Origin of the sequence: Serratia microhaemolytica (assembly GCF_004011885.1) — a bacterium.
Lineage (GTDB): Bacteria > Pseudomonadota > Gammaproteobacteria > Enterobacterales > Enterobacteriaceae > Serratia_G > Serratia_G microhaemolytica.
The window spans coordinates 1-57671 of sequence record NZ_SBEF01000015.1 but is presented as its reverse complement, the minus strand read 5'-3'; the positions used below and the strand labels follow the sequence as shown (position 1 = coordinate 57671).

Annotated in this window: 55 protein-coding genes (1 of these 55 running past the window's edge); 31 read left to right on the top strand and 24 right to left on the bottom strand. The window is 49.2% G+C overall.

Annotated features, from left to right (window positions below):
• Nucleotides 1–629 carry the 5' portion of an ADP-heptose--LPS heptosyltransferase RfaF gene (rfaF, locus tag EOJ37_RS06900; RefSeq protein ID WP_127959197.1) on the bottom strand. The gene continues 433 nt to the left of window position 1, outside the view, so only the first 629 of its 1062 coding nucleotides appear in the window; its start codon is at nt 627–629; its stop codon lies beyond the left edge, outside the window.
• Between the two features lie 22 nt (nt 630–651).
• Complete coding sequence (rfaD, locus tag EOJ37_RS06895; RefSeq protein WP_127959196.1) at nt 652–1584, bottom strand: ADP-glyceromanno-heptose 6-epimerase; 933 nt, start codon at nt 1582–1584, stop codon at nt 652–654.
• 221 nt (nt 1585–1805) lie between these two features.
• Here rfaD and kbl point away from each other — a divergent pair, with 221 nt between their 5' ends.
• Both kbl and tdh read left to right on the top strand, forming a co-directional pair.
• Nucleotides 1806–3002 (top strand): glycine C-acetyltransferase, encoded by a 1197-nt coding sequence (kbl, locus tag EOJ37_RS06890; RefSeq protein WP_127959195.1) that lies wholly within the window; start codon nt 1806–1808, stop codon nt 3000–3002.
• A gap of 14 nt (nt 3003–3016) precedes the next feature.
• Complete coding sequence (gene tdh / locus EOJ37_RS06885; RefSeq protein ID WP_127959194.1) at nt 3017–4042, top strand: L-threonine 3-dehydrogenase; 1026 nt, start codon at nt 3017–3019, stop codon at nt 4040–4042.
• Between the two features lie 86 nt (nt 4043–4128).
• Here tdh and EOJ37_RS06880 read toward each other — a convergent pair whose 3' ends face one another.
• Genes EOJ37_RS06880 through gpmM form a run of 3 tightly spaced genes read right to left on the bottom strand, consistent with a single transcriptional unit; the run spans nt 4129 to nt 7883 of the window.
• Complete coding sequence (locus EOJ37_RS06880; protein WP_420820623.1) at nt 4129–5007, bottom strand: divergent polysaccharide deacetylase family protein; 879 nt, start codon at nt 5005–5007, stop codon at nt 4129–4131.
• Nucleotides 5008–5009: 2 nt separating this feature from the next.
• Entirely contained in the window at nt 5010–6329 is a 1320-nt protein-coding gene (envC, locus tag EOJ37_RS06875; protein ID WP_127959193.1) for a murein hydrolase activator EnvC, read from the bottom strand.
• Nucleotides 6330–6338: 9 nt separating this feature from the next.
• Nucleotides 6339–7883: a 2,3-bisphosphoglycerate-independent phosphoglycerate mutase gene (gene gpmM / locus EOJ37_RS06870; RefSeq protein WP_127959192.1), complete on the bottom strand. Its 1545-nt coding sequence runs from the start codon at nt 7881–7883 to the stop codon at nt 6339–6341.
• 588 nt (nt 7884–8471) lie between these two features.
• On the opposite strand from gpmM, the gene EOJ37_RS06865 reads away from it, so the two are divergent.
• The 6 genes from EOJ37_RS06865 (at nt 8472) to EOJ37_RS06840 (ending at nt 13180) form a co-directional block, all read left to right on the top strand.
• The gene (locus tag EOJ37_RS06865) at nt 8472–8909 is read left to right on the top strand and encodes a rhodanese-like domain-containing protein (protein ID WP_127959191.1); all 438 of its coding nucleotides are present in this window, start codon (nt 8472–8474) and stop codon (nt 8907–8909) included.
• Nucleotides 8910–8919: 10 nt separating this feature from the next.
• A complete protein-coding gene (grxC, locus tag EOJ37_RS06860; protein ID WP_127959190.1) occupies nt 8920–9168 on the top strand; it encodes a glutaredoxin 3 in 249 nt (82 codons plus the stop codon).
• A gap of 234 nt (nt 9169–9402) precedes the next feature.
• Complete coding sequence (gene secB / locus EOJ37_RS06855) at nt 9403–9873, top strand: protein-export chaperone SecB (RefSeq protein ID WP_127959189.1); 471 nt, start codon at nt 9403–9405, stop codon at nt 9871–9873.
• On the top strand, nt 9873–10883 hold the full coding sequence (gene gpsA, locus EOJ37_RS06850) for an NAD(P)H-dependent glycerol-3-phosphate dehydrogenase (protein WP_127959188.1): 1011 nt from the start codon (nt 9873–9875) through the stop codon (nt 10881–10883). The genes secB and gpsA overlap by 1 nt, the downstream gene beginning before the upstream one ends.
• Nucleotides 10884–10975: 92 nt before the next feature.
• Nucleotides 10976–11797: a serine O-acetyltransferase gene (cysE, locus tag EOJ37_RS06845; protein ID WP_127959187.1), complete on the top strand. Its 822-nt coding sequence runs from the start codon at nt 10976–10978 to the stop codon at nt 11795–11797.
• A 735-nt stretch (nt 11798–12532) separates the two neighbouring features.
• Entirely contained in the window at nt 12533–13180 is a 648-nt protein-coding gene (locus EOJ37_RS06840; protein ID WP_127959186.1) for a helix-turn-helix transcriptional regulator, read from the top strand.
• A gap of 160 nt (nt 13181–13340) precedes the next feature.
• Here EOJ37_RS06840 and EOJ37_RS06835 read toward each other — a convergent pair whose 3' ends face one another.
• Nucleotides 13341–13763: a DUF805 domain-containing protein gene (locus tag EOJ37_RS06835; RefSeq protein ID WP_127959185.1), complete on the bottom strand. Its 423-nt coding sequence runs from the start codon at nt 13761–13763 to the stop codon at nt 13341–13343.
• Nucleotides 13764–13939: 176 nt separating this feature from the next.
• On the opposite strand from EOJ37_RS06835, the gene EOJ37_RS06830 reads away from it, so the two are divergent.
• Nucleotides 13940–14545, top strand: coding sequence for a DUF1454 family protein (locus EOJ37_RS06830; RefSeq protein WP_127959184.1), 606 nt, complete (start codon nt 13940–13942; stop codon nt 14543–14545).
• A gap of 9 nt (nt 14546–14554) precedes the next feature.
• Here the strand turns inward: EOJ37_RS06830 and EOJ37_RS06825 are convergent, their stop codons facing one another.
• The 3 genes from EOJ37_RS06825 to gltS all read right to left on the bottom strand — a co-directional run bounded on the left by EOJ37_RS06825 (nt 14555) and on the right by gltS (nt 18065).
• Entirely contained in the window at nt 14555–15868 is a 1314-nt protein-coding gene (locus tag EOJ37_RS06825; RefSeq protein ID WP_127959183.1) for an NAD(P)/FAD-dependent oxidoreductase, read from the bottom strand.
• Between the two features lie 152 nt (nt 15869–16020).
• Nucleotides 16021–16830, bottom strand: coding sequence for a TatD family hydrolase (locus EOJ37_RS06820; protein ID WP_127959182.1), 810 nt, complete (start codon nt 16828–16830; stop codon nt 16021–16023).
• Nucleotides 16831–16850: 20 nt separating this feature from the next.
• Nucleotides 16851–18065 (bottom strand): sodium/glutamate symporter, encoded by a 1215-nt coding sequence (gltS, locus tag EOJ37_RS06815; RefSeq protein ID WP_127959181.1) that lies wholly within the window; start codon nt 18063–18065, stop codon nt 16851–16853.
• Nucleotides 18066–18387: 322 nt separating this feature from the next.
• Between gltS and EOJ37_RS06810 the strand changes: the two genes are divergently transcribed.
• Nucleotides 18388–19779, top strand: coding sequence for a uracil-xanthine permease family protein (locus EOJ37_RS06810; protein WP_127959180.1), 1392 nt, complete (start codon nt 18388–18390; stop codon nt 19777–19779).
• A gap of 101 nt (nt 19780–19880) precedes the next feature.
• Here EOJ37_RS06810 and tsaD read toward each other — a convergent pair whose 3' ends face one another.
• Nucleotides 19881–20897 carry a tRNA (adenosine(37)-N6)-threonylcarbamoyltransferase complex transferase subunit TsaD gene (tsaD, locus tag EOJ37_RS06805; RefSeq protein WP_127959179.1) on the bottom strand — a complete coding sequence of 339 codons (1017 nt, stop codon included), beginning with the start codon at nt 20895–20897 and terminating at the stop codon, nt 19881–19883.
• Between the two features lie 219 nt (nt 20898–21116).
• Between tsaD and rpsU the strand changes: the two genes are divergently transcribed.
• The 10 genes from rpsU to EOJ37_RS06755 all read left to right on the top strand — a co-directional run bounded on the left by rpsU (nt 21117) and on the right by EOJ37_RS06755 (nt 32802).
• A complete protein-coding gene (rpsU, locus tag EOJ37_RS06800; RefSeq protein ID WP_001144069.1) occupies nt 21117–21332 on the top strand; it encodes a 30S ribosomal protein S21 in 216 nt (71 codons plus the stop codon).
• Between the two features lie 135 nt (nt 21333–21467).
• Complete coding sequence (dnaG, locus tag EOJ37_RS06795) at nt 21468–23216, top strand: DNA primase (RefSeq protein WP_127959178.1); 1749 nt, start codon at nt 21468–21470, stop codon at nt 23214–23216.
• A gap of 231 nt (nt 23217–23447) precedes the next feature.
• Nucleotides 23448–25280, top strand: a complete 1833-nt coding sequence (gene rpoD, locus EOJ37_RS06790) for an RNA polymerase sigma factor RpoD (RefSeq protein WP_127959177.1) — start codon at nt 23448–23450, stop codon at nt 25278–25280.
• Between the two features lie 299 nt (nt 25281–25579).
• Nucleotides 25580–26479, top strand: coding sequence for a Dyp-type peroxidase (locus EOJ37_RS06785; protein WP_127959176.1), 900 nt, complete (start codon nt 25580–25582; stop codon nt 26477–26479).
• A 232-nt stretch (nt 26480–26711) separates the two neighbouring features.
• Complete coding sequence (gene cysP, locus EOJ37_RS06780; protein WP_127959175.1) at nt 26712–27734, top strand: thiosulfate ABC transporter substrate-binding protein CysP; 1023 nt, start codon at nt 26712–26714, stop codon at nt 27732–27734.
• Entirely contained in the window at nt 27734–28570 is an 837-nt protein-coding gene (gene cysT, locus EOJ37_RS06775; protein ID WP_127959174.1) for a sulfate/thiosulfate ABC transporter permease CysT, read from the top strand. The genes cysP and cysT overlap by 1 nt, the downstream gene beginning before the upstream one ends.
• On the top strand, nt 28567–29436 hold the full coding sequence (cysW, locus tag EOJ37_RS06770) for a sulfate/thiosulfate ABC transporter permease CysW (protein WP_127959173.1): 870 nt from the start codon (nt 28567–28569) through the stop codon (nt 29434–29436). Before cysT ends, cysW begins: the two co-directional genes overlap by 4 nt.
• Nucleotides 29433–30521, top strand: coding sequence for a sulfate/thiosulfate ABC transporter ATP-binding protein CysA (gene cysA / locus EOJ37_RS06765; protein WP_127959171.1), 1089 nt, complete (start codon nt 29433–29435; stop codon nt 30519–30521). Before cysW ends, cysA begins: the two co-directional genes overlap by 4 nt.
• A 62-nt stretch (nt 30522–30583) precedes the next feature.
• Nucleotides 30584–31465 carry a cysteine synthase CysM gene (gene cysM, locus EOJ37_RS06760; protein WP_127959222.1) on the top strand — a complete coding sequence of 294 codons (882 nt, stop codon included), beginning with the start codon at nt 30584–30586 and terminating at the stop codon, nt 31463–31465.
• A gap of 194 nt (nt 31466–31659) precedes the next feature.
• Nucleotides 31660–32802: an MFS transporter gene (locus EOJ37_RS06755; protein WP_127959169.1), complete on the top strand. Its 1143-nt coding sequence runs from the start codon at nt 31660–31662 to the stop codon at nt 32800–32802.
• 368 nt (nt 32803–33170) lie between these two features.
• Here EOJ37_RS06755 and pgpA read toward each other — a convergent pair whose 3' ends face one another.
• The 11 genes from pgpA to queA all read right to left on the bottom strand — a co-directional run bounded on the left by pgpA (nt 33171) and on the right by queA (nt 43035).
• Complete coding sequence (pgpA, locus tag EOJ37_RS06750) at nt 33171–33692, bottom strand: phosphatidylglycerophosphatase A (RefSeq protein WP_127959167.1); 522 nt, start codon at nt 33690–33692, stop codon at nt 33171–33173.
• Entirely contained in the window at nt 33689–34678 is a 990-nt protein-coding gene (gene thiL / locus EOJ37_RS06745; protein ID WP_127959165.1) for a thiamine-phosphate kinase, read from the bottom strand. The genes pgpA and thiL overlap by 4 nt, the downstream gene beginning before the upstream one ends.
• 35 nt (nt 34679–34713) lie before the next feature.
• Nucleotides 34714–35130 carry a transcription antitermination factor NusB gene (nusB, locus tag EOJ37_RS06740; RefSeq protein WP_127959163.1) on the bottom strand — a complete coding sequence of 139 codons (417 nt, stop codon included), beginning with the start codon at nt 35128–35130 and terminating at the stop codon, nt 34714–34716.
• Between the two features lie 21 nt (nt 35131–35151).
• On the bottom strand, nt 35152–35622 hold the full coding sequence (gene ribH / locus EOJ37_RS06735) for a 6,7-dimethyl-8-ribityllumazine synthase (protein ID WP_127959161.1): 471 nt from the start codon (nt 35620–35622) through the stop codon (nt 35152–35154).
• 163 nt (nt 35623–35785) lie between these two features.
• On the bottom strand, nt 35786–36919 hold the full coding sequence (gene ribD, locus EOJ37_RS06730; protein ID WP_127959159.1) for a bifunctional diaminohydroxyphosphoribosylaminopyrimidine deaminase/5-amino-6-(5-phosphoribosylamino)uracil reductase RibD: 1134 nt from the start codon (nt 36917–36919) through the stop codon (nt 35786–35788).
• A 23-nt stretch (nt 36920–36942) separates the two neighbouring features.
• Nucleotides 36943–37392, bottom strand: coding sequence for a transcriptional regulator NrdR (nrdR, locus tag EOJ37_RS06725; RefSeq protein ID WP_127959157.1), 450 nt, complete (start codon nt 37390–37392; stop codon nt 36943–36945).
• 164 nt (nt 37393–37556) lie between these two features.
• Nucleotides 37557–38525, bottom strand: a complete 969-nt coding sequence (gene secF / locus EOJ37_RS06720; RefSeq protein WP_127959155.1) for a protein translocase subunit SecF — start codon at nt 38523–38525, stop codon at nt 37557–37559.
• 10 nt (nt 38526–38535) lie between these two features.
• Complete coding sequence (gene secD, locus EOJ37_RS06715) at nt 38536–40383, bottom strand: protein translocase subunit SecD (protein WP_127959153.1); 1848 nt, start codon at nt 40381–40383, stop codon at nt 38536–38538.
• A gap of 23 nt (nt 40384–40406) precedes the next feature.
• The gene (yajC, locus tag EOJ37_RS06710) at nt 40407–40739 is read right to left on the bottom strand and encodes a preprotein translocase subunit YajC (RefSeq protein WP_127959151.1); all 333 of its coding nucleotides are present in this window, start codon (nt 40737–40739) and stop codon (nt 40407–40409) included.
• A gap of 33 nt (nt 40740–40772) precedes the next feature.
• Nucleotides 40773–41897, bottom strand: coding sequence for a tRNA guanosine(34) transglycosylase Tgt (gene tgt / locus EOJ37_RS06705; RefSeq protein WP_127959148.1), 1125 nt, complete (start codon nt 41895–41897; stop codon nt 40773–40775).
• A 67-nt stretch (nt 41898–41964) separates the two neighbouring features.
• Nucleotides 41965–43035 carry a tRNA preQ1(34) S-adenosylmethionine ribosyltransferase-isomerase QueA gene (queA, locus tag EOJ37_RS06700; protein ID WP_127959146.1) on the bottom strand — a complete coding sequence of 357 codons (1071 nt, stop codon included), beginning with the start codon at nt 43033–43035 and terminating at the stop codon, nt 41965–41967.
• Nucleotides 43036–43156: 121 nt separating this feature from the next.
• Here queA and EOJ37_RS06695 point away from each other — a divergent pair, with 121 nt between their 5' ends.
• Both EOJ37_RS06695 and EOJ37_RS06690 read left to right on the top strand, forming a co-directional pair.
• Nucleotides 43157–43759, top strand: coding sequence for an acyl carrier protein phosphodiesterase (locus EOJ37_RS06695; protein ID WP_127959144.1), 603 nt, complete (start codon nt 43157–43159; stop codon nt 43757–43759).
• A 141-nt stretch (nt 43760–43900) separates the two neighbouring features.
• The gene (locus EOJ37_RS06690) at nt 43901–44503 is read left to right on the top strand and encodes a peroxiredoxin C (RefSeq protein ID WP_127959142.1); all 603 of its coding nucleotides are present in this window, start codon (nt 43901–43903) and stop codon (nt 44501–44503) included.
• Nucleotides 44504–44649: 146 nt separating this feature from the next.
• Here EOJ37_RS06690 and fur read toward each other — a convergent pair whose 3' ends face one another.
• Nucleotides 44650–45084, bottom strand: a complete 435-nt coding sequence (fur, locus tag EOJ37_RS06685; RefSeq protein WP_127959221.1) for a ferric iron uptake transcriptional regulator — start codon at nt 45082–45084, stop codon at nt 44650–44652.
• Nucleotides 45085–45498: 414 nt separating this feature from the next.
• Here fur and EOJ37_RS06680 point away from each other — a divergent pair, with 414 nt between their 5' ends.
• The 4 genes from EOJ37_RS06680 to EOJ37_RS06665 are packed head-to-tail and all read left to right on the top strand — an operon-like array spanning nt 45499 to nt 49479.
• Nucleotides 45499–46455, top strand: a complete 957-nt coding sequence (locus EOJ37_RS06680) for a 2-keto-3-deoxygluconate permease 1 (protein ID WP_127959140.1) — start codon at nt 45499–45501, stop codon at nt 46453–46455.
• A complete protein-coding gene (gene dtnK / locus EOJ37_RS06675; RefSeq protein WP_127959138.1) occupies nt 46452–47723 on the top strand; it encodes a D-threonate kinase in 1272 nt (423 codons plus the stop codon). Before EOJ37_RS06680 ends, dtnK begins: the two co-directional genes overlap by 4 nt.
• On the top strand, nt 47683–48696 hold the full coding sequence (locus tag EOJ37_RS06670; RefSeq protein WP_420820624.1) for a D-threonate 4-phosphate dehydrogenase: 1014 nt from the start codon (nt 47683–47685) through the stop codon (nt 48694–48696). The genes dtnK and EOJ37_RS06670 overlap by 41 nt, the downstream gene beginning before the upstream one ends.
• A 24-nt stretch (nt 48697–48720) precedes the next feature.
• Nucleotides 48721–49479 carry a DeoR/GlpR family DNA-binding transcription regulator gene (locus EOJ37_RS06665; RefSeq protein WP_127959134.1) on the top strand — a complete coding sequence of 253 codons (759 nt, stop codon included), beginning with the start codon at nt 48721–48723 and terminating at the stop codon, nt 49477–49479.
• 112 nt (nt 49480–49591) lie between these two features.
• Here the strand turns inward: EOJ37_RS06665 and EOJ37_RS06660 are convergent, their stop codons facing one another.
• Nucleotides 49592–49936, bottom strand: a complete 345-nt coding sequence (locus tag EOJ37_RS06660; RefSeq protein WP_127959220.1) for a YacC family pilotin-like protein — start codon at nt 49934–49936, stop codon at nt 49592–49594.
• A 360-nt stretch (nt 49937–50296) separates the two neighbouring features.
• Here EOJ37_RS06660 and cueO point away from each other — a divergent pair, with 360 nt between their 5' ends.
• Nucleotides 50297–51847: a multicopper oxidase CueO gene (cueO, locus tag EOJ37_RS06655; protein ID WP_127959219.1), complete on the top strand. Its 1551-nt coding sequence runs from the start codon at nt 50297–50299 to the stop codon at nt 51845–51847.
• 95 nt (nt 51848–51942) lie between these two features.
• Nucleotides 51943–52479, top strand: coding sequence for a hypoxanthine phosphoribosyltransferase (gene hpt / locus EOJ37_RS06650; RefSeq protein ID WP_127959132.1), 537 nt, complete (start codon nt 51943–51945; stop codon nt 52477–52479).
• A 21-nt stretch (nt 52480–52500) separates the two neighbouring features.
• Here the strand turns inward: hpt and can are convergent, their stop codons facing one another.
• Entirely contained in the window at nt 52501–53160 is a 660-nt protein-coding gene (gene can, locus EOJ37_RS06645) for a carbonate dehydratase (RefSeq protein ID WP_127959130.1), read from the bottom strand.
• 417 nt (nt 53161–53577) lie between these two features.
• On the opposite strand from can, the gene pldB reads away from it, so the two are divergent.
• From pldB to EOJ37_RS06630, 3 genes are all read left to right on the top strand, one after another.
• Complete coding sequence (pldB, locus tag EOJ37_RS06640) at nt 53578–54576, top strand: lysophospholipase L2 (RefSeq protein WP_127959128.1); 999 nt, start codon at nt 53578–53580, stop codon at nt 54574–54576.
• A gap of 18 nt (nt 54577–54594) precedes the next feature.
• On the top strand, nt 54595–55395 hold the full coding sequence (gene yigL / locus EOJ37_RS06635; protein ID WP_127959126.1) for a sugar/pyridoxal phosphate phosphatase YigL: 801 nt from the start codon (nt 54595–54597) through the stop codon (nt 55393–55395).
• A 360-nt stretch (nt 55396–55755) separates the two neighbouring features.
• Nucleotides 55756–57671: autotransporter outer membrane beta-barrel domain-containing protein (locus EOJ37_RS06630; protein WP_476707479.1), on the top strand; the 1916-nt coding region annotated here is incomplete at its 3' end.

The window sequence follows — 57671 nt, the reverse complement described above, 5'->3', positions numbered from 1 at the left end:
ATCAGCATCGCTGCCAACGTGGCATAGTGGTAGTGTGGCCAGCGTTTGGCAGGGCCAAATTCAGCACCAGGGCAGAAAGCTATTATTGGTCGGTTGGCAACCACGTTGAAGGCAGCGACAGAGGCGACCAGCTCTGATTCAGTGACCTTTAGCGCTGGCCAGGGGAGTGGCGATGGCAGGTCTTCGGCGCACTTCACCTGTTGTTGATCGTAAGCCAACGCAACATAGCGTTGTACCATCAGCGGAAAGGCGTTTTTGTCCAACACGCGTAGATCATTAAGCAGGCCATAGCGCATTTCACCACGCCAGCCGATACGCCGTGGTACGTTGGCAAACAGCGGCACTAACGCAGACTTAAACGAGTTAGGGAGCACATAGGCACGCTGGTAGCCGTGATCACGCAACGCCAGCCCGAGGCGACGGCGTTCCGTCAGTGCTAATGCACCATGCCCAAGCGGCATGGCCAACGCTTGATTGACTTCCGGCATCCGTGCGAGCAACGGGCGACACCAAGCTGGTGCCATGACGTCGATTTCCGCGCTAGGTAATTCACTTTTCAGCGTGCGGTAGAGGCTTTGCGACATCATCATATCGCCCACCCACGAGGGGCCGATTACCAGTATTTTCATACTGTTTTATTATTCCTTCCAGTTAGTTACCACGATTTAACCAAACCATATACTCCTGCACCCCTTCGGCGACAGTTTTAAACTGGGCGCTATAACCAGCGGCACGCAGTTGAGTGGTATCGGCTTGAGTGTAGGCTTGATAACGTCCTTTCAGTGCTTCTGGAAATGGGATGTACTCGACGCTACCTTGTTGGTGATAGGCGACTACGGCATCGGCAATGCTTTGGAAAGTCTCTGCCCGACCAGTGCCGCAGTTGAAGATCCCTGAGATACCTTGTTGCCAGAACCAGAGGTTCACAGCGGCGACATCGCCGACATAGATAAAGTCACGCTGGAAATTCTCACTGCCAGCAAACAGTTTCGGGTTTTCACCGCGTTTAATCTGGCTGTTCAAATGGAATGCGACACTGGCCATGCTGCCCTTGTGACTTTCACGTGGGCCGTAGACGTTGAAATAACGAAAACCGCAAACCTGAGATTGAGCGGTAGGTAAAATTGCACGCACATATTGATCAAACAGGAATTTCGAGTAGCCATAGACATTCAGTGGCTGTTCATATTCGCGCTGTTCAATGAAGTTGTCGCTGCGACCGCCATAAATGGCGGCAGAGGAGGCATAGAGGAACGGGATTTGACGATCCAGGCAGTAGTGCAGCAGCTCTTTTGAATACTGATAGTTATTATCCATCATATACTTGCCATCCCACTCAGTGGTGGCAGAACAGGCGCCTTGATGGAAGATCGCTTCAATGTCACCGAAATCATCACCGGCAATGATATTGGCGATAAAATCCTCTTTATCGATGTAATCGGCAATATCAAGATCAACCAGATTGGCAAACTTGGTGCCATCCTTCAGGTTGTCAACCACCAGGATATCGCGGTACCCCTGCTTATTGAGTGCGTTAATGATGTTGCTGCCAATCATGCCAGCACCGCCAGTGACGATAATCATTGGCCTTACCCCTATATTCTACTGGCTGATACACCGTGTATCAGCCTACCTGTCTCTATCATAACACTTCACACCAACAGGAACAGAGCCGCTAGGCGGGCAATAAAACTGCGCGCCGGTAACATCTACTGATACTTTTCTGCTCCATTGTCGGTGTTGGCGATATTATACTAAGAAATCAGTTAAATATGCCGCAGTGCCCCTGTCCTGGAGATAAGCGAATGTCCATATCTTTTTATCAGCAGTTGCAACAGCAACTTGCCACTACCCGCGATGAAGGGCTATTCAAAGAAGAGCGCATCATCACTTGCCCACAACAAGCCCAGATTGCGGTGGCGGATGGGCGTCAGGTGGTTAATTTTTGTGCCAACAACTATCTGGGATTAGCAAACCATCCGGCGGTGATTGCTGCCGCCAAAGCGGGGATGGACAGTCACGGTTTTGGTATGGCTTCAGTGCGTTTTATCTGCGGCACTCAGGATAGCCATAAGCAGTTAGAGCAGCAGTTGGCTCAGTTTTTAGGTATGGAAGATGCAATCCTTTACTCCTCTTGCTTTGATGCCAATGGCGGTCTGTTCGAGACTTTGTTGGGCGCGGAGGATGCAATCATCTCTGATGCCCTCAACCATGCCTCGATCATCGATGGCATCCGGCTGTGTAAGGCAAAACGTTACCGTTATGCCAATAACGATATGCAGCAGTTGGCACAGCAGCTTGAGTTGGCCAAGGCTGAGGGCGCTCGTCATATCATGATCGCCACCGACGGTGTGTTCTCGATGGATGGTGTGATTGCCAATCTGCGAGCGGTGTGTGATTTGGCAGAACAGTATGATGCGCTGGTGATGGTCGATGATTCACACGCAGTTGGCTTTGTCGGCGCGCATGGGCGTGGCACGCACGAATACTGCCAAGTGATGGATCGTGTTGATATTATTACCGGTACGTTAGGCAAAGCGCTCGGTGGTGCCTCGGGTGGCTATACTGCGGCGCGCAAGGAGGTTGTTGAGTGGTTGCGCCAGCGTTCGCGCCCTTATCTGTTCTCTAACTCGTTAGCACCGGCGATTGTAGCGGCGTCTCTTCAGGTATTGACGTTGCTTGAACAAGGCGATGAGCTGCGCCAGCGCCTGTGGCGTAACGCCAGTCTATTCCGGCAGAAAATGACGGCTGCCGGGTTCACGTTAGCGGGTGCTGATCACGCGATCATTCCGGTGATGCTCGGTGAGGCTAAGTTGGCACAGCAGTTTGCTAACGCACTGCTTAATGAGGGGATTTATGTCACGGGTTTCTACTATCCGGTAGTACCAAAAGGGCAGGCACGTATTCGCACTCAGATGTCGGCAGACCACTCGCCAGAACAGATTGAATATGCAGTTGAAGCGTTTACTCGTATTGGTAAAGAACTCGGAGTTATAGCGTAATTAAGGTGATCTGAATGAAAGCATTAGCAAAGTTGCACGCAGCACAAGGGATCTGGCTGACTGAAGTAGCGGAACCTGAGTTGGGGCACAATGATGTGATGATTAAGATCCGTAAAACCGCTATTTGTGGTACCGATGTCCATATCTACAACTGGGATGAGTGGTCACAGAAGACCATTCCAGTGCCAATGGTGATTGGCCATGAGTATGTTGGCGAAGTGGTGGCGATTGGCCAGGAGGTGAAGGGCTTTAATATTGGCGATCGTGTTTCGGGTGAAGGCCACATCACTTGTGGTCACTGTCGCAATTGTCGTGCGGGGCGCACTCATTTGTGCCGCAACACCACGGGTGTGGGTGTTAATCGAGCCGGCGCATTTGCACAATACCTGGTGATCCCGGCGTTTAATGCCTTCAAGATCCCGGATAACATCAGCGATGAACTGGCCGCCATTTTTGATCCATTTGGTAATGCAGTACACACCGCACTTTCGTTCGATTTGGTGGGTGAGGATGTGCTGGTTTCTGGCGCAGGGCCGATTGGCATCATGGCAGCGGCAGTCTGTAAACATGTTGGTGCCCGTCATGTGGTGATCACCGATGTTAACGAATACCGGTTAGATCTCGCTCGTCAAATGGGTGTCACGCGTGCGGTGAATGTTGCGCGAGAAAATTTGAGCGATGTGATGGCCGAGTTGGGTATGACTGAAGGTTTCGATGTTGGTTTGGAGATGTCGGGAGCTGCACCGGCATTTCGTAGCCTGCTGGCGGTGATGAATCACGGTGGCAGGATTGCCATGCTGGGAATTCCATCGTCAGAGATGGCGATTGATTGGAGTCAGGTTATTTTCAAGGGATTATTTATTAAAGGGATTTATGGTCGTGAGATGTTTGAAACCTGGTACAAGATGGCAGCCTTAATCCAGTCTGGTCTCGATTTAACGCCGATCATCACTCACCGTTTTTCGATTGATCAGTTTCAGCAGGGGTTTGATGTCATGCGTTCTGGTCAATCAGGCAAGGTGATCTTGAACTGGGATTAACCGGCGACAGTAGTGACTTTTTGGCTGGCGGCGCATTTGCGCCGTCAGTGATGCTCAGTTTGAAACATGGGTGAGTTGGCAGTCGGCTATCGGTTTTTGTCTGTTGGTTCCGATTGCTGCCAGTAGCGCTGTAGAGTCTGTATGATCAGCGAATGGGAGAAGTAATGTTTCAGGGAATCCCACCACGCAGGGGAGTGTAGCAATCTATTGTGATCTTTTGGTGTCTGGTCAGATTGTTGCGGTGATGGGGGTAGCAGAGAACTGGGGGCAACCAGTTCGATATCTGCTGGTAGTTTTGACAGCATCTGCTGTAGAACCGCAATGGTTGCTGGACGCGGGTGACCAATTGCGATGGCGGCTCCATGACGGCGCGCGAGGTTTATCGCACGTTTAAATTGGAACCGGATCTCATCTGGATTGGCGCTGTCATCCAGAAATACTTTGCGTTCGAGTACCTTGACCCCCTGTTTTACTGCAGCGGCGACGGCCTTTGTCTCAACGGTGGTTCTGCTGTCGAGAAAGTAGAGTTGGTAATCTGCCAGTACCCGCATCACTTTTTCCATTGCTGCCAGATTGGCGGTCATTGCACTGCCGGTGTGATTATTCATACCAACGGCGTAGGGAACGCGATCCACTGCATTGGCGATAATCCGTCGGATTTCTGACTGAGTCATTGCAGGTTGCAGGGTATCACGCTCTTGAGGATGTTTGCCAAGCGGTGCCATTGGCATGTGGATCAACACCTCTCGACCTTGCTGATGTGCTTTGGTTGCCATTAAGCGGGCATGAGGAGCATTGGGTAATATCGCTAACGCAATCGCGCTAGGCATCCGCAAAATCAAATTTTCTTGCTGCAAGCGGTAACCAACATCGTCAATCACAATGGAGAGTTTTGCTGCGGGTACAGTATCAGCGAGCAGTAGCGTGATAAGCAGTAAACAGATGGATTTTCTGACCAGATACAAGGCTATTTTCCCAACCACGGCAGTGGGTTTACTGCTTGCCCCTGGCGACGAATTTCAAAATAAAGCGACGGAACTCCCTGACCGCCACTGCTACCAACACGAGCAATTGCTTGCCCAGCCTTAACGTGTTGACCAACCTTGACTAAGGCACTTTGGTTGTAACCATATAAGCTCATATCCCCTTTGCCGTGCTCGATAATGATCACCAGCCCATAACCGCGTAACCAATCCGCAAGCAATACGCGACCGCCTGCAATTGCTTTCACTTCGATGCCTTCACCGGCAGAGATCACCATCCCTTTCCAACGTAACTCACCAGCCAGTGCGTCACCAAAGTAGTGCTCGACCCGACCACGAACCGGCCACAGTAACTGTCCTGAAGGTCTGCCGATACCGCCAGTGCGAGCCATAAGCTGGCGCTCGCTTTCAGTAGGCTTGTAGCTTTTACCCGCTTGTCTTGCCTGCTGCTCTTTCGCCCAGAGTCGCTCAGCTTCACGTGCCTCTTTCTCTGTTCGGGCTTTCGCCTCGCGTTCAGCTTTGGCTATTTTGTCACGCAGGCCGGACTCATTCTGGCGTAATTCAGCGAGCCGTACTTGGTCTTTCTGTAGCGAGGCTTCAAGCTGGATTAATGTTTTTTTGCGTACTGAGCGTGTCTGCTCCAGCCTTTTTTGCTGTATTTGCTGGTTTTCAAGCAAGTTGGTCTGTTTTGCTTGCTTGAGCTGCAACGCCTGTTTTTGCTCAGTTAATGCGTGTTGCGTTTGATTCAACTGTGCAATAGATTGCTGACGTGATTCGTTGAGATAACTGAAATAGGCTAGGATACGCTCGCGCCGTTGACTCTCTTCACTGCTCAACATCAGTTGTAACGCATTATGCTGCCCTTGACGAAAAGCCGCATCGAGTTGATTGGCCAGCATTCGTTGCTGTTTTTGGTACTGAATTTGTAGTTTTTCCACCGATTGATTGACAACGCTGATCTCTTTTTCCAACTCAACCAGTGTCTGTTGGGTTTCGTACAGCGTCTGGCTGAACTGGGCAATCATTTTTTCCTGCTGTTCTAACTGATTTTGTAGCAGGATGCGCTGTTGCTGCTGCTGTTTAACCGCTTTCTCTTTTTCTGCGATATCTTGCTGTAACAACTTCAGTTGTGATTGGTTATCTGCAGCGTGACTGACCAATGGCGATAGCAATGCGCCAGCACAAAAAATGCTGGCACATAAGTTGGTCAATTGAGCAAGCCGGCAATACTTAGCCAGCATGTTGCTGGCTCGATTTAGGCTTTTGGTGACCATTTTTACTAAAAATGGGGTTTTCTCCTTCATGGAGCCGGATTATTTCACGATAAATAGCGGCTTACCAGTCATCTCTTGAGGTATTTCCATTTCCATTAACGCCAGCATGGTTGGTGCAATATCGGAAAGTTTGCCGCCTTCGACCGCTTTTGCTGATTGTCCGATATAAATCAGCGGAACGGGCTCGCTGGTATGGGCAGTGTGTGCCTGGTCGGTAGCGGGATCACGCATCTGCTCAGCGTTACCGTGGTCAGCGGTGATCAGCAATTGTCCGCCTACGGTTTGTACGGCGGTGACGACTTGGGCAATACAGGCATCAAGTGCTTCTACTGCTTCAATCGCCGCTTGGTAGACACCTGTGTGGCCTACCATGTCACCATTCGGGTAGTTACAGATGATGACGTCATACTTGCCACTGTGGATCGCGGCCAGCAGCTTTTCTGTTAATTCGGCACTGCTCATCTCCGGTTGGAGATCGTAGGTAGCAACCTTGGGTGAGTTGATCAGTATGCGATCTTCTCCAACAAACGGTGTCTCTACCCCGCCATTGAAGAAAAAGGTGACGTGAGCATATTTTTCTGTCTCTGAGATGCGCAGTTGTGTCTTACCATGCTTCATTAGCCACTCCCCGAGCGTATTCACCAGCGATTCGGGTGGATATGCACAAGCGGCTTGAATATCCGCAGCATATTCAGTCAACATGACAAACTGACCGAAGTTGATCACCTTGTTACGTGTAAACTGATTGAAATGCGGCTCGACAAAGGCACGAGTAATTTGGCGTGCGCGGTCAGCGCGGAAATTCATGAAAATCACAGCATCGCCATCTTGCATTGCCGCAGAGGGTTGACCAGCGGCCTGGATCACCGTTGGTTTGACGAACTCGTCGTTTTCATCCCGTGCGTAGGCGGCTTGTAACGCACTGACGGCATCATCAGCAGCGTACTCGGCTTGAGCCAATGTCATCAGATCGTAGGCTAACTGCACCCGATCCCATCGGTTGTCACGATCCATCGCGTAGTAGCGCCCGACGATCGATGCGATGCGACCAATACCTAACGCTGTAAACTGCTCTGTGAAACGTTTCAGGGTATTTTCGGCACTGCGTGGCGGTGTGTCGCGGCCATCAAGGAAGGCGTGTAGATAGACGGTTTTTGCCCCACGTTGCGCTGCCAGTTGTAGCATCGCCAGAATATGGTCTTCATGGCTATGCACACCACCTGGAGACATCAGCCCCATGATGTGTACGGCCTTGCCGCTTGCCACCGCTTTGTCTACTGCCGCAGTGAGGGTGGGATTGGTGAAAAAGCTGCCTTCACTGATCTCTTTGTCCAGACGCGTCAGATCCTGATAGACCACACGACCAGCACCGAGGTTAACGTGACCGACTTCAGAGTTCCCCATTTGCCCGTCGGGGAGACCAACATCCAGCCCAGAGGCTGAAATCAGCGTGTGTGGTTGCTGTTGCCACAGTTGATCCATGACTGGGGTGTGTGCGTTCAAGATCGCGTTGTCTTGAGACGCCTCGCGATAGCCATACCCATCCAGGATAACTAATACCATCGGTTTTTTCGTGCTCGACATTACAGTAACCTCTTTCTGATAGCTCAAGTTGTCAATAGGCATCGGTTCGATCACTATTAAAGCGATGCCTATTGGCCCTCAGGCTGATGTTGCACCTATAGTCGTTCGGCTAGGGTAGTTTGACGATGGCTTTACCGAATAGTTGCCTGGTGAACCTGCCAACGATGCTTGTTGGAATCGGCGGCTAATAACGATTTTACAACGTAGCCGGGCAAAAAGCCTGTAAAGAGATCTGTTCGCCACCACATTAACGCATTTTTTGCCGCTATTGCATTGAGAGTGTGGCGAATAATTTGGTTTGCTGCTAATGAGGATATCGTTGCCATAATATGGATGAAATTCTTTGTGTCCAAGTCGCATGGGCAGAGGCGGTTTGTGACCGTGATCTGCCTCCTAAACGGCGACTCAATCGCGAGTAATAACAACAGATTTTGCTTAAAAAACATTCATTGTTTTTCGATGTTAGTGCAACTGCGGGCCAGTTTCTGCGCTACGGTCTGGTTTATTGGCTGTATTTGCTCAATCCGACAGGTATACTCTTAACGCTTGAGTCTTTTTCCCCTTAACTAACGGGAGTTGTTACCCCACATGCTGCAAGAAATTATTCAATTTGTCGGTAGGCACCCAATATTGAGCCTGTCTTGGGTTGCTTTGCTGTTGGCTGTCATTGTGATGACGTTTAAAAGCCGTTTTTCTAAAGTCAAAGAGATCACCCGTGCTGAGGCTACCCGTTTGATCAATAAAGAAGATGCGGTAGTGGTTGATCTCCGCAGCCGTGATGATTTCCGCAAGGGGCACATCATAGGCGCAATTAACTTAACCGCAAGTGAAATTAAAGCAGGTAGTTTGGGTGAACTGGAAAAGCATAAAGCCCAGCCGGTGATTGTCGTTTGTGCGCATGGAACTACGTCGCGTCCACCAGCAGAGAGCCTCAGTCAAAACGGCTTTGGTCAGGTTTATATTCTGAAAGAAGGTATTTCTGGCTGGAGTGGAGAAAACCTTCCTCTAGCGCGTGGTAAGTCATAACGAGGATACTATGGCAAAGATTGAAATTTACACTAAAGCGACTTGCCCATACTGCCATCGTGCCAAGGCACTGTTGACCAGTAAGGGAGCGACATTTGATGAGATTGCAATTGATGGTGATGAAGAGAAACGTCAACGGATGATTGCACGTAGCGGACGCAGCACGGTACCGCAGATTTTCATTAATGACCAACACATTGGTGGTTGTGATGATCTGCATGAACTCGATGCCCAGGGCGGCCTGGATCGATTGCTGTGACAGCGAGTTTGATCAAAACCTGACACCCGTGGTTTGCTCAGGTGCGCATCAAACAGCAGTTCAAGGGTTGTTATCAGGGCTGCAAGTGACAAAAAATGGCAAACTGATTGAGTTAACTGCCATTGTAATGTCGGGTGGACTTGTGGCCTAACATGCAGTAATTAATTTGCTTTGGGTTTTGCTCGTTAAGTGAATCAAGGCAGTCATAACGTTATTCAACAAAGGATATTACACATGTCAGAACAAAACGCGACCGAGATGGTTTTTCAGATCCAACGTATCTACACCAAAGACATCTCGTTTGAAGCGCCAAACGCACCACAAGTGTTCCAGCAAGAGTGGCAGCCAGAAGTTAAACTCGATCTGGACACCTCTTCTAACAGTTTGGCAGAAGGCGTGTATGAAGTGGTGCTGCGCGCCACGGTGACGGCGACCTTGGGCAAGGAGACGGCGTTTTTGTGTGAAGTGCAACAGGCTGGGATCTTCTCGATTTCTGGTATTGAAGGCACACAACTGGCGCACTGCCTAGGCGCATACTGCCCGAATATTCTGTTCCCGTATGCCCGTGAATGTATCACCAATCTGGTTTCTCGTGGCACCTTCCCTCAATTGAATCTGGCACCAGTCAATTTTGACGCGCTGTTCATGAGCTACTTGCAGCAGCAAGCGGAAAATGAGGGTGCTCAACCACATCAGGGTGACTGATGAATATTATTGAAACTTCAATTACTGTTATCGGTGCCGGCTCTTATGGCACCGCTTTAGCCATTACGCTTGCGCGTAATGGCCATTTAGTGATGTTGTGGGGGCACAATCCTGAACAGATTGCGCTGATGCAGCAGCAGCGCTGTAACCAGCGTTTTCTTCCCGATGTGACCTTTCCCGACACGCTATTACTTGATAGCGATCTCGCACGAGCACTGGCTGCCAGCCGAGATGTGCTGATTGTAGTGCCAAGCCATGTTTTTGCTGATGTGTTGCGACAACTGCGGCCTCATCTGCGTACAGATGCACGAGTGGTTTGGGCAACCAAGGGGCTAGAAGCCGAAACTGGCCGTCTCTTGCAGGATGTAGCGCGAGAGGTGTTGCCGCCTGAGATGCCGTTGGCGGTGCTTTCAGGCCCTACTTTTGCTAAAGAACTGGCGGCGGGCCTACCGACCGCGATTGCTCTGGCTGCCACGGATCTTCAGTTTGCTGATGAGTTGCAACAATTGCTGCATTGCGGTAAGAGCCTGCGTGTCTACAACAATCCTGATCTGATTGGGGTACAGTTGGGTGGCGCGGTGAAAAACGTGATTGCGATTGGTGCAGGCATGTCAGATGGTATCGGGTTTGGTGCTAATGCCCGCACCGCATTGATTACACGTGGCCTGGCTGAAATGAGTCGGTTAGGCGCTGCATTGGGTGCTGATCCAGCCACTTTTATGGGGATGGCCGGATTGGGCGATCTGGTGCTCACTTGTACTGATAACCAGTCACGCAATCGCCGCTTTGGTATCATGCTTGGGCAGGGATTAACAGCGGAGCAGGCACAGAGCAGTATCGGCCAGGTAGTGGAAGGGTACCGGAACACCAAGGAGGTTGTTGCCTTGGCTCAGCGGGCGGGTGTAGAGATGCCGATCACTGAACAGATCTATAAAGTGCTCTATACCGACAAAAATGTTCATGAAGCGGCATTAAGTCTATTGGGCAGAAGTCGCAAAGATGAAGTGTAATTCCGCAGGTAAAGGCAGTGAAACACGCCTTTACCTTCGCCGCCCCGGCGGTAGGCTGGGGGCTGGCTGGATTGTAAAATGGAGAGCAGGCTATGTCACCCACCGAATTAGAGCAAGTCTGGAGTAGTATCAAATCAGAGGCTAAAGCGCTGGCAGAGAGTGAACCGATGCTGGCCAGCTTTTTCCATGCCACATTACTCAAGCACGAAAATCTTTCCCGCGCACTCAGCTATATTCTGGCCAATAAGTTGGCGAATCCCAGTATGCCAGCGATTGCGGTGCGCGAGGTGATCGAAGAAGCTTACCAATCGGATGGACAAATGGTGTTGTGTGCTGCTCGTGATATTTTGGCAGTGCAGTTGCGTGATCCTGCGGTGGATAAATGTTCTACCCCATTGCTCTATCTGAAGGGGTTTCATGCGCTACAGGCTTATCGGATTGGTCACTGGTTGTGGCAACAAGGGCGTCAGGCATTAGCGATTTATTTGCAGAATCAAATTTCGGTCGCTTTCTCGGTCGATATTCATCCGGCAGCGATGATTGGCTCGGGAATTATGCTGGACCATGCTACGGGGATTGTTATCGGTGAAACGGCGGTGGTTGAGAATAATGTGTCTATCCTGCAATCCGTCACTTTGGGAGGAACGGGTAAAACCAGCGGTGATCGCCATCCTAAAATTCGTGAAGGCGTGATGATTGGTGCTGGAGCTAAAATTCTCGGTAATATTGAAGTTGGAAAGGGAGCAAAAATAGGTGCCGGTTCGGTGGTACTGCGGCCAGTGCCACCACATACTACAGTGGCAGGTGTTCCCGCACGCGTTGTCGGTCGCCCAGAAAGTGATACTCCAGCGATGGAGATGAATCAGTACTTCAATGGCCGTAAAAAGCAGTTTGAGAATGGTGATGGAATTTAATAATTTTTTCTTATTAGTTAATTTTTAATTAATGATAGTAAGCCTTCACTTATTTGGTATTGTACTGATGCAGTAATGCTGATTTACATTTTTTACTTTTTCTATTAAATTGAAATAAATCGCCTTTTCTTTTCTATCAATCAATTGTGTCGTGATTTTTTGGTTGTTTTTTGATCGCTTGATTCTGTTTTAGGCACCGTTTTCACTCAATGGTAGCTTATTCCTATAAGATAAAAACATGAAAAAAATCATAGACATCAAACGAAAGTTTTACTAATTTGTTTCTCCGACAATTGCCTTTGGCGAACTCTATTTTTTCAACTCAATGAAAGCATTGTGGAGCGGTCAGTGAACTGGCGGTTCGATAGTGTTTTGTCATGCCAATGTGGTGATAGGATTGGTTATGAATAGATAATTAGCTGAGTCAGTTACTCTTGAGCTAGCTTATTATAGTGTTCGGTTTTAGTAAGAGGTTGTTGTATCAGTCTTGAGAAATAGTGGCTCCCGATTGTTTATTAACCTATTTAAAGGTTAACCGTTTGGTAGCACAAATGAAAAGGCAGAAAAGTTTGTTTTTCTAAAGTTTAATACCATGAGGAGAAGTACAACATTCGGCCAGAAATACAGATAATTTCCTGTATATCAATAGGTCGTATATAAATAAAAAATTAAACATGCTGTTTGGTAATTATCGTTACTAACTTTATTTAATATTCCACCACAGGGATTGGGTTTATGAAAACATTAGAGTTGATTTTATTACAACTAAAAACCTTAGGCCCTCATTCAGTCAAAATGCTTGCTGAACAGCTTGATATCACGACAATGGGGATCCGCCAGCATCTACACTCGTTGCAAGAGCGTGATCTGGTTTGTTATGAGGAGACCCGTAGCAAAGTTGGGCGACCAACACGTTACTGGTCACTGACACCACAAGGGCACAGCCAGTTTACTGATCGTAATGATCGGCTTTCATCTGCCTTGTTGGAGTCAGCACAAGAGGTGTTTGGCCCTGGAGGAATAGATAAGTTAATTTGCGCGCGTGAAGATAAATTTTACCAACGTTATGCCAGTTGCCTTGCCGAAAAGCAGAGCCATTTGGACAAACTTAACTGTTTGGTAAAACTGCGTCAAAATGATGGTTATATGTCAGAGTTGATAGAAACACCAGAAGGGATATTGTTGGTTGAGAATCACTGCCCAACTGGCGCTGGTGCGCATAGCTGCAGTGCGCTTTGTGACTCGGAAGTCAGGCTGTTTACTCGTTTATTTGGTAGGGATTACTCGATTGAGCGTAAAAGTTATCCTGTCTCTGGTAATCGACGTTGCGGTTATTTAATTAAGCCGAAACAGGCTGGTGTTATAGCCTGCAGCCCGGTCTGAAGCGGTAATCTAGGATGAAGTCTCTTGTCTTCAGTGAGTTGTCAGGAGACTTCATACTTATCACTCAGATTTTTTGTCATGGGTAATGTTGCTGTGGAGAGTGTGCTAAACCACACAATGTTTCCTGGCATCGTATAACAGTAGGCAACATTCAACTGACTTAACGATGGAACCTGACACGGTTGGCTGGTGCACCGAAACGGTTTTCACCGGGTGTACCGACAAATACGCCCAAATCAAGCAGCATCATCACGGTGATTAGGGTGGGAATAAAACGCCCGATACCCAGTTGCCAGATGGGAGCTAGCATCTGCCAGTTGCCAGCAAACAGTAGCCAAGCAACGACTAACAGCAGCGCCCATCCTCCTTTTTTATTGCGATCATGCAACCGTTTCACGATAACAGCGGTAGTTGGCCACAATAGCAATACTAAAAAGAATGCCACAGACTGTACCGAGAGCAGTTGCTGATCGGCCAGTACAAAACCAATCATCATGAGGATCATCCAAATAGCGATCCAGATCCAAAAATCACGCCGCCCTATGCGGCCTCGAAAAGAAAAACACCACTGTTCTATGGTCATTGATTTCTGTGCTCTTATATAATCTATTGCCAGTTCACCTCTGCGATTGGCAATTGTGATTTGACTGGCTTTGCTGGCTAAACAATAGGCAATGATGCCGCCACGTTGGCGCAGCAGTGTAACACAAGCATTTGACAACCGGTGCATTAGGAAAACAGAATTAATACAGGAATACCATGCAGAAAATCGTGATTGCCGTTGCCTGCTACTTTGTTTTTAACCTGTGGTTTGCTCTTCATTCGGTGTTTGCTGCTCAACATGATACGTTGGCTTTGAGTGCTGAGCGGTTAACGGCACCTTATCTGCTTGCTGAAGCGCCAACCTTCTCCTTCACTGTAGCCGAATTTCGTGAAAGTTATAATCGTGATAATCCAACGTTGCCGATTGGTGAGTTTCGGATAGTTGCAAGTGAACGGGCGGATCCGCCATCACTGTTACGCGCTGCCAGCAGGATCCGTGCTGATTTATATGCCTCTACCGCACTAGAGCGGGGGAGCGGTAAGATCAAAACGATACAGCTTACCCACCTACTGTCAGCCAACAGCACAAACGCACAGAGCGCGGCTATTCAGTATATGGCTGCGTTGATACGTCAGTTTGAAACAGTATTGACCATTGAACAGAGTATTGAAAAAGTGAATGAGTTATTGCGCCAAGTCGAGGCATCTCACTTTTATTTACAATCAAATGGAGCGATACGTTATGTGATGGTACTCAGCGAACAAGAACCTAAGAGCGTCACCTTAGCGGTTGAACCGGTTAGGTTGGTGCTGGCTGAGTAGTTGCCTTTATTACCCCTCTGAGCGCCCGAGAAAACGCTCTTTAGCCAACGACAGTTTGATTGCAACATCCAACAATGGTGATGGTGGCAGGTAGTTGGCGTGCCCGAGTTCGAGCATGGCACCAATCAGCGGATGATGTTGGCTTAACGCGTAATCGGCTAACAGGCTGCCAGCGATGGTCTGCTTAGCGATACCTGCGCCATTGCATCCGCCAGCGGTATAAACCCCTTTTTTTAATTTGCCCCAAACGGGAGCACCATTCCTCGTCACACTGATGGTGCCAGACCAGGTACGCAGCACTGGCACGTCATTTAATTGCGGGTAAATTTTATTAAACAGCCTACGATGCTGCTCCGTTGCCTGATAGGTTTGCGCGGCAGTTACTGCACCATTCAGGGCTGGGATCACATGCTGGCGGATAAGAAAACGGTGGTCTGGTGTATAGCGCAGCGTGGCACCGGCGATCGCATTAACCGGTGTTAGTCCCCAACTGCTCATCTCGGGTAATCGTTGGCGCTGCTCGGCGGTCAGTGGTGCGGTGATACTGGCAAATGTTGCCATTGCTGCCTGTCTGCTGGTCGCCGGTAACAGTTCACGCGAGAGGGCATTGGTAGCCAGCATGATATTACCCGTTATCAGCGTGCCATAAGGAGTACGTACCTGAATGTTATTACCGTAGTTGATCTCCATCACTGGGCTGTGGTTATACACCGTGACATTTTGTGGCAGGTGATCAACCAAGCCAATAATCAGGCTAGCCGGATTAACTAGGATCGTGTTTGGGGTGTAGATCCCCTGCCGATAAAAACGGGTAGCCAGCTTTTGCTCCAGTTCGTCCTGTTGCAGGAGTTGGTATGGTTCTTCCATCATTGAGAGGTGATCGCAGTACTCTTTTAATATTCGTTGGTTGCTGCTTGAAACTTGGCAATGGTATTTACCAATATTCTCCCATTGACACACGATCTGATGCTGGCCGATCAGGGTACTGAGTTGGTTGATCCCCGCCTGTAGTAGCGAACGATAGCCTTGTGCTTTTTTCAGTTCAGCGGTTGAACTGCCGATATTGTGTGGCAGCCCAATGATAAATCCGGAATTTCTGGCTGATGAACTCTCTGCAGCACCGTTGGCATCAATCAGAATAATCTTTAGTTCTGGATTTAGACAGGCCAATCGTCGGGCAAAAGAGACGCCAGCAAAGCCAGAACCTACCACTACCCAATCAGCGGTTTGGTTTCCCACCAACACGGGATAACGTGTGGTTTGCTGATGATCGATTAACCAGCCGTTATCATTTTGATTTAATGGCACTGATGGATATTTCACCTATTTTTCCCTTGTCGACAATCAATCACTGGGCAATGTTATAAAGCATTTAGCACCGCGAAACCAGCAGATTAACTAATGTGATAGGCTAATCAATGCTATTGATTAATCAAAGCAATCGATTAAAAGACTGCGCTTATTGTGCGGATGGCTCAGCACGGGGAAACGAGCGAAGCAGAGGTCTTATTCAAACCAAACAGCACTTGTACATTTTGCTGTAGTTGCCAGGCAATCTCTGCGGCAGGCTCATCACGTAGCTGGCAAAGTGCTGAGAAAATCTCACGCAAACGTTCAGGTCGGTTGGCTTGCCCTTGATAGCCTGCCAGCGGCATGTCAGGAGCATCAGTCTCGAGCAGTAGCGAAGCGAGCGGTAACTGCGCTATCACGCGGCGGGTTTTCTGCGCACGCGGATAAGTGATAGTACCACCAACGCCAATGTAATATCCCAGGCTTAAAAAGGTTTGCGCTTGTGCCAAGCTACCAGCAAAACCGTGTACCACACCTCGGCGCGGTAAATCGGCGCGGCGTAGCAGCATACTGAGTTGATCATGGCTGCGGCGCGAGTGTAGTAACACTGGCAGATCATACTGTTTTGCCAGTTTTAATTGAGCAGCTAGCAGAGTCTGTTGGCGTGCAAAGCAGGGATCGGGCATATAGAGATCCAGCCCGATCTCACCCACAGCAATCAGTTTCGTTGGTTGAGTCGCCAGGGCTTGGCTTAATTCAACCAAGTGGTGGTCTTGATGCTGCTGTACATAGAGTGGGTGTAGCCCCAGCGCAGCAAACAAAGCAGGGTATTGTTGTGCCAGTGCTAAAACCGGCGCAAAACCGGCAGCAGTCACTGTCGGCACAATAATCTGCTGTACGCCAGCCTCAGCAGCACGCTGAAGGCTGGCTTGTTCATCACCACAAAAAGGAGGAAAGTCAAAGTGGCAATGCGTATCGGTAAAGCTATAACTCATCAATTAGGTACTGAAAGGGGTTACCCGACAACGGTAGTAAAGCCAGGCAACATTAGATAAAGCTTAATAATGATCGCGTTGGCGATATCGATAAAGAATGCACCCACCATTGGCACGACTAAAAATGCCAGGTGTGAAGGGCCAAAACGATCAGTGATCGCCTGCATATTAGCAATTGCTGTCGGAGTTGCTCCCATACCAAAACCGCAATGGCCTGCCGCTAACACGGCCGCATCGTAAGAGCGCCCCATGACTCGATAGGTGACAAAAATAGCATACAGCGCCATCACCAGTGCCTGTACCGAGAGGATCAGCAACATTGGCAGTGCCAGCGAGGCAAGTTCCCAGAGGCGTAGGCTCATCAGTGCCATGGCCAAAAACAGCGATAAACTGACGTTGCCAAGCACCGAAACAGCACGTTCGAAGATGGTATATAACCCAGTTGCCGAGAGCGTGTTGCTGACAATTACGCCCATAAACAGTACACAGACAAAGGTCGGTAACTCGAAAACCGTACCTCTCAGTGCGTCGGCAATGATGTTACCGAAGCTGAGGCAGACAGCGATCATAGCAATGGTTTCGACCAGTACCAGCGAAGTGATCAAACGGCCACTTTCCGGTTTTTCAAAACCACTGGGTTGTACACTGTCCTCTGCTGCTGCATCGGGTATCGAGGAGCGTTTGACCAAATGGCGCGCAACCGGACCACCAATCAGCCCACCGAGAACCAGTCCGAAAGTAGCACAAGCCATCGCAACTTCGGTGGCGTTGGCAAAACCGTACTGCTCAACAAACACTTTACTCCACGCGGCACCAGTACCGTGACCACCGGAAAGGGTGATAGAACCGGCGATTAGACCCATTAATGGATCGAGGCCGAGCATTTTTGCCATACCGACACCGATACCGTTCTGTACCAGCAATAGACCAAGCACTACAAACAGGAAAACAACCAGTGCCTTACCACCCGCTCGTAAACGGGCGAGGTTAGCATTTAGACCTACGGTGGCGAAAAAAGCCAGCATTAGGGGATCTTTCAGCGACATATCGAAGCCGATTTCCCAATTGACTGTTTTCTTGATAACCAGCAGCAATAATGCAACCAACAGGCCACCAGCAACGGGTGCTGGGATTGTATATTTTCTTAGCAGAGGAATCGAACGCACACATTTGCCGCCGAGCAGCAGAACCAGTGTGGCAGCGACTAAAGTGCCATAAGTATCAAGATGGAACATCTAGTTACCCCGTATGATTAAAGCAATAGTAAATAATAAGTTACAAATTCCACTCAATTTTTTAACTTAGTGAGTGCAGGATTAGAAGTAAAAATCGTAAACAACACAAGAGAAAATAGGTGGAAATGAGACGCTCATAAAGTTTTTCCTCCATCTTGTGCAATTTGACAGCGCTTTCTGTGTCGTTTTTAACCAGCGGTATGCTACACAAAATGGAGTAGGGTGCCTTTGAGGATAGTACAGATATATTGTTAAGCAACCGTTTGCTTTTCTTCACTGGCAGATTAAAATGCCCTCTTTTCCGCTGTGAGAATACACTGCCATGACGATTCAATCCACCAGGTCTGGTAATAGAGCGGATAGATCGGCCAGTACAGGCAGCAGTGAACTGATCTATCACCTGGATGAGCGCCCACCTCTGCCGCAAGCGCTATTTGCTGCCAGCCAACATCTGTTAGCGATGTTTGTTGCCGTGATCACTCCTGCGATACTGATTTGCCAAGCACTGGGGCTGCCGCCACAAGATACTCAGCGCATTATCAGTATGTCGTTATTCGCCTCCGGCTTGGCCTCTATTTTACAAATCAGAACCTGGGGACCAGTCGGTTCGGGGCTGCTATCGATCCAAGGTACCAGTTTCAACTTTGTGGCTCCGCTGATCATGGGGGGATTGGCACTAAAAAATGGTGGGGCTGATATCCCGACCATGATGGCGGCACTGTTTGGTACTTTGATGCTCGCTGCCTGCACTGAAATTTTACTCTCACGGGTGCTACACCTGGCACACCGAATTATTACGCCACTGGTCTCTGGCATTGTGGTGATGATTATTGGCTTGTCGCTGATCCAGATTGGCTTAACTTCGATCGGTGGTGGTTATGCTGCGCTTAATAATCAAACTTTTGGCGCTCCTGATAACTTGCTGTTGGCGGGTGTGGTGCTGGGGGTCATTATTGCGCTGAATCGGCAACGTAATCCTTATCTGCGTGTCGCCTCATTGGTGATAGCGATGGCGATTGGCTATCTGCTCGCCTGGTGGTTAGGGATGCTACCGGCTACACAGGCTGATGGAACGGCCCCGTTAGTGATGTTGCCTATGCCGCTCTATTATGGGCTGGGCTTTGACTGGGGTTTACTATTGCCGTTGATGCTGGTGTTTATGGTGACTTCGCTTGAGACGATCGGTGATATCACCGCCACCTCAGATGTCTCGGAACAACCGGTTAGTGGGCCACTATATATGAGGCGTTTAAAAGGTGGAGTATTGGCAAATGGCCTGAACTCAATGTTATCGGCGATGTTTAACACCTTCCCTAACTCCTGTTTTAGCCAAAACAATGGTGTGATCCAACTGACAGGGGTCGCCAGCCGTTACGTTGGCTTTCTAGTGGCACTGATGCTGATGTTGCTGGGCATCTTTCCTGGTGTTGCGGGTTTTGTCCAGCAGATCCCCGAACCGATACTTGGTGGTGCAACCATTGTGATGTTTGGCACCATTGCAGCATCTGGCGTTCGGATTGTGGCGCGTGAAACGTTGAATCGACGTGCGATCATGATTATCGCGCTGTCGCTTGCCGTCGGTTTGGGTGTGTCACAGCAGCCGCTGATCCTACAGTTTTCTCCCGATTGGCTAAAAACGTTGTTCTCTTCCGGCATCGCTGCCGGTGGTATCACAGCGATTGTGCTCAATCTACTGTTTCCGCAAGAGAAATAGTCAACCTGAGGGCAAGATTGGTGGCTATCAACCATGTACGGTCGCCGTTTTTAGCACAATCAACCGGTTGCAGCAGGCTTACCGCTGACTAAAGTGGGGTGCTACTGACCAACAGGGGTTAACTGAGCCAGTGGCCAGCGTGGATGCACAGTGACGCCCAGAGATGTCTGCGGGCTATTTAAGCGCACCATACCGGCATAAGCGATCATCGCACCGTTATCGGTGCAGAATTCGGGGCGGGGATAAAAAACATGACCGCCGCGCTGTTGCATCACGCTAGCCAGCTTATCACGTAAGGTACGGTTGGCGCTGACACCACCAGCGACCACCAATCGGTTCAATCCAGTTTGCTCAAGGGCGCGTTTGCATTTGATCGCCAAAGTGTCAACCACGGCATCTTCAAAGGCGCGTGCGATATCGGCCCGGGTTTGTGGATCGTCACCATGCGTGCGGGCAGTGTTGGCGGCAAAGGTTTTCAAACCAGAGAAACTGAAATCTAACCCGGGACGATCTGTCATTGGTCGTGGGAAAGTGAAGCGTCCAGTGACCCCTTGTTGTGCCAATTGTGACAACAGTGGCCCACCTGGATAGTCTAGTCCCAATAGTTTTGCTGTTTTGTCGAATGCTTCACCTGCTGCATCATCGATTGACTCCCCCAGTAGCGTGTACTCACCAATCCCGGTCACTTGGATCAACTGGGTGTGCCCACCGGAGACCAGCAGTGCGACAAAAGGAAACTGAGGTGGCTGAGCTTCTAGCATTGGGGCCAGTAAGTGCCCCTCCATATGGTGAACTGCCACGGCAGGGACTTGCCAAGCGAATGCCAGCGCACGGCCAATGGTTGCACCAACCAATAAGGCACCCACTAGCCCAGGCCCTGCTGTATAAGCAACCGCATTAATATCGTCGGCGGTGAGGTTAGCCTGTTGCAGCGCCGCCTGAATAAGCGGCACCGTCTTGCGCACATGGTCGCGTGAGGCCAGTTCAGGCACCACACCACCATAGTCAGCATGGATTTTAACTTGACTATAGAGTTGATTGGCGAGTAGACCTGCTTCATCATCGTAGATGGCAATGCCAGTTTCATCACAGGATGTTTCGATACCCAGTACGCGCATTGTTGTTTCCGTTGTTTACCGAGGGATTAGCAGTTTGTGTTCACTGCGTTGCGTCAGTCTAACATAACCGAGTCGATTTTGGTTCTGGCTCGCCGGGCGTGTTTGGCGCTTTTGATTTCTCCTTTACAAAGCCATATTCCTTACAGTAGAATTCGGCACCATTCTGAAATGTTGGCGTTTGGTCAGCAAAAAAGCGAATTTTATTGAGGTGAGAGGCACATGCCGGTAATTAAAGTACGTGAAAACGAGCCATTTGACGTTGCTCTACGTCGTTTCAAGCGTTCTTGCGAGAAAGCAGGAGTTTTGGCTGAAGTTCGTCGTCGTGAGTTCTATGAAAAACCAACGACAGAGCGTAAGCGCGCTAAGGCGTCGGCAGTAAAACGTCATGCGAAGAAGTTGGCTCGCGAAAACGCACGCCGCACTCGTCTGTATTGATCCTTAGGGGTTAGCCCCACCGCGTGATTTTTAATTTCCAAGAACACGCAGACCGAGTAGTTGCATATGAAGGCCGTGCATTTCCTTAAGAAATGCGCGGCTTATTCTCGTTTATAGGAAATTGAATAAAAGCTTATGGCTGGGCGAATTCCTCGCGTATTTATCAATGACTTGCTGGCTCGCACCGATATTGTTGATCTCATCGATATACGAGTAAAACTCAAGAAACAGGGTAAAAATTATCACGCGTGCTGTCCATTCCATAATGAAAAGACCCCCTCGTTTACGGTGAATGGGGAAAAACAGTTCTATCACTGCTTTGGTTGTGGTGCGCACGGTAATGCCATCGACTTTTTGATGAATTATGATCGGCTTGAATTTGTCGAAACCATCGAAGAGTTGGCGGCAATGCACGGTCTTGATGTGCCGTATGAGGCAGGTAGTGGCCCAACACAGATGGAACGTCACCAGCGCCAGAGCCTATATCAACTGATGGGGCAACTGAGCGAGTTCTATCAGCAGTCGTTGCAGCAGAGTCATGGTCAACAGGCGAGAAATTACCTCAGTCAACGTGGTTTGAGTGAAGAGATTATTCGCCATTTTGCTATTGGTTTTGCCCCAGCAGGTTGGGACAATGCGTTAAAGCGCTTCGGTCGCGCAGCCGGTGGCCTGGCCGCACTGAACGATGCCGGAATGCTGGTGACTAATGAGCAAGGGCGCAGCTACGATCGCTTTCGTGAACGTGTCATGTTCCCGATCCGCGACAAGCGTGGGCGAGTGATTGCTTTTGGTGGACGGGTTCTGGGGGAAGGGATGCCGAAATATCTCAATTCACCAGAGACCGAAATATTTCACAAAGGCCGGCAACTGTACGGCTTATATGAAGCACAGCAGCAACAGAGCAATCCGCAGCGCCTGTTGGTAGTTGAAGGCTATATGGATGTGGTAGCACTGGCTCAATATGGTATTGATTACGCAGTGGCCTCATTGGGTACCTCGACTACCGCTGAACACGTTCAGCTACTGTTTCGTGTGACTGATAATGTCATCTGTTGTTATGATGGCGATCGCGCAGGGCGCGAGGCAGCTTGGCGAGCATTGGAAACTGCACTGCCTTACTTGAATGATGGTCGACAGTTGCGTTTTATGTTTTTACCTGATGGTGAAGATCCAGATACTCTGGTACGTAAAGAAGGAAAGCAGGCGTTTGAACAGCGCATCGAGCATGCGCAACCGCTCTCCACCTTCTTGTTTGAAACACTGGTGACGCAAGTTGACTTAAGTAGCGTAGATGGGCGGGCAAAATTGAGTACACTAGCTCTGCCGCTGATTGGTCAGGTGCCAGGCGAAACACTGCGATTGTATCTGCGCCAGCAATTAGGTAACAAATTAGGTCTGCTGGATGATAACCAACTGGATAAGTTGATGCCGAGACAGGCAACAGCAACAAATGGTTATCGCGCGGTACAGTTAAAACGCACCACCATGCGGATCTTAGTCGGGTTACTCGTACAGAACCCGCAGTTGGCTACACTTATACCTTCATTAGAAGGTCTTGAACAGGCTAATCAGGCGGGTTTAACGCTTTTTATTGAGTTAGTGCAAACTTGTTTAGCGCAACCCGGTCTAACCACAGGTCAGCTACTGGAGCTTTATCGGGATAACAAATTTAGTCAGCAGCTTGAAAGTCTCGCGATGTGGAACCATATGATCGTCGATGAGATGATTGAACAGACCTTTTTGGATACCTTGGCAAGTTTGTATGATTCAGTACTTGAACAGCGATTGGAAACCCTGATTGCAAAGGCGAGAACGGCAAGTTTGAGCCAGGAAGAGCGCGAAGAGGTGCGTTCACTGAATCAGATATTGGCCAAAAAACACTAAAGATATCCTGATGAATTGACGTTACAGAGGAGTAACAACTCTGCTACGTTACGTCTGAAGGGTATAACACCTATACCGAACGGCTTAAGTGCCGCTAAATGCAGGGAGTGAGCCTTGCGATATGCCGCCACATCTGGGCAGCGGCAATAATAAAAACGTCCCAAATGATATTGTTGGCAGTTTCGCCGACCGACACCAACCCAAATTACTCTGAAGCGTGGATACCGCCTTATGGAGCAAAACCCGCAGTCACAGCTTAAGCTACTTGTCACCCGTGGTAAGGAGCAAGGCTATTTGACCTATGCTGAGGTCAATGACCATCTGCCAGAAGATATCGTCGATTCTGATCAGATCGAAGACATCATCCAGATGATTAACGACATGGGCATTCAGGTGATGGAAGAAGCACCTGATGCTGATGATTTAATGCTGGCTGAGCACACCACCGATGCCGATGAAGATGCGGCAGAAGCGGCAGCTCAGGTGCTTTCCAGTGTTGAATCTGAAATTGGCCGTACCACGGACCCAGTACGCATGTATATGCGTGAAATGGGTACCGTTGAATTGCTGACGCGTGAGGGCGAAATTGATATCGCCAAACGTATCGAGGATGGCATCAACCAGGTACAGTGCTCGGTTGCCGAGTATCCTGAGGCGATCACCTACCTGCTCGAACAGTATGATCGGGTAGAAGCGGGCGAAACGCGGCTCTCTGATTTGATCACCGGCTTCGTTGATCCTGATGCGCAGCAGGAAGATTTGGCACCAACGGCAACGCATATTGGTTCGGAACTGCCAGCCGAAGAGCACGATGTTGATGAAGAGGCTGAGGAAGAGAGTGAAGACGATCACAGCATCGATCCTGAGTTAGCGCGTCAGAAGTTTGCTGATCTGCGTGCGCAATATGAGACCACGCGCCTAGCGATCAAGAAGCATGGGCGGAGTCATCAGCGTGCGATAGAGGAGATCCACAACTTATCGGAAGTGTTCAAACAGTTCCGTCTGGTGCCGAAACAGTTCGATTTTCTGGTTAACTCAATGCGCAGCATGATGGAGCGAGTTCGTAGCCAGGAACGCTTGATCATGAAGCTCTGTGTTGAGCAGTGCAAAATGCCAAAGAAGAACTTTGTCAGCCTGTTTACTGGTAATGAAACCAGCGAGACTTGGTTCTCTGCTGCATTAGCGATGGGCAAACCGTGGTCCGAAAGATTGCAGGATGTCGGTGAAGAAGTTCAGCGCAGCTTACAGAAATTGGCTCAGATCGAACAAGAGACAGGGCTAACGATTGATCAGGTCAAAGACATCAACCGCCGTATGTCGATTGGTGAAGCGAAGGCACGTCGTGCCAAAAAGGAGATGGTAGAGGCAAACTTGCGTCTGGTTATCTCGATCGCCAAGAAATATACCAACCGTGGTCTACAGTTCCTCGATCTGATCCAGGAAGGGAATATTGGCCTGATGAAAGCGGTAGATAAGTTTGAGTATCGCCGGGGTTATAAGTTTTCAACTTATGCCACTTGGTGGATCCGTCAGGCGATCACTCGTTCGATTGCTGATCAGGCACGCACTATCCGTATTCCGGTGCATATGATTGAGACAATTAACAAACTCAACCGTATTTCACGCCAGATGCTACAGGAAATGGGGCGAGAACCCACGCCGGAAGAGTTAGCTGAACGGATGCTGATGCCGGAAGATAAGATCCGCAAAGTACTGAAAATCGCTAAAGAACCGATTTCAATGGAAACGCCGATTGGTGATGATGAAGATTCACATCTTGGTGATTTTATTGAAGATACAACCCTCGAATTGCCGCTTGACTCGGCGACTTCAGAGAGTTTGCGTACCGCCACCAACGATGTACTGGCGGGTTTAACCGCACGGGAAGCAAAGGTACTGCGTATGCGTTTTGGTATTGATATGAATACCGATCACACGTTGGAAGAGGTCGGCAAGCAATTTGATGTCACACGCGAGCGTATTCGCCAGATCGAAGCGAAAGCACTGCGTAAATTGCGTCACCCAAGTCGTTCAGAAGTGTTGCGCAGCTTCCTCGACGACTAATCCACCTCCCGCGCTGGCTTCTGCTGGCACGTTTGCAGCGTGAACCTTGAACTCTGGGGTTCACGCTGAGTCTCTCTCGCTCGTTCCCTCGCAGCATGTTGGCTGCTGATCATACCGTTACAGTGCAATACTAGCCGAGCAAGGCATTCCCTCACGCAGAATTAGCACAATATTTAGCTAAAGAATCAGGTGACTCCCAGTGGGCAGAGACTGATGATTAATCTGCGTTATTCACTTTATATCGCCAGTTGCAACAGGCTATAGTTATCTCCTCAATTTAGTTGATAAGGTAATGGAACATGGTGCAGGCTCAGAGTGGTATCTTATTGGAACATTGCCGTTTCGGCATTTTTATAGAAGCGACAGTGGTAGGGGAATTGGATGAAGTGCGTCGTGCCAGTCGACAGTTTTGCCAGGCATTGACACAGTTACAGCAACAATTCCCCGACGCTCAACTGGGGGCAGTGATTGCCTTTGGTGCGCACACTTGGTACCAGCTTAGTTCGGGTGAAGGTGCCAGTGAACTGAAACCCTTCACCACACTGGGTAAAGGGTTGGCACCAGCAACTCAGCGCGATCTGTTGATCCACATTCAATCACTACGTCACGACGTAAACTTCAGCGTGGCACAAGCGGCATTAGCGGTATTTGGTACAGCAATTCGAGTTGACGAGGAGACGCATGGTTTCCGCTGGGTAGAAGATCGTGACCTCAGCGGTTTTATTGATGGTACTGAAAACCCGCAAAACGAACAGCGTGCAGCGGTGGCACTGATTACTGAAGGTGAAGTAGATCAAGGCGGCAGCTATGTTTTGGTTCAGCGTTATGAGCATAACCTGCAACAGTGGCAGCGTTTCACGGTAGAGCAGCAACAACAGATCATTGGTAGAACCAAACAGGAGAGTGAAGAACTTCCTGCTGACAAACGGCCAGATACCTCACACGTTAGCCGTGTTGATCTGAAACAACAGGGCAAAGGGCTGAAAATTTTGCGGCAAAGTTTGCCGTATGGCACAGCCAGCGGTAAGCATGGCCTCTATTTTATCGCCTACTGTGCGCGGCTGTACAACCTGGAACAGCAGCTACTGAGCATGTTTGGCCACCTTGATGGCAAACATGACGCTATGTTGCGCTTTAGTCGCCCGGTAACTGGTGGTTACTACTTTGCCCCGTCACTGACCCGTCTACTGGCGCTATAGCTGGTTGATGGCACATTTCGACCTACCGCGAGCCAGGAGACTGGCTCTCATCCTTCCTTCGGAAAATGACACTTATAGCGTTTAACACTTGAAAATCGCAAAATAGTATATAAAAGCGTTATATATCTGGCCTTGCTCCTCAATACACTAGCGACCATCAAGTGACGAATTGTTGGGCTGCTGGAAGTGAAACCGAAAGTAGAATAACGGCAAAAATGTGAAGAGGTGTGGCATGACATTTATTCAGTTAAAAAAAATAATATGCAACAGCGGATTGGCACTACTGCTTGTGAGCAGTGGTAACACATCGGCGCTAGAACTGCTTAACAGCTCCTATGATATTTCGCGCGAACTGTTTGCCGCGCTGAATCCGGCATTTGAACAGCAATGGCAGCAGCAACATCCTAATGAAAAAATCACGATTAAACAGTCTCATGCGGGATCTTCCAAACAGGCACTGGCGATTTTGCAGGGGCTACGTGCTGATGTCGTCACCTATAACCAGGTCACAGATGTTCAGATCCTGCACGATCGCGGCAAACTGATCCCAGCAGATTGGCAGCAACGTTTGCCAAATAACAGCTCACCGTTTTACTCCACAATGGCGTTTCTCGTGCGTGCAGGTAATCCAAAACAGATCCAGAATTGGCAGGATCTAGCGCGCAGTGATGTACAACTGGTGTTTCCTAACCCAAAAACTTCCGGCAATGGCCGCTACACCTACCTTGCTGCTTGGGGCGCTAGCAACCTAGCAAATGCTGGTGATCAGCAACAGACACAACAGTTTATGCGCCAGTTATTGAAAAACGTTCAGGTATTCGATACCGGTGGTCGTGGCGCCACCGCCAGCTTTGTCGAACGAGGCATTGGGGACGTATTAATTAGCTTTGAGTCAGAGGTTAATAATATTCGCCAGCAGTATGGAGTGGAAAAATATCAGGTGATCGTACCTCCTGTTAACATATTGGCAGAATTTCCAGTAACCTGGATTGATAAGAATGTTGAGAGAAAGGGCACTGCGCTAGCGGCAAAAGCTTATCTTGAATATCTCTACAGTCCGGCAGCTCAGCGCAAAATCACTGAATTTTACTACCGGGTTTATGATCAGAATGCAATGGCAGACGTGCAGCAGCGCTTCCCCGCCAGTAAACTGTTTCGGGTTGAAGAGCAATTTGGCTCCTGGCCAGAGGCGAATCGTCTCCACTTCGCCAGTGGTGGACAGTTTGACCAATTATTGGCTGAGGGGCATCAATAATGGTGAAGCCGGCCAGTAAACGTGTGCTACCTGGCTTCACGCTCAGCCTCGGCTGCAGCCTGCTCTATACCTGTCTGATCCTGTTACTGCCGCTCAGTGCATTGCTGATGCAACTGGCACAGATGAGCTTGGCACAATATTGGCAAGTGATCAGCCATCCACAGCTAATAGCAGCCTATAAAGTGACACTGCTCGCTGCTGGTGTTGCCAGCTTGTTCAATGCACTATTTGGCATGTTAATGGCCTGGATCCTGACCCGTTATCAATTCCCGGGGCGTACATTGCTGGATGGGTTGATCGACCTGCCATTTGCACTGCCAACAGCAGTAGCCGGGTTAACCTTGGCAGGGTTGTTCTCCACCAGTGGCTGGTATGGTCAATGGTTGGCGCAGTTTGATATCAAAGTCTCGTTCACCTGGCTGGGAATTGCAGTCGCAATGGCATTCACTAGCATTCCGTTTGTGGTGCGAACAGTGCAGCCAGTACTGGAGGAGTTAGCACTAGAGTATGAAGAAGCAGCCGAAACACTGGGAGCCAGTAGATGGCAAACCTTTCATCGCGTGATATTACCGGAAATTGCGCCGGCACTGCTGGCGGGCACCGCGCTCTCTTTTACTCGCAGTCTAGGTGAATTTGGCGCAGTGATTTTTATTGCGGGAAATATCGCTTGGCAAACTGAAGTCACTTCGCTGATGATTTTTGTTCGCCTACAAGAGTTCGACTACCCGGCGGCTAGCGCTATCGCTTCAGTGATCTTGGCAGCCTCGCTGTTGTTATTGTTTGCGATTAACATCTTGCAGAGCCGTTTTGGTCGCAGGTTGGGGGGGGCAGCATGACAGTGATACGCAAGGTTAATCTTCCGGCGAACGGTACGATAAATTGGGGGAAATGGCTGCTTATCAGCATGGGTATGCTATTCACCCTGCTGCTACTGGTCGTGCCACTGGTGATGATCTTCAGCCAGGCATTATCACTGGGTCTGAACGCAGTTTGGCAGAATCTGGTTGAACCCGATATGTTACATGCGATCTGGTTAACCTTGCTGATGGCACTGATTACAGTACCGGTCAATCTGCTATTTGGCACCTTACTGGCTTGGTTAGTGACGCGCTTTAATTTTCCTGGCCGCCAACTGCTATTAACACTGTTTGATATCCCATTTGCCGTTTCTCCGGTGGTTGCAGGGCTGCTTTATCTGCTGTTTTACGGTAGTAATGGCCCGCTAGGCGGCTGGTTGGAGAGCCATAACCTGCAATTGATGTTCTCTTGGCCTGGTATGGTATTGGTCACCCTCTTTGTCACTTGCCCATTTGTGGTACGCGAACTGGTGCCATTGATGATGAGCCAAGGTAGTCAGGAAGATGAGGCTGCGGTGCTGCTAGGGGCTTCTGGCTGGCAGATGTTTTGGCGTGTCACTTTGCCAAATATCCGCTGGGCATTGCTATATGGAGTGGTACTGACCAATGCACGAGCGATCGGTGAGTTTGGTGCGGTATCGGTAGTCTCTGGTGCTATCCGTGGCGAAACTTACACCTTACCGCTACAGATTGAACTGCTGCATCAAGACTACAACAACGTTGGCGCTTTCACTGCTGCCACATTATTAACACTACTGGCTATTGCAACCCTGTTGTTAAAAAGTGCATTACAGTGGCGTCTCGAGCGCCAGCAGTCATATCGTGAAGCGGAGGAACAGCAATGAGTATCGAGATTAACCGTATCAACAAATTCTTTGGACGTAGCCAAGTGCTGCATGATATCTCGTTGAACATCTGCTCGGGTGAAATGGTAGCGCTGTTAGGCCCCTCTGGATCGGGTAAAACCACGTTACTGCGCATCATTGCCGGGCTAGAGCAGCAGAGCCGTGGTAGCCTGGCATTCCATGGTGTTGATGTGAGTGGACTGCACCCACGAGATCGGCAGGTCGGTTTCGTATTCCAACACTATGCGCTATTTCGTCATATGAGCGTATTTGACAACGTTGCCTTTGGCTTGACGGTGTTGCCACGTCGCCAGCGACCGACAGCCGCCGCGATCAAACAGAAAGTGACTCAGCTACTCGATATGGTGCAGTTGCGCCATTTTGCCAATCGCTACCCGGCACAGCTCTCAGGTGGGCAGAGACAGCGGGTCGCGCTGGCGCGGGCATTAGCCGTGGAGCCACAAATTCTGTTGCTTGATGAGCCATTCGGAGCCTTGGATGCTCAAGTCCGCAAAGAGTTGCGGCGCTGGTTGCGTCAACTGCATGAAGAGCTGAAATTTACCAGCGTGTTTGTGACCCACGATCAAGAAGAGGCATTAGAGGTGGCAGATCGCGTGGTGGTAATGAGCCAAGGTAACATTGAACAAGTGGGCACACCCAGCGAGATCATTGATCAGCCTGCTAGCCGTTTTGTGTTGGAATTTATTGGTGAAGTGAACCAGTTCAGTGGTGAGGTCCGAGGCACGCAACTGTTCGTTGGTGGCTACCAGTGGCCTTTGGCACAGCCGCTGTTATATCAAGGTGTCGTAGAGCTGTTTCTACGTCCTTGGGAGATGGCGTTGAGTAGTGACGCGAGCCCTCGTTGCCCATTACCGGTACAAGTGATCGAAGTTAACCCGCATGGTCATTTTTGGCAGTTAACTGTGCAGCCAATAGGTTGGCATCAGGCACCACTTAGCGTTATCTTACCAACAACACAGCCAGTGCCTGTTCGTGCTGGTCGCTACTATGTCGGTGCTTGCAATGCACGGCTCTATGCCGGTGAACAACAGTTACAGCCGATAGCACTGGCGAAGAGCGCTTAGGTTGTAACGATCAGCTCGTGACGGACAAATTTGCGGTAGTGACAACAGGAGAGATGACTAGCGTGACAATATTGGAGCAGTGTATAGGCAATACCCCACTGGTTAAGTTGCAGCGGCTCACCGAGGGGCTAGACAGTGAGATCTGGTTAAAACTGGAGGGAAATAACCCTGCAGGTTCGGTCAAAGATCGTGCGGCGCTCGCGATGATCCAGCAGGCTGAACGCCGAGGAGAGATCAAGCCAGGCGACAGCCTGATCGAGGCAACCAGCGGGAATACGGGCATTGCACTGGCAATGATCTGTGCGGTTAAAGGCTACCGTTTAAAATTGCTGATGCCGGAGAACATGAGCTTAGAGCGTCAAGCAGCGATGCGAGCCTACGGTGCTGAGTTGATACTGGTAAGTAGTGAGCTGGGGATGGAGGGTGCGCGTGATCTGGCGCAAACGATGCAGCAGCAAGGGCAAGGGTGGGTGCTGGATCAATTTAATAACCAAGATAATCCTTACGCTCACTTCACCAGTACAGGCCCTGAAATCTGGCAGCAAACAGCAGGTAACTTGACTCACTTTGTCTCCTGCATGGGAACCACCGGCACTATTACTGGGGTTGGTGCTTATCTGAAGCAGCAGAAACCACAGATCCAGATCATCGGGCTACAACCGGCAGAAGGCAGCTCAATTCCTGGCATTCGTCGTTGGCCCGCAGCGTACCTGCCTGGAATTTATCGACCTGAACTGGTGGATCAACTGTTGGATATCAGTCAACAGGCGGCCGAACAGACGATGCGTCAACTGGCTCAGCGAGAAGGGATCTTTTGTGGTGTTAGTTCTGGTGGAGCGGTCAGTGGTGCATTGCGTCTTGCAGCCGATAATCCTGGCAGTCGTATCGTCGCAATTATCTGTGATCGTGGTGATCGTTACCTCTCTACTGGGGTCTTTGGCTAGCAGGCACCTCTAGGCAGCGTATGAACTGCTGACATACTGCGTGTACGCGCTGATCTCAGCACACGAGCTGTGTCCATCTTTTGCTGCCGATTATACCGACTGAAATAAGAGTTAGACTTCATTTTGATTAATATTAAAAATAACAAATTGAAAATATTGAAATTAGCTTTAGTCATTTCTACAGGGGATAAGGAATGAAAGGTGTAAATAAAATAAATCTGGTTTTTTTCAGCTCTTTTTTAATCTCTTTTGCTTATGGTGTACTGCTAACTATTCCGCTCTTTTTTACTCAGCACTTATCAATGCCAGTCTCTTTTTCTGGCAAGATCATTGCTATGGGGGTGTTAGGTGTTTTTCCTGCGATTGCGCTGTTGCCCAGACTATATCAATATGTTTCTAATCAGAAATTAATCAGTGGTGGATGCTTTATTTATGCACTCGCGATCATGTTAGTGCTTTACGGCAACACCTTTTCATACTATCTCGCTGGCGTGTTGTTTGGTGTTGGTTGGGGAGTGGTCTATACCCTAGGCCCGATTATCATTTCACAGTTGAGTAATGATCAAAATAGAACAAATAACTTTTCTTATATTTCAGCATTTAATATGTTAGGTGCTGGTTTATCACCTGTATTGGTTAAATTTTCAATGAGTTATGGTTTTTCTATCGTGACTAGCTATAGTGCGGCATTGCTGTCAGCATTATTGGCTGGTTTGACATTTTGCTTCTGTCGTGCACCGGCATCAGCTACGCCACATCATGCCGCGAACACGCATTTGTCATTGAAAACGGTGGTGACGACCAAAGCGGTTACACCGATGATAATGGTATTCCTAGGCGCCTGTATTTTTAGTTCGATGATGAATTTTCAGTCATTAATTGCTGATGCCAGAAATCTGGACTTTTCCTATTTTTATATCGCCTACACGGTTTCTGTGATCGTAGCAAGGTTGACATTGACCAAGCTAGTGAACGCATTTGCTAAAGAGCTAATGATGGTGTTACTGCTAGCGATCATGGCGCTGGCGATAGCGCTTATGAATTTTGTTAACGGGAATGTTTTTTATCTAATCCCCTCCGCACTGCTTGGGCTGTCATATGGGTTGGTCTATCCATTAATTCAGAGTGCTTCAGTGAGCCAGGCAACCACAGAAAATGATAGAAAGAATAACCTAACGCTATTCAGTTTATGTTATTTTATCGGCGTTTATGCCTTCCCCTACCTGTTTGCTGTTACCATAGCCAACGCTAACTATCAATATGCGTTAAGCCTGTTAATATTCATCGCTATCGTTGAATGGTTATTAGCCGTTTTGCTATTGCGTAAAGCACACTAGCCTTCAGCTATCAAGCTAATAGATGGTGAATTTAGCTTGATAGGTTTGATTTTCCGATCCTTTTAACTGGTTCTGTGCCACTGCTGCTGTAATGGAGATGGAGATCGGCTATGTTCAACATCGTCACCTGCTAGCCGTACACTGCGGTTTCTGTGCAGTGTTATAATCTGTTGTTTAATCAGTATTTTTATTAATGTAACAGGAATGGGTGGTTAAACTGGGTGTGACCCCTCTTAGGCAGCAAGTATGTGAACCAGCGTGGCTAGCCGATGTCTGGTTCACATCTCACTACTGCAATACAGGTTTGCTCTGACACGGAATACTGTCCGCTAGAAGTGGGCTAACTGTTTGTTTACCAACAGAGGAGGCTAACCAAGCGATCCAGCAAACAACATTGGTACTGGGTGTCCGAGCCAGTAAGCAACACCATAAAGGATCGCCGCCGCGAGCATACCTGCCAGTACATCGTCGATCATAATCCCTAACCCATTGTGCAATTTGCGATCGAACCAGCGGATAGGCCAGGGTTTATAAATATCAAGCAGCCGAAAGAGCAGAAAACCAGCAGCGATCCATTGCCAGTTATAGAGTGGTAACGCCAACAGCGTGATCCACATTCCAACAAATTCATCCCAAACGATACTACCATGATCATGCACTTGCATGTCATCGGCGGTTTTTTGGCACAGATAGATACCGATAATGCAGCTCAGTAGCAGCAGCAGCAAGTAATATGGCCATGGAAACTGAATCAATAACCACCAAACCGGAAGAGCAGCGATCGAGCCAGCAGTACCCGGCATGATCGGTGACAGGCCACTGCCAAAACCGGTCGCCAGCAGATGTGTTGGATTACTGAGGTGCAAACGCGCTTTTGCTACATCTTTCATGGTGTTGTGTCATCGCTATTAAAGTGATCGTAGCCCTGCCAGATAGGTGTGACTTCGCGCCCATCGCGGTAGAATTTTACCCCTTCAGAGGCAGCAGCAATCTGACCTATGCAGGTGTACTCAGCGCCAAGATGTCCTAGTGCGACTTCAAGAGCACCGCGATTGATCTCTGGCACGGTAAAGCAGAGTTCATAATCTTCACCACCACTCAATGCCCAGCGCAACGCCTGTTCGCTATCGACATGACGACGCAGTGCAGGCGAGAGTGGCAGTGCGTTGAGAGCAATACGCGCGCCACAGGCTGAGGCTTTCAGTATATGTTGCAGATCAGAGATCACACCGTCGGAGAGATCGATAGCGGAGCTGGCCAAATTACGCAGCGCTTGACCATGCAGGATACGTGGTGTTGGCCGTAGGTGACGGGTGACAAGATAATCACGATCGGCTTGTTGGTTGACAGTGAGACGTTGCTGCAAAATTGCCAAACCGGCAGCGCTATCGCCCAATGTGCCAGTGACGTAGATCCAGTCACCCGGTTTGGCACCGCTGCGTTTTAACGCCCGTCCAGCCGGAACCCATCCGTGAATAGTCAGTGTTAGGCTCAATGGCCCACGGGTAGTGTCACCACCAATCAGTTGCATTCCGTAGTAACTTATTGGTTGAAACAGCGCATCGCTAAATGCTTGTAGCCAGGCAGTATCAACATGCGGCAGTGTTAATGCTAGGCTGAGCCAAGCAGGATCAGCCCCCATTGCGGCTAGATCACTTAGGTTAACCGCTAATGCCTTGTAACCAAGATCTGCCGGATCGATATCAGGCAGGAAGTGAACACCAGCAACTAGGGTATCGGTGCTGATTGCCAGAAGCTGATTCTCTTTGGGTGCCAACAGTGCGCAATCATCACCGATACCGAGTTGCACATCGCGGCGTACAACGGAGCTTCGGTTAAAATAACGGGCGATTAACTCAAATTCACCACAACTCATGCTGCTTTTCCAACAATATAGAGGCTGATGGCAGATTATCTTTTCTGGCGAATAGTTGGGGCCGCTTTATCCAGCACACCATTAACAAACTTATGGCTATCCTCAGCACCGAAGATTTTTGCCAGTTCGATCGCCTCGTTAATTGCGACTTTATAGGGCACATCTTCTCGCATCTTCAGTTCATATAACGCGAGACGCAGCACCGCGCGTTCTACAGGCCCAAGCTCCTCCAACTGACGTGACAGATAAGGAGTCATTAGGCTATCGAGTAGGGTTGCATGGGTTGCCACCCCAGATAGCAGTTCACGAAAATAGGTAATGTCGGCACCTTTGACATCCTGCTCAGTCAAAAATTGATGTTCAATATCAGCAATGTCATTGTGCGACACTTGCCAAGAGTAGAGCGCTTGAACTGCGCATTCACGCGCACGACGACGAGCAGAAGGTTTCACAACGTTCCCCTTAAACTAAATTCAGGCATTAATTGCTTTGATAACATTGATCATTTCCAGTGCAGTCAGTGCAGCTTCAGCACCTTTATTACCTGCTTTGGTTCCAGCGCGTTCGATCGCTTGCTCAATGTTCTCGGTAGTGAGTACACCAAATGTGACCGGGATCTGGCAATCCAGCGCAACATGACCCAAACCAGAACTCGCTTCACCGGCAACATATTCAAAATGTGCGGTACCGCCACGGATCACGGTACCCAATGCAATCACCGCATCATAGTTACCACTGTTGGCCAGTACACGGGCGGTGAGTGGCAGTTCATAGGCACCCGGCACCCAAACTACAGTAATGTTGTCATCAGCAACTTGACCAATACGTTTGAGCGCATCAACAGCGCCCTGTAGCAGGCTGTCGTTGATGAAGCTGTTAAAGCGTGCAATAGTGATTGCCACACGAGCATTGGGAGCAGCAACAACGCCTTCGATAACTTTCATTGACTCTCCTTAAAAATGGGTTCAACAGTCAGGTTTCACACTTCAATTCAACGGTTCAACATTGTGATTGGGTAGCACAACGCGGTGCGGGTGGCGGATTCTACCACACTCTTTATCGTGCTGCGCGGCGGTTTTACAAAATGAGCTGGATAGCGTCGAGTGGCTAGCGTAAGGTCAGGCGTAGGCGCAAATCTGTACCTACTTGCCGTACTTCTTGTAACTGCAATTCAGGGGCATCAGCCAACCGCTCCAAGCCGACTAACTGGCATAAACCACGCGCATTATCACCCAATAATTTAGGTGCCAGGTAGAGGATCAACTCATCAACCAGTTTTGCCTGTAGCAGTGCGCCTGCCAAGTGAGCACCCGCTTCGACCCAGACACTATTGATTTGGCGCTCAGCCAGGCACTGCATTAAACCCGTGAGATCGATACCCTGTTGCCCTGCGTGCTGCCGAGCAGGCAATAGCCACTGTTCAACGGTTTCCGGCCAGTGTTGGTCATCTGCGCGTTGACGCACTAGCCAAGTCTGACCAGGCTGTTGTGTGATGCGATGTGCAGGAGTGACCCGGTTTTGGCTGTCGATAATCACGCGTACCGGTTGGCGTACGTTTTCTGGCAGACGGTTTTGTTGTTGATAACACTGATGGATTTCTGCGCTCAGTTCATCCCAGCGCACAGTCAATGCTGGGTTGTCAGCCAGTACGGTGGCGCTGGTGCTGACAATAGCAGCACTCTCTGCGCGAAAACATTGAACATCTCTACGCGCTTCAACTGAGGTGATCCATTGACTTTCACCTGAGGCCATAGCCGTACGCCCGTCTAATGAAGCGCCCAATTTCAGTTGCAAGTAGGGTAAGCCCTGGCGCATGCGTTTCAGGAAACCACGATTGATCGCCTCAGCTTCGCGGGTCATCACGCCTTGACGTACCATGATGCCAGCTTGTTGCAGTCTTTTTAGCCCACGACCAGCGACCAGCGGGTTAGGATCTGACATCGCGACGACAACACGACTGATGCCAGCAGAGATGAGTGCATCGGCACAGGGGGGGGTGCGGCCATGGTGGCTGCATGGCTCTAGGGTGACGTAAGCAGTAGCGCCGCGTGCCTGTACACCTGCCATCGCTAAGGCGTACACCTCTGCATGAGGTTCACCAGCCCGCTGGTGGTAGCCTTCTCCGACGATCTGCCCATTCTGTACAATCACACAACCGACATTTGGATTTGGTGCGGTGGTAAAACGGCCCCGACGCGCCAGCTCTAGCGCACGTGCCATATAGAGGTCATCATTGCTCATGTTTGTGCCTTTTGACGGTTGCACTAATCTTGCAGCCGGGCGATCTCTTCGCCAAATTCACGAATATCTTCAAAGCTGCGGTAAACCGAAGCAAAGCGGATATAAGCAACCTTATCCAGTTTTTTTAACGCATTCATCACCAGTTCACCGATGATCTGGGTGCTGACTTCACGTTCTCCGGTGGCACGCAGTTCGGACTTGAGATGATGGATGGCATTTTCTACATCATCAGAGCTAACAGGCCGTTTTTCCAACGCTTTCAGCATCCCGCGCCGTAGTTTGTCTTCATTAAACGGTTCACGTACTCCATCACTTTTAATCACATGCGGCATCACGAGTTCGGCTACTTCAAAGGTGGTGAAGCGTTCATGGCACACCAGGCATTGACGGCGGCGGCGAACTTGCGAGCCGTCACCTACCAGGCGCGAATCGATCACTTTAGTATCAACAGCAGCACAAAAGGGGCAATGCATAGGAGATCCTGATAGATATTGTTACCGGTAAGAGAGTTTAACCTGAAGTAGCGCAACAACAAAGCGATGAGCGGAGTTATCTGCGGGTAATGATAACAAATACCCGCAGTTGGTCTCGCCAGAACAGCAAGCGCTGTTAGTGGATAAGTTGCCGCTGAAGTCGGTTAAGGCAGGATCGAGGGCTGATCTGCCCCCTCTTTCTCAACTTTCTGTTGCAGCATATGTTCACGTTTCATACCTAGGCGCAGTGCCAGTGCGGAAGCAACGTAGATCGAGGAGACAGTACCGATAGAGACACCAATCAGCATCGCTAGCGAAAAGCCTTGTAACATGGCACCACCAAAAATGTAGAGCATCAGCACCACCATGAGCGTGGTAGCTGAGGTCATGATAGTACGGCTTAATGTCTGGGTCAGCGAAACGTTCATGATTTCGTAGGAAGTTCCTCGGCGGATCTTACGGAAATTTTCACGAATACGGTCTGAAACCACGATACTGTCATTCAGTGAGTAACCAATCACCGACATCAGCGAAGCGACAATGGTCAGATCAACTTCGATCCGGAACAGTGACAGCACTCCGAGCGTGATGATCACATCGTGCGCTAGCGCAATGACGGCACCTAACGCCAAACGCCACTCAAAGCGGAAACCGACATAGATCAGGATACAGATCAGTGCCACCAGTAGCGCCATGCCACCGGCTTGTGCCAACTCACTGCCGACACTTGGCCCGACGAACTCAACCCGTTTGATGGTGGCATTCTTGTCGATTGAGCTATTGATCACACTGATGATCTTGCTGCCAATCTCCTGGCCTGCGGTACCTGTTGTTGGTGGCATCCGCACCATGATATCGCGGCTACTGCCGAAGTTCTGGATCACCAGATCAGTAAAACCGGCTTTCTCCAGCGTATCTCGCATCAGATCGAGGTTTGCTGGTTGCTCAAGGTTGATCTCAATCACCGTACCGCCAGTGAAATCAAGCCCCCAGTTAAAACCGCGCACTGACATAGTGAGCAGCGACGCAGCTAACAGCAGCAGTGAGATGGCGAAAGCCAGTTTATCCCAGCGCATAAAGTCATAGACTTTACGGCCGTAGTTTAATTGTTCAACGGTATAATCCTGTGCCACAACGCACTCCTCAGATAGACAGCTTGTTTATGCGCTTGCCGCCATAAAGCAGGTTGACAATGGCACGGGTGCCGACAATGGCAGTGAACATCGAGGTGATGACACCAATTGACGTGGTGATCGCAAAGCCTTTGATCGAACCGGTACCGACAGCGTACAGGATGATTGCGGTGATCAGCGTGGTCAGGTTGGCATCGATGATACTCGAGAACGCCCCTTGATAGCCTTCGTGGATCGCTTGCTGTACAGAACGACCATTGCGAAGCTCTTCTTTGATCCGTTCGTTGATCAACACGTTAGCATCAACAGCTACTGCCAGTGTCAGCACGATACCTGCAATACCTGGCATGGTGAGTGTGGCGCCCGGTAACAGTGACATCACTCCAACAATCAGCACTAGGTTGGCAACCAGTGCGGTTGAAGCGATCACGCCAAATTTACGGTACCAGATGACCATGAACAGAATTGAGGTTAACAAGCCCCATAGGCAAGCCTGCAAGCCTTGGTTAATATTCTGCTGACCCAGCGTCGGGCCGATAGTACGTTCTTCAACGATCTGGATTGGTGCAATTAATGCACCGGCACGCAGCAACAATGACAACTGATGCGCCTCGGCCTGATTATCGATGCCAGTGATACGGAAGCTGTTGCCCAGTCGTGACTGGATGTTGGCGATATTGATCACCTCTTCCTGTTTCACCAACACCGAACGCCCAGTGGCATCTTTGACGCCACTGTCTTTGTATTCTACAAACAGTGTTGCCATGGGTTTGCCAATGTTGTCCTTGGTGAAGTTGGACATCATGCTACCGCCTGCGCCATCCAGAGAGATATTCACTTGTGGATTACCAAACTCATCTGGGCCAGAGGTGGAGTCAGTAATATGGTCACCGGTGAGGATCACACGCTTGTAGAGCACAACCGGTTGGTTGTCTCGGGTATATTTTATTTCTGAATCGCCCGGTACACGTCCACTGGCCGCTGCACTTGGATCAACACTGGTGTTGACTAAACGAAACTCCAGTGTCGCAGTGGCACCGAGGATCTCTTTCGCCCTGGCGGTATCCTGAATGCCAGGCAACTCAACCACAATCCGCTCTGCACCTTGACGTTGCACCAGCGGTTCAGCAACCCCTAACTGGTTAACACGTTTACGCAGGATGCTGATGTTTTGCTGCACTGCATATTCGCGCGCTTCACTCAGGCGGGCATCTGTCATGGTGATTTTCAGGCTATTATTGCCCAGGTTAGCGAACACCCAGTCACGTTGACGTGGAGCCAGGTAACTGTTCGCCTGATCACGTGTGGATTGATCACGGAAACGAACTTCAACACCGTTGTTTTCAAATTTACGGATTGATGCGTAGGGGAGCCCTTTTTCACGCAGTTCGCTACGCAGGCTGTCAACCATCTGCTCCTGTAATTTGCTCAGCGCAGTTGCCATATCGACTTCCATCAGGAAGTGAACACCGCCACGCAAATCTAAGCCCAGTTTCATTGGCTCAGCACTGATTTTGGTCAGCCAGGTTGGCGTTGCCGCTGCCAGGTTGAGTGCGACAACATATTTTTCACCCAATGCAGCCAGTAGCGCTTCACGTGCGCGTAACTGTACATCGGTATCTCTGAAGCGAGCGAGGATAGCACCGTTTTCCAGTGCGATTGACTTGCTAGCGATATTTTCTTTAGCTAATACATCACGGACTTGAACCAAGGTAGTTTCACTGGCTGCGACACCGCGCACACCAGTGATCTGTACCGCCGGATCTTCACCATAGATGTTGGGAAGCGCATAAAGCAGACCGATGAAGATCACCACGATCAACATCAGATACTTCCACAAAGGATAACGGTTTAGCACGGCAATTCCCTTCGGGAAAAAAATTACAGAGCCTTCATAGTACCTTTCGGTAATACGGCGGCAACGAAGTCACGCTTAATCATCACTTCAGTGGTGTCATTAAGCGCAAGAGCGATCACACCAGTGTCAGTCACTTTATTGACACGACCAATCAGACCACCGGTAGTTAATACTTCATCTCCTTTGCTGATGGAGTCCATCAGTTTTTTATGCTCTTTGGCTCGTTTCTGTTGTGGGCGTAGGATCATAAAGTAAAAAATCAGACCAAACACCACCAGCATAACAATCAAAGAGTATGGACTTCCCTGGGCTGGGGCTCCGGCAGATGCGACAGCGTCAGAAATGAAAAAGCTCATTAAAATTCCCTCATTAGGTTAGCAATGGTTAAGTTAAGCCGTTAACGACGGCATCGGTTTGCCGATCCGGCGATAAAAATCCGCCACGAACAGCTCTAATGTACCCTCTTCAATGGCCTGGCGTAAACCTGCCATTAAACGTTGGTAGTAACGCAGATTGTGAATGGTATTCAATCTGGCACCGAGTATCTCATTACAGCGGTCAAGGTGGTGTAAATAAGCACGGCTGTAATGGCGACAAGTATAGCAGTCACACTCTTCATCCAGTGGTGAAGTGTCGCTTTTGTATTGACTATTACGGATCTTCACCACACCGTTGGTGACAAATAGGTGGCCATTACGCGCATTGCGTGTCGGCATCACGCAGTCAAACATGTCGATACCCCGTCGCACGCTTTCGACCAGATCTTCTGGTTTACCGACGCCCATCAGATAACGCGGCTTCTGTTCTGGTAGCTGTGGGCAGACATGATCAAGAATGCGATACATATCGGCTTTAGGTTCTCCTACCGCTAGACCACCGACGGCATAACCGTCGAAGCCGATATCAACCAGCCCTTTGACCGAAATATCACGCAAATCCTCATACACTCCGCCCTGAATGATACCAAACAGTGCATTCGGATTTTGTAGCTCATCAAACCGCTGGCGGCTGCGCTTTGCCCAGCGTAATGACATCTCCATTGAGCGCTTAGCATAGTCCCAGTCAGCAGGATAGGGGGTACATTCATCAAAAATCATCACAATGTCAGAGCCGAGATCGTACTGGATCTCCATTGATTTCTCTGGACTAAGAAATACCTTATCGCCATTGATCGGATTACGGAAATAGACCCCCTCTTCTTTAATTTTGCGCATGGCGCCCAAACTAAATACCTGAAAGCCACCAGAATCAGTCAAAATTGGCCCCTGCCACTGCATAAAATCATGCAGATCACCATGCAGTTTCATCACTTCCTGACCGGGGCGCAGCCAGAGATGGAAGGTGTTACCAAGCAAAATCTGCGCACCACTCTGCTGTACCTCTTCCGGTGTCATGCCTTTAACGGTGCCATAAGTACCAACAGGCATGAAGGCGGGCGTTTCTACCACGCCACGTTCAAAAATCAGTCGGCCCCGGCGAGCACGACCATCAGTTGTCTGTAATTGGTATTCCACAAAACCTCCAGCACCAGAGAGACAGTCTGGCGCGATTGACATGCTAGTTGACTAGCGTTTCTACTTGTTACTCACCAACCCGTTCAGATTCAGCGTGCGGATTGCGGCTGATAAACATCGCATCGCCGTAGCTGAAAAACCGGTACTGCTGTTCCACTGCCTGCTGGTAGGCATTCATGGTATGACGATAACCCGCAAAGGCAGCAACCAGCATGATGAGTGTTGATTCTGGCAGATGGAAATTGGTAATTAGCGCATCGACCACCTGATAGTGATAGCCCGGATAGATGAAGATACGGGTATCGCCAAAAAAAGGCGCCAGCAGTTGTCCGCTAGCGGCAGCAGCGGCGCTCTCTAACGAGCGAACCGACGTTGTTCCGACAGCGATCACGCGCTTACCTCTGGCTTTGCAGGCTAACACTGCGGCTACGACTTGCTCCGGTACCTCGACATACTCAGCATGCATCTGATGCTCTTCAATCGTAGCCACCCGCACTGGTTGAAAAGTGCCGGCGCCAACATGCAGAGTGACAAACGCCATTTCCACCCCTTTGGCACGTAACGCATCAAGCAACGGTTGATCAAAGTGCAGGCCAGCAGTTGGCGCAGCGACGGCGCCTGGCTTTTGACTATAAACGGTTTGATACAGTTCACGATCCACGGCTTCATCGGGGCGAGTAATGTAGGGCGGTAGTGGCATATGCCCGGCGGTATTAAGAATAGTTAAGACATCACGGCTATCGTCAAAGCGCAACTCAAACAGCGTATCCTGACGTGACAACATGGTCACCTGAATGCTCTCATCGTCGCCGAGTAACAACTGTGAGCCGGGTTTTGGCGCTTTGGAAGCACGCACATGTGCTAATACGCGTTGTTGATCCAGCACTCGCTCAACCAACACCTCCACCTTGCCACCACTGGCTTTGCTACCGAACAGGCGGGCGGGGATCACGCGTGTGTTATTAAATACCAACAGATCACCTGCTTCCAGTTTATCGAGCAGATCGGTAAACAGACCGTGGCTCAGCGCACCGGTTACACCATCCAATTGCAGCAGGCGGCAGTGGCTACGCTCAGCTTGTGGGTAATGGGCAATCAACGGTTCAGGAAGGGTAAAAGAAAAATCAGCGACACGCATGGCTATTCACTTTAACTGGATGGCAAAAACAGGCGCTACAGTCTAAAGCGCCGACAGTTAAGCCGCAAGCAATAAGCAGGTATCGGCTGTTGTTTCTGCCGATTCAAGATATAATCAGCAGATGAATTTTCTCGCTCATCTTCATTTGGCTAAGTTAGCACAGAGTTCCCTAGCAGGTAATTTGCTGGCGGATTTTGTGCGTGGTAACCCACAGGGTCAGTTCGAACAGCAGGTTGTTGCTGGCATCATCATGCATCGACGGGTAGATGTTTTCACCGATCGTCAGCCAGAAGTGAGTGCCAGCCGTCTCTATTTTAGTCAGCCACTACGCCGTATTGCCCCGATCACTCTTGATATCGTTTGGGATCACTTTCTGGCTCGAGATTGGCAACAGCTTGAATCGGAATACTCACTGCCTGCTTTTGCTGAGTTGGCAGCAGCACAGATCACCCCTTATTTGCCAAAGACTCCGGTGCATTTTCAGCAATTGAATCACGCTCTGTGGCATGAACGCTGGTTGGAACGCTACGCTGAGTTACCATTCATTGGCGAGGTGTTACAACGCATGAGCCGACGCCGACCTCGTTTAGCGGCGTTAGCGGATTCTTTTGCTGAAGTCACTCATCACTACAGCGCACTAGAAGCACAATTTTGGCAATTATACCCACGTATGATGCGACTGGCACGGGATCAGCACTGGCAACAGGTAGGCAGCAAAGACTAAATGATCAAAAAGTGAATCAGCATTTGATAGGTAACGGCTATCCTATTGATTGGTTTTTTGTCCTTTTCTCTGAGCGGGATCGCACATATACTCGTGCTGGCTTTTACATCAACCCTTTTAACAACTATTACAGGAGTAATTATGGTCCTGGTAACTCGTCAAGCCCCTGACTTCACTGCAGCTGCTGTATTAGGTAATGGAGAGATCGTAGGAAACTTCAACCTAAAAAAACATTTGAATGGTAAACCCGCGGTGCTGTTTTTCTGGCCAATGGATTTTACCTTTGTTTGCCCTTCTGAGTTGATTGCTTTCGATCACCGTTATGAAGAATTCCAAAAACGTGGCGTTGAAGTTGTTGGCGTCTCTTTCGACTCTGCGTTTGTCCACAATGCATGGCGTAAAACACCCGTTGAGAAAGGCGGTATCGGTGAAGTGAAATATGCGATGGTCGCCGATATTAAGCGTGAAATCCAAAAAGCTTATGGTATCGAACATCCAGAAGTCGGTGTCGCACTGCGTGGTTCATTCCTGATTGACAAAGACGGCATTGTACGTGCTCAAATTGTGAATGATCTGCCGATTGGCCGTAATATTGATGAAATGATCCGTACCGTTGATGCATTGCAATTCCACGAAACGCACGGTGAAGTTTGCCCTGCACAGTGGGAAAAAGGTAAAGCGGGTATGGGTGCTTCTCCAGATGGCGTGGCAAAATACCTGGCTGAGAATGCAGCGAAGCTGTAATTTTTGCCACTGACAGATTCAATCGGTGAATGTGCCGGTTGATTTATTAACCCCCATAGACGCCAGTTAACGCGCTTATGGGGGTTTTGTTTTAGTGCTGATGATGTAACTACTGAGCAAGGGTTAGCCGATTAGCCGGCGAAATTTCACAGCAGACCTTTATCACGACAATGACCAGACTGGCAGTGGCCATACAGATATAAGCTGTGATTGGTCAGCTTAATGCCGTGTTGTTTGGCAATATCGCGTTGACGCGCTTCAATCGCTTCATCACTAAACTCGATCACTTTGCCGCATTCCAAGCAGATAAGATGATCATGATGATCCTGTTTAGCCAATTCAAATATCGCCTTACCACCTTCAAAATTGTGGCGTGTGACAATCCCTGCATCTTCAAACTGATTCAACACACGGTAGACAGTGGCTAAACCAATTTCTTCTCCCATATCCAATAATTTTTTGTACAGATCTTCTGCGCTGATGTGGTGACAGTCCGGCGACTGGAATATTTCTAGGATTTTCAATCGTGGAAGTGTGACTTTCAAGCCAGCCTTCTTCAGCGCACTATTGTTATCAGTCATCGGGTAGCGTCCTGTAGTTATGCTCATGGTATTGCGAGATTGCTTCGCCCGCATTGTAGGCTGGCATCAATAGCTAATGGTTCGCATTATAGAGTGCCTGGCGTTAAATAGAAACCGTAGCCTGTTGGCAACCGGTTTGGTTAACTGCTGGCTCGGCAGCATTGTCAACGATCGTGAAATAATTGATAGGATAGTCTGTTATGTCGGATATGTTTAGAGAGCATTGTCTGACACAAGTGTTCAATAAATAGCCTGAAATGCGCCTAACTGCCAATATCGATTACTGATTTGAGTAAAACCAATCAATCTCTGATTAAATTTATTTCACAATATTGTAATTGGCGGGGTTGTTTTTACATTTAATGATTTAATATAATCAAATTGATTAAACTAAATCAGCTAGTCGAGGGAAGAATGAAAATCAAGGCAACAATAGAAAAGATTCCAGGCGGGATGATGGTAATCCCATTGGTACTGGGCGCAATGATTAATACATTTGCACCCAACGCGCTGGCGGTTGGTGGTTTTACTACAGCATTATTCAAGAGTGGTGCGGCACCATTGATTGGCGCCTTTCTACTCTGTATGGGGGCAGGGATCAGCTTTAGAGCCGCGCCGCGTGCTCTGTTACAGGGTGGGAGCATCACATTAACCAAATTGTTGGTTGCAGTAGTATTAGGTTTAGGGGTCGAACGTCTGTTTGGTGCTGAAGGGATTTTCGGTCTGACCGGATTAGCGATTATTGCCGCAATGAGTAACTCAAATGGTGGTTTATATGCGGCTCTAGTGGGCGAGTTTGGCAATGAGCGCGATGTGGGGGCTATCTCGATCCTGTCGCTGAATGATGGCCCATTTTTTACCATGATCGCCCTTGGCGCGGCTGGAATGGCCAATATCCCGATGATGGCACTGGTAGCGGTGCTGATCCCACTGTTGATTGGAATGTTGCTGGGCAATTTGGATCCGCAAATGCGCGATTTCCTCACTAAAGGAGGCCCGATTTTAATCCCATTCTTTGCTTTTGCGCTTGGTGCAGGCATTAACCTTGAAATGTTGCTCAAAGGTGGCCTTGCCGGCGTGCTGTTGGGTGTTTTAACGACATTTGTTGGTGGATTCTTTAACATTCAGGCTGATCGTCTGGTCGGTGGTTCTGGTTTGGCGGGCGCTGCTGCATCCAGTACTGCCGGTAATGCGGTGGCGACACCACTGGCAATCGCTCAGGCAGACCCAGCGTTGGCTTCAGCAGCGGCGGCAGCGGCGCCACTGATTGCTGCTTCAGTGATTACCACTGCGATTTTGACACCGATCTTGAGTTCATGGGTTGCCAAGAGAAATGCAGTTAAGCAGTCACTGCTGGAGCAGACAGCGTGAAAATGATCGTGATCGCTGACGACTTTACCGGTGCTAATGATACCGGCGTACAGTTGGCAAAGAAGGGCGCTCGTACTGATGTGGTGCTGAACGCGCTGAGCCATCCTACACACCGTTGTGACGTGCTAGTGATCAACACCGACAGCCGTGCATTAGTGGCATCGGCTGCACGCGCCAAAGTGAGTGAAGTGTTACTGCCCTACATGCAAGGCACCACATTGCCACAAGTCTATAAGAAGATTGACTCAACTTTTCGTGGCAATGTTGGTGCAGAGATAGAGGCAGTGATGAGTGTCACTGGAGCACAGTTAGCGATTGTTGCGGCAGCGATCCCTGCCGCAGGCAGAGTGACGCGCAATGGACATTGTTATGTGCACGGCAAGCCATTACTGGAAACAGAATTTGCCAGTGATCCGAAAACGCCGATTGTCTCTTCACATATCAAGACATTGTTGGCGTTACAGACTCATTACCCGATCCACGAATTGGATCTGTCGGTAGTACGTAGTGGGCAATTGCTCAGCCAACTACAACGTCTGCAACAACAACAACCGGCAATCGTGGTGGTTGATGCTGAAAACGACAGTGATCTGTCTCTGTTGGCTCAGGCTAGTCTGCAACTTAGCCAACGCTATTTACTGGTCGGTGCTGCTGGGTTAGCAAATGCGCTGCCAGCCAGCAGCTATGTCGGTGCAACTCAGCATCTGCCGGTGCTGGTGGTGGCTGGCTCAATGAGTGAGATGACGCGTCAACAGATAGTTTTTGCCGCTAAACAGCGATCACTCAGTATCATCGACATCGATGTTGAGACGTTACTGCAACCACATTGTGCTGACATGGCGCAGAGCATCAGTCGACAAGCGGTAGGTATATTGGATCAGAAGCAGCATTGCGTGCTGCGAACCTGTCAGGATGCTGATGCACGTCAGATGATCGACACATTGTGTGAAAAATACCGTATTTCGCGCCAACAACTTGGGGAAAAGATCAGCCAGATGCTGGGGATGATCACGCTAACTATTATTAATCAGACAAAAATCGGTGGATTATTTCTCACCGGTGGGGATATTGCGATAGCGGTTGCCAGGGCACTCGGGGCTCAAGGCTATCGCATCTCTCATGAAGTTGTACCTTGTGTACCTTGCGGTACTTTTATTAACAGTGCAATCGATGACTTACCGGTGATCACTAAAGCGGGGGGATTTGGCAGTGAAACGACACTGCACGATGCACTTTATTTTATTGAGGAAATGTATAGTGATAGGTAGCACGATTGCAGTCACCATGGGCGATCCGGCAGGGATTGGGCCAGAAATTATTATCAAGGCACTGTCGGAAGGAGAGTTAGCTGGTAGCCCAGTGGTGGTGGTCGGATGTCTGCAAACGTTGCAGCGTATTCAAGGTCTCGGTTATTGCCCTGCTGTAAAAATACAGGAAATTGAAAGAGTCTCGGAGGCATGCTTCGCGCCCGGTATAATTAATGTGCTTAATGAACCATTGACAGACCCCGCCCGGCTGACACCAGGGGTAGTACAAACACAGGCGGGAGATCTGGCTTACCGGTGCGTGAAGCGTGCCACCGAACTAGCGCTGGCAAATGAAGTGCACGCTATCGCCACAGCGCCATTGAATAAAGAAGCATTGCATCTTGCTGGTCATCTCTATCCAGGGCATACCGAGCTATTGGCAACACTGACCAACAGCCGCAGTTATGCCATGGTGCTCTACACCGACAGATTGAAGGTGATCCATGTCTCTACTCATATCGCCCTGCGCAAGTTCCTTGACACCTTAACTACCGAACGGATCGAGGCAGTGATCGGCATGGCCGATAGCTTCCTGAAACGGATTGGTTACAGTCAACCCAAAATTGCGGTGGCGGGTGTTAATCCCCATGCGGGAGAACATGGTTTGTTTGGTGATGAAGAGATCACGCTGGTTAATCCGGCGATTGCTGCTGCCAAGGAGCGAGGTATTGATGTTTATGGTGCTTGCCCACCCGACACCGTTTTTCTGCAAGCGTATGAAGGCCAGTACGATATGGTGGTGGCAATGTACCATGATCAAGGCCATATTCCATTGAAGTTACTCGGTTTTTATGACGGTGTTAATATCACCGCAGGGTTACCGTTTATCAGAACCTCGGCGGATCACGGCACCGCATTTGATATTGCTTGGAGCGGAAAAGCTAATCCAGCCAGCATGGTAACAGCAATCAAACTCGCTATGCAGTTAGCCTGACCAGAATGGGTACAACACCAGAGCATGAGAAGACAAGCGCGCCAAGACCAGATACTGGAATATCTTAAAGCACACAATCTGGTCACGGTTGAACAACTGGTGGCGGCGATTAATGCGTCGCCTGCGACTATCCGCCGTGATTTGATCAAACTCGATCGACAAGGGATCATTCACCGTAGTCACGGCGGTGTAGCGCTTAACCGTTTTATTCCGGTACAGCCAACCACTAACCAGAAGCAGTTGCGCCAACAGGCAGAGAAACGGCAAATCGCCCAATGCGCGATTGATATGGTGCAGCCCGGTGATTCGGTCGTATTGGATGCAGGCACCACCATGCTCGAGTTGGCTCGTCATTTAACCTATCTACCGGTACGGGTGATCACTGCCGATCTGCACATTGCACTGTTTTTGTCTGAGTTTACCCAGGTTGAGGTGACGATTATTGGTGGACGCATTGATGATAGTAGTCAGTCTTGTGTGGGTGATCATGGTCGTCGTTTACTGCGAGCGATCAATCCTGATGTTGCCTTTCTAAGTTGCAACTCATGGTGTATTGAGAAGGGGATCACCGCACCGAACGAGGAAAAAGCGGGTTTGAAGCAAGACATCATTGCGAATGCTCGCCGTCGAGTGTTGTTGGCTGACAGCAGTAAATACGGTGCTTACTCCCTGTTTCGTGTTGCTGAGCTTGGCAGTATGACTGATATCATCACCGACAAGTTGCTGTCTAGCAGTGTGCAGAAGAAATTGGCCGCGTTATCGTGTCGGCTGCACTTGGTGTAACCGGATTAAAAAACACGTTGTTGTTGGTAGTATAATCTTGATGCCAAGCCAGCCCATTCCCCAGGTGGACAACATGCCTGAAGCGCGCTGACATGCAGGCAAGCCAAACCAGTTAGTTGGCGTAAGCCAGCAGGCTCAGTGATTCCCGAGCCAGAGATTGGCATTTTTTGCGATTGGGTAGCGTAATACTGCGCAGATCGCGGTAGCTACTCTCGCCCATCGATTTCATATCAAAGCTGTTGTAGTTGCTTAAATCCCATTGATTTTGCTGTGCAAAATAAATAATCGCTCTTTTGATTTGCACGTTTGGCAGGTCGCTATAGCCGCAATCATTTTTTAGGTAGACAAACACCGCCGTTAAGTCGGCCAGATCTTCCGCCTCTGGCTCTGTCAGTGCCAAGCTGCTTTGGCTGAAACCTAACAGCGTCAGTAACAGTAATAAAGTTGTTTTTCTCATCATCAAAGTTAGTCTATATCATGTTGGTGACCAAGACGTTTGGTCGTAGTGCCTGCCGGAGCGCATGGAACAGGACACGTGCATCAGCATCGAGCGCAGTGAGTTTATTAATTTATATATCAATTGGTTGTGTTGGCACAAACAGCGTGTTGACTGCATGCAGGTAAATTAACTACATGGTGAACCATACATCAACTCACTACATTTTGGGCGGCGGAAGGGCCAAGTTACCACACTTGGACAGCAACACTCCAATGATATTAGCCAAGCCACTATTTTTCACCTTGAGTTTTCATCTAATGGTTAGTAAATTGTTTAAACCGTATTTACTCAATAGTTACTGCTAGAAGCGAGTCTATGATGCTACGTCGTGATTTTATTAAACTAACTACATTGGCAGGAGCGAGCGCTGCCTTACCTTGGTGGAGTTATTCAGCCTGGGCGAGCGAGCAGCCGGCGCTGCCGATCCCACCGTTACTCCTCCCTAATGCAGAAGGGAAAATTGCGCTTACTTTGCAAACTGGACAGATGCAGTGGCTACCTGGTGTTGCTACCCAAACTTGGGGCGTGAATGGTGCTCTACTTGGTCCAGCACTGCGTTTACAACGCGGCCAAACCGTCACAGTGGATATGACTAACCGGCTACCGGAAGCGACCACGTTACATTGGCATGGCTTGGAGATCCCTGGTGAGGCAGATGGGGGACCACATGCCCTGATCGCACCTGGTGGTAAACGCAGCGTTGATTTGACCATTAACCAACCGGCCGCCAGTTGCTGGTTTCATCCTCATACCCATGGCAAGACTGGACAACAGGTGATGATGGGGCTAGCGGGATTGTTACTGCTGGAGGATGAGCAGAGCCAAAAACTAACACTACCAACCGATTGGGGTATCGATGATTTCCCCGTCATTTTGCAAGATAAACGCTTGGGAAAAACCGGGCAGATTGAATATCAGTTGGATATTATGAGTGCGGCAGTCGGCTGGTTTGGTGACCGAATGTTTACCAATGGTGCGCTTTACCCACAGCAAGTGACTCCGCGTGGTTGGTTGCGGTTACGGCTACTCAATGGCTGCAATGCCCGCTCGCTCAATATTTCGACTAGCGATCAGCGGCCAATCTATGTGATTGCCAGTGATGGTGGCTTTCTTGGTGAACCGGTAAAACTGACTGAACTACCGATGTTAATGGGAGAGCGGTTCGAAGTTCTGATCGACGCCTCTGATGGCAAGCCATTCGACATAGTGACGCTACCGGTGCAGCAGATGGGAATGACTTTGGCACCTTTTGATCAGCCGCTACCGGTACTGCGCATTCAACCTGCATTACAGCAAGGAGTAAAATCGATACCTGATCGCCTCGTCAGCCTGCCAGCCTTGCCATCATTAACGGCGTTGCCGAAACGGACATTACAACTGATGATGGATCCTAAACTGGACATGCTAGGTATGCAGGCATTGATGGAGCGCTATGGTCATCAGGCGATGGCTGGCATCGACATGGATCATGCAGGTATGGATCACAGCGCTATGGCGCATCATGGCCAGCACCATTTTGATTTTCGTCATGCCAATACCATCAACGGTAAAGCTTTCGACATGACACAGCCAAGTTTCTCACTACCGCGTGGGCGAGAGGAAATATGGGTGATCTCGGGTGAAGGAGATATGATGCTGCATCCATTCCATATTCATGGAGTACAGTTTCGGATCTTGTCAGAGAATGGCCAACCACCGGCACCACACCGCACAGGCTGGAAAGACACTGTGCGCGTCGAAGGAAAACGCAGTGAAGTACTGGTTCGCTTCCAGCATCTGGCGAGCGCAGAGCACCCTTATATGGCGCATTGCCATCTGTTGGAACATGAAGACACAGGTATGATGTTGGGCTTCAGCGTGGTTGATTGATCAGGCAGTCGAACCTTTGCCTAAACGAGTGAGCCAGCGCCTGATTAACGCAGTGTGATAGACTCAGATTTATTTTGCCAACAGGGGAAAACAGCATGAAACAGACGGTAGAAACAATGATTTCTGCACAGCAGATCGCGCATCGTGTTGCCGAACTGGGGCAGCAGATCAGCGAAGCGTATCGCCAGAGTGGCAGTGAGATGGTATTGATTGGCTTGCTGCGTGGTTCATTCATCTTCATGGCTGATCTGTGTCGTGCCATCAGCGTGCCGCACGAAATCGACTTCATGACAGTTTCCAGCTATGGCAGTGGAACCGTCAGCTCGCGTGAAGTGAAAATCTTAAAAGATCTGGAGCAAGAGATTAACGGCAAGGATGTCTTGATTGTTGAAGACATTATCGATTCGGGCAACACGTTGCACAAAGTGCGCGAAATTTTGGCACTACGCCAGCCAAAATCGTTGGCAATCTGTACCTTACTTGACAAACCCTCACGTCGTGAAAGCGAAGTGCTGGTGGAGTATATCGGATTTTCTATTCCGGATGAATTCGTGGTCGGCTATGGCATTGACTACGCCCAACGTTACCGCCATCTACCCTATATTGGCAAAGTGGTAACGTCAGGGAGGTAGTTGTCGAAACTATCAAACTGGTTAGAGCAACCCTTTCTCGCGCTGAAGGGTTGCTATCGCTTTACGGTAACTCATCTCCAGCGTTTCGCGATTGGTCGCGGTGACATCAAGATCATGCAAACGGCCATCCTGGATACCGTACACCCAGCCGTGTAGCATCACTTTTTGCCCACGTTTCCAAGCGGATTGCATGATCGTGGAGTGACCGAGGTTATACACCTGCTCAATCACATTGATTTCACATAACACATTGAGCCGCTTTTCCGGCTCCAACTCACCCAGTAGCGAACTATGCTTAAACCACAGGTCGCGAATATGCAGTAGCCAGTTGTTAATTAGCCCCAGCTCGGGATTCTCTACCGCAGCAGCGACACCGCCACAGCCTAAATGACCACAGATGATAATATGCTCAATTTCCAACACATCGACAGCATACTGCACTACTGACAGACAGTTGAGATCGGTATGGATCACCTGGTTAGCAACATTACGGTGCACAAATAACTCGCCTGGCTCCAGGCCGGTCAAGCGCTCGGCAGGTACACGGCTGTCTGAACAACCAATCCATAAAAAGCGTGGTTTTTGTGCTAAAGATAAGCGCTCGAAAAAACTGGGGTCTTCTTGCTTAATGCGTTCCGACCACTGGTGGTTATTGGTGATAAGTTGTTCAATTTCTTTCATGGCAGTGATTAACCTGTTACGAATGAATTGCGTTGATGTACTATATGACAGTCATCCTGATTTGGAAATTGTAACTGGTTAGAGCATAGCACGATGTTGGGTAGAAAGATCAGCTTATAGATGATAATAATTATTATTATGTTATTGGCGATACCCAGCAACAACGGCGACCCGCTGACCATTTTGCCAACCACTATCCAATCTGATTGAACATGGTGTGTTAACCATCATGCAATAGCGACAGAAAAGGAGACTTCACCCGCTACCGACGATCGTTTAGGTTTGGAACAGGTTAGTCCAGCACCAAACGGTTCCGGACATCGTTACAGCACTCGGTATTGCTGAAATACGAATGCATTGATGCTATTACTTGGCGCGATGAGCGCGTGATAAAGAGTAACTGGGGGTCTCGTTGCTGTGAATGCTACGCAATGGTTCGAGCGTGAAAAATACTTTGCTGCTTTTGTCACTGGGTCACTACTGCCGTTTTGGCAGCAACGACAAGAGGGGGAGTTTAGCGGTGTTGCTGGAGTACCGATCCGCTTTGTCTGCTTTCAAGCACCACATCATCGACGCGTGGTGGTGATCAGCCCCGGCCGCGTTGAAAGTTACGTCAAATATCCTGAAGTCGCCTACGATCTGTTTCATCATGGTTACGATGTCATGATTGTTGATCATCGTGGCCAGGGGCGTTCCGGGCGATTACTGGATGATCCACAGCGTGGGCACGTGGTAAAGTTCTCTGATTATGTTGATGATTTTGAATCATTTTATCAGAAGATAGTCCAGCCAAGAGCCTACCAGCAACACTTTGCATTGGCACACTCGATGGGTGCAGCAATCCTCACCCTGTTTCTTGCACGTCATCCGACGGCGTTTTCTGCGGCGGCACTCTCTGCACCCATGTTTGGTATTGATCTACCGATGCCAAACTGGCTAGCGGAACGCATTCTCGATTGGACTGAAGAGCGCGTGGCGATACGTGACACCTATGCTGTCGGCACGCGACAATGGTTGCCACTGCCCTACTTGATAAATACTCTCACCCACAGCCGTGAGCGTTATCAACAAAACCTACGCTACTATATTGATCACCCTGAAATTCAGCTAGGGGGGCCAACCTATCATTGGGTACGTGAGAGCATCCAGGCTGGGAAGCAGATTATCGCTCAGGCTGCCAACATCACCACACCGCTGCTATTGTTGCAGGCGAGCGAAGATACAGTAGTAGACAACCAAGCACAGACAGATTTTTGTCACACGTTGGTAACGGTGGGAGGCGATTGTGAAGGTGGTAAACCCTGGATTATCAATGGGGCTTACCATGAAATTTTATTTGAACAAGACCAGATACGCACGCAGGCACTGAGTGTCATTTTGCGTTTCTTTGCCCAACACTTCAGTGACAACCGATGAGAGGTTAAAAGTATCGTTATGTATCACGTCGTCGCTTCTGATTTAGATGGCACTCTGCTCTCTCCTGAGCACACACTCACCGCGTACACACACGAGACGTTGCAGTTGCTACTGCTGCGTGGTATTCACTTTGTTTTTGCTACTGGCCGCCATCACATTGATGTCGCACAAATTCGCGACAATCTCGGTATCAGCGCCTTTATGATCACCTCCAACGGCGCACGTGTACACAACAGCGCCGGTGAGCTGATTTTTAGCCATAATCTGGATGCAAGCATTGCTCATCAACTGTGCCACATCGTGCATGGTCATCGTGATATTCAGACCAATCTGTTCCGTGATGATGACTGGTTTATTGACCGAGTGAGTCCGGAGCAGGATGAGTTTTTTAAAGAGTCAAACTTTCAATATCAAGTTGTTGATCCACGCACCCTAGAGACTGAAGGCGTCTGCAAAGTGTTCTTCACCTGTGATGATCACGACACCTTATTGCCGTTGGAACAGCAAATTAATGCTCGTTTTGGTGATCGGGTGAATGTGACATTTTCCCTGCCGACCTGTCTCGAAGTGATGGCGGGGGGTATCTCGAAAGGTCATGCACTAGAAGAAGTCGCAAAACTGATTGGTCATTCACTGGAAGCGTGCATTGCCTTTGGTGATGGCATGAATGATGTGGAAATGCTGTCAATGGCGGGGAAAGGCTGCATTATGGGCAACGCCCACCAGCGCTTGAAGCAGACCTTACCGGATCTTGAAGTGATTGGCAGCAATGCAGAAGACGCAGTATCGCACTACTTACGCCAGATGTTTCTCGGATAACGAACAGCGATCTCAAGATATTATTTACCCCAGCAGCAGGGCTTAATGCACTGCTGCGCCTCCAAGTTTTCTATTCCCTCCGACGATTGACTGCTGTCTCTTCTGACTCATACGTGTTGGCATGAGTGTTTTTTATTAACATATGATTAACTTTTGCGATAAATAAGCACACATTTTTTAAAAAAATGACACATTTTCAGAAAACATCGTTTAGATCACTTTTCGAGCAATCAATTAAGTGTATTAACTAATTTTGTCGATGTAGGAGAAACGCATCATCGATACAAGCACTGCCAACAAGCGGTTTGGCATCTGCGTTGGCAGTGGATTGCATTGAGTTCACTTAAGAGAATGTCATCCATGTCAAAAATATCACCTGACTCGATTGATCGAGTATTCCCCAGCAGCAGAGCGCTGCTCAGCACTCTGGTACTTTCCACCCTGGCAGGCAGTGTACAGGCAGGCACCTGTGTTGAAATTTCTGCCAACAACTACCGCTGTTCTGGTGCAGCGGATAACAGTAGTGACCGCACACAGAAATTGTCCGGTAGGGATCTGAAGGTGACTACTGAAGTGGGATTTGGTCTTGATAGTAACGAAATTCGTCAATTCGAGTTATATGGTCGTGGGGGCTTAAGTTTTATTGATGAACATCAATCAGTAATCAGAAGTAGGAACGGTTCAGTCATTGACGCTGACAATTACGAAGGTGGCGTGCTTTCGATTATCACCACGGGTACGCTGATCAGCGCAACTAACAGGGGTATCGCTGCCTATAATGAAGGTACTGATTTGAATATTAATACTGCGCAGGTGTTTGCTCACTTTCATGGTATTGATGCATATAATTATGGCAGTGGTGCGCTTTCAATTATTTCAACAGGCAAAATAACGAGTGCTATGTCAGATGGTATTGCTGCTTATAACAGTGCCGAGAGTAGCAGCCTGACCATTCATACTGCCGAAGTATCGGGCAAACAGGATGGGATCGATACTCGTAATTATGGTAGTGGTGCACTCTCTATTACTGCCACCGGTAAAGTGACGGGTGCAGATTGGAGAGGTATCTCGGCCGATAACCGAGGTACTGATTTGACCATTAATACTACTGATGTAACTGGGGGCAATTATGGGGTTTTTGCTGAAAATAAAGGCACGGGGGTGCTTTCTGTTACCAGTAAAGGGAAGGTGACATCGATTGGGAAGGTTCCGGATGATCCGTGGTCTGGGCTTGGGATTTATGCCCATAACCAAGGTACTGACTTGACCATTAACATCAATGAACTGTTTTCTAAGAGGGCAGGAATTTATGCCATCAATGAGGGAAGCGGTAGACTCTCTGTTACTGCAACAGGAAGAGTCACCAGCATAGATGCTTCGGCTATTGCTGTCTATAACTATGGTACAGATCTGAATATTAGTGCAGTTGATGCATCCGGTTATTTCAGCGGGGTTTATAGTCGTAATGAGGGTGCTGGGGCACTTTCGATTACCACTACCGGAAAAGTGATTGCCACGTCACAGGAGAGCTATCTAAGTTCTAGTGGTATTGGAGCTAGGAACCATGGTACTGACCTGACTATTAGTGCTGCTGACGTATTCGCTAATCGATATGGTATTGAGGCTCTCAATAAAGGAGTGGGGGTCCTCTCCATCACCACTTCTGGTCAAGTGACCGGCGTGACTGATCACGGAATATTTGCCGAACACACCGGCAACGGCGAAGTACAGATCGATATCAAACAGGGCAGTGTGGTTGAAGGGGGCAAAGCGGCAATCTATGCGAATAGCACTGCAGGCACCTACATCAATAATGCCGGTAGACTGCGTAACCTTTCTGAATACTCGGCGGATACTGTGATTGAAACGAGTGGTGCGGCGGCGGTGATCACCAATCAAGGGGAATTACACGGTCGGGTGCAACTGGCGAACGCAGTCAACAACCTGTTTTTTAACCTCAGCGGCGCACGTTGGGATAGCTCGGGCGGTTTCAATGAGTTCGGTGAAATAAACAGTATTTTGATGAACGACGGGCGCTTGATTACCGCTAATCGTTCCGCCCATTCTCCACAGACCACCACGTTTAATAATATCGGTTACCTGCTCAATGCCGGTGAGCTCACCATGGCCAATGGCCAAGCGGGCGACGTCACAGTGATTAACGGTAACTACTCGGGCGGTGGCGGCACACTGGTGTTTGATACGGTGCTGGGTGACGACAACTCATTGACCGATAAACTGGTGATTAATGGCAACAGCTCGGGTGTCAGTTTTGT

Coding starts and splice junctions, on each gene's coding strand:
- rfaD (WP_127959196.1), bottom strand. CDS start 1,584: ATGATTATCGTCACTGGCGGTGCTGGCATGATTGGCAGCAACATCATT.
- kbl (WP_127959195.1), top strand. CDS start 1,806: ATGTCCATATCTTTTTATCAGCAGTTGCAACAGCAACTTGCCACTACC.
- tdh (WP_127959194.1), top strand. CDS start 3,017: ATGAAAGCATTAGCAAAGTTGCACGCAGCACAAGGGATCTGGCTGACT.
- envC (WP_127959193.1), bottom strand. CDS start 6,329: ATGAAGGAGAAAACCCCATTTTTAGTAAAAATGGTCACCAAAAGCCTA.
- gpmM (WP_127959192.1), bottom strand. CDS start 7,883: ATGTCGAGCACGAAAAAACCGATGGTATTAGTTATCCTGGATGGGTAT.
- EOJ37_RS06865 (WP_127959191.1), top strand. CDS start 8,472: ATGCTGCAAGAAATTATTCAATTTGTCGGTAGGCACCCAATATTGAGC.
- grxC (WP_127959190.1), top strand. CDS start 8,920: ATGGCAAAGATTGAAATTTACACTAAAGCGACTTGCCCATACTGCCAT.
- secB (WP_127959189.1), top strand. CDS start 9,403: ATGTCAGAACAAAACGCGACCGAGATGGTTTTTCAGATCCAACGTATC.
- gpsA (WP_127959188.1), top strand. CDS start 9,873: ATGAATATTATTGAAACTTCAATTACTGTTATCGGTGCCGGCTCTTAT.
- cysE (WP_127959187.1), top strand. CDS start 10,976: ATGTCACCCACCGAATTAGAGCAAGTCTGGAGTAGTATCAAATCAGAG.
- EOJ37_RS06840 (WP_127959186.1), top strand. CDS start 12,533: ATGAAAACATTAGAGTTGATTTTATTACAACTAAAAACCTTAGGCCCT.
- EOJ37_RS06835 (WP_127959185.1), bottom strand. CDS start 13,763: ATGACCATAGAACAGTGGTGTTTTTCTTTTCGAGGCCGCATAGGGCGG.
- EOJ37_RS06830 (WP_127959184.1), top strand. CDS start 13,940: ATGCAGAAAATCGTGATTGCCGTTGCCTGCTACTTTGTTTTTAACCTG.
- EOJ37_RS06820 (WP_127959182.1), bottom strand. CDS start 16,830: ATGAGTTATAGCTTTACCGATACGCATTGCCACTTTGACTTTCCTCCT.
- gltS (WP_127959181.1), bottom strand. CDS start 18,065: ATGTTCCATCTTGATACTTATGGCACTTTAGTCGCTGCCACACTGGTT.
- EOJ37_RS06810 (WP_127959180.1), top strand. CDS start 18,388: ATGACGATTCAATCCACCAGGTCTGGTAATAGAGCGGATAGATCGGCC.
- tsaD (WP_127959179.1), bottom strand. CDS start 20,897: ATGCGCGTACTGGGTATCGAAACATCCTGTGATGAAACTGGCATTGCC.
- rpsU (WP_001144069.1), top strand. CDS start 21,117: ATGCCGGTAATTAAAGTACGTGAAAACGAGCCATTTGACGTTGCTCTA.
- dnaG (WP_127959178.1), top strand. CDS start 21,468: ATGGCTGGGCGAATTCCTCGCGTATTTATCAATGACTTGCTGGCTCGC.
- rpoD (WP_127959177.1), top strand. CDS start 23,448: ATGGAGCAAAACCCGCAGTCACAGCTTAAGCTACTTGTCACCCGTGGT.
- EOJ37_RS06785 (WP_127959176.1), top strand. CDS start 25,580: ATGGTGCAGGCTCAGAGTGGTATCTTATTGGAACATTGCCGTTTCGGC.
- cysP (WP_127959175.1), top strand. CDS start 26,712: ATGACATTTATTCAGTTAAAAAAAATAATATGCAACAGCGGATTGGCA.
- cysT (WP_127959174.1), top strand. CDS start 27,734: ATGGTGAAGCCGGCCAGTAAACGTGTGCTACCTGGCTTCACGCTCAGC.
- cysW (WP_127959173.1), top strand. CDS start 28,567: ATGACAGTGATACGCAAGGTTAATCTTCCGGCGAACGGTACGATAAAT.
- cysA (WP_127959171.1), top strand. CDS start 29,433: ATGAGTATCGAGATTAACCGTATCAACAAATTCTTTGGACGTAGCCAA.
- EOJ37_RS06755 (WP_127959169.1), top strand. CDS start 31,660: ATGAAAGGTGTAAATAAAATAAATCTGGTTTTTTTCAGCTCTTTTTTA.
- pgpA (WP_127959167.1), bottom strand. CDS start 33,692: ATGAAAGATGTAGCAAAAGCGCGTTTGCACCTCAGTAATCCAACACAT.
- thiL (WP_127959165.1), bottom strand. CDS start 34,678: ATGAGTTGTGGTGAATTTGAGTTAATCGCCCGTTATTTTAACCGAAGC.
- ribH (WP_127959161.1), bottom strand. CDS start 35,622: ATGAAAGTTATCGAAGGCGTTGTTGCTGCTCCCAATGCTCGTGTGGCA.
- ribD (WP_127959159.1), bottom strand. CDS start 36,919: ATGAGCAATGATGACCTCTATATGGCACGTGCGCTAGAGCTGGCGCGT.
- nrdR (WP_127959157.1), bottom strand. CDS start 37,392: ATGCATTGCCCCTTTTGTGCTGCTGTTGATACTAAAGTGATCGATTCG.
- yajC (WP_127959151.1), bottom strand. CDS start 40,739: ATGAGCTTTTTCATTTCTGACGCTGTCGCATCTGCCGGAGCCCCAGCC.
- queA (WP_127959146.1), bottom strand. CDS start 43,035: ATGCGTGTCGCTGATTTTTCTTTTACCCTTCCTGAACCGTTGATTGCC.
- EOJ37_RS06695 (WP_127959144.1), top strand. CDS start 43,157: ATGAATTTTCTCGCTCATCTTCATTTGGCTAAGTTAGCACAGAGTTCC.
- EOJ37_RS06690 (WP_127959142.1), top strand. CDS start 43,901: ATGGTCCTGGTAACTCGTCAAGCCCCTGACTTCACTGCAGCTGCTGTA.
- fur (WP_127959221.1), bottom strand. CDS start 45,084: ATGACTGATAACAATAGTGCGCTGAAGAAGGCTGGCTTGAAAGTCACA.
- EOJ37_RS06680 (WP_127959140.1), top strand. CDS start 45,499: ATGAAAATCAAGGCAACAATAGAAAAGATTCCAGGCGGGATGATGGTA.
- EOJ37_RS06670 (WP_420820624.1), top strand. CDS start 47,683: ATGCACTTTATTTTATTGAGGAAATGTATAGTGATAGGTAGCACGATT.
- EOJ37_RS06665 (WP_127959134.1), top strand. CDS start 48,721: ATGAGAAGACAAGCGCGCCAAGACCAGATACTGGAATATCTTAAAGCA.
- EOJ37_RS06660 (WP_127959220.1), bottom strand. CDS start 49,936: ATGAGAAAAACAACTTTATTACTGTTACTGACGCTGTTAGGTTTCAGC.
- cueO (WP_127959219.1), top strand. CDS start 50,297: ATGCTACGTCGTGATTTTATTAAACTAACTACATTGGCAGGAGCGAGC.
- hpt (WP_127959132.1), top strand. CDS start 51,943: ATGAAACAGACGGTAGAAACAATGATTTCTGCACAGCAGATCGCGCAT.
- can (WP_127959130.1), bottom strand. CDS start 53,160: ATGAAAGAAATTGAACAACTTATCACCAATAACCACCAGTGGTCGGAA.
- yigL (WP_127959126.1), top strand. CDS start 54,595: ATGTATCACGTCGTCGCTTCTGATTTAGATGGCACTCTGCTCTCTCCT.